The following is a 42,980-nucleotide window of genomic DNA, read 5'->3' as shown; positions in this document are numbered from 1 at the left end:
ACCGGCCGCACCTGATCACAGGCTGCCTGCCGACCACCGGCCTGGACCTTCAGGGCCTGATCGAGACACCGGACATCACGGATTCAACCTGAGTACCTGCATCTCCACGAGTCGGGCTGTCGCGGTCGGGGGTTGCCCGCTGCAACAGCCAGTCGGAACAGGCGTTCGGCTCCATGCAGGTCCCCGGCTGCTTCACGGATGGCGGCGATTCGGATCAAGGCGAATCGGTGGCCGGCCTCGATGGCCTGTTGCGCGAGTCTTTCGACGTCCTCTTGCGCGCCGGCTGCCTCTCGCATCTCTGCGAGACGGACTAGGGCGAAGGACTGTCCAGCGCGCGCTGCCCGCCGGGCGAGTTGCTCGGCTTCTTCATGGTGGCCCGCCACTTCCCGCTCAGCGGCGAGCCGGGCCAGCGCACTGGCGTTTCCTACCAGGCCCGCGCGTTGGCAAAGGCGTTGTGCTTCCCTGCGGGCTGCTGGTCCGCCGGCTTCGCGTATTGCGGCAAGCCGTACGTGTCGGCGGCGGCTGAATCCTGACCCGGTGTGGCGCTTGGGTTCCAACTAGCGTGTCACGGCTCAGTGCAGCGACGTCGCTCAGTTTCCAGCTGTGCCAACTATCTTGCTTATGTGCCAACTAAAATGCTTGGTCCCAGCGACCCGTCTTCCGGTCACAGCCCCACGATCTTGTTCCACCTCTTCGCGAACTCCACCCGCTCCTTCGACGTGATGTCCCGGGCGATCACCAGCCGCTTGCGCATCGCGGCGTCCGGGAAGATCAGCGGGTTCTCGGCGAGGGCGGCCGTGTCCTTGTCCTTCGAGGAGGCGAGGACGTCCTGGGCGGCCGGGACGGGGCAGACGTAGTTCACCCAGGCGGCGAGTTCGGCGGCGACCTCGGGCTCGTAGTAGTAGTCGACGAGCCGCTCGGCGTTGCGCTTGTGCAGGGCGCGGTCCGGGACCATCAGGGAGTCCGACCACAGCTCCGCGCCCTCCTCGGGGACGAGGAAGCGGATGTCCGGGTTGTCGGCCTGCAGCTGGATGACGTCGCCGGAGTACGCCTGACAGGCCAGAACGTCTCCGGTGACCAGGTCCTTGGTGTAGTCGTTGCCGGTGAAGCGGCGGATCTGGCCGTTGTTCACGTACTTCTCGACCTGGTCGCACACCGTGTCGAAGTCGGCGGCCGTCCACTTGGTGATGTCGACGCCGTTGCCCTGCATCAGCAGCGCGAACGCCTCGTCCAGCCCGGACAGGAGGGTCACCCGGCCCTTGAGGTCCTTCGCCCACAGGTCGGAGACATGACGGATCTCCCGCCCCAGCTTCTTCCGGTTGTACGCGATCCCGGTGATGCCCGACTGCCACGGCACCGTGTACCTGCGGCCGGGGTCGAAGGCCGGTGAACGCAGCTGCGGATCAAGGTACTTGGCCACGTTCGACTGCTTGGCCCGGTCCATCTTCTGGGCCCACCCCAGCCGCACGAACCGCGCGCACATCCAGTCGCTCATGACGATCAGGTCGCGCCCGGTCTGCTGGTGGTTCATCAGCGCCGGGCTGATCTTGCCGAAGAACTCGTCGTTGTCGTTGATCTCCTCGGTGTACTTGACGGAGATCCCCGTGCGCTTCTCGAACGCCTCCAGCGTCGGCCGACTGTTCGGATTGTCGTCGCCGGTGTCGATGTACAGGGGCCAGTTCGCCCAGGTCAGCCGCTTGTCACTGGCGGACAGATCGGCGACGGCCCGCTCACCGGGCCGCACATACGCGGCGGGCACCCCGCAGCCGGCCAGTCCGCCGAGTACCGCGGCCCCGCCCAGCGCGCGCAGCAGGGCCCGACGGGACGGCGAGGGGTTCTTCGGTGTGAGGGACATTGACGCAGCATGCCGCCCCTGACTGTGGACGGACAACCGACGCAGCGTCGAGTGGGACCGCGCGGGCCGGACAGGTTGTCGATCAGAGCCGGTCGATCAGAGGCGCGGGGGCGGGGAGAGCGGGGGCTGGGAGATACCGGGCGGGGGCTGGGAGATATCGGGCGCGGGCAGGGAGACGCCAACCGGGGGTAGGGAGACGCCGGTTGCGGGCAGGGAGACCCCAACCGGGGGTAGGGAGACACCGGCCGCGGGCAGGGAGACCTCCACCGCCAGCCCGCCCGTCGGCCGTGTCAGCGCCCGCACCCGCCCTCCGTGCGCGGCGACCACGGCCGCGACGATGGACAGACCGAGGCCCAGCCCGTCCCGCTTGCGGACGCGATCCGGGCCGAGCCGACGGAAGGGCTGGAAGAGCCCCGCGGCCTGATCCGCCGCAATCACCGGCCCACTGTTCTCGATCCGCAGCCCGGGCCGCCCCGCCGCGTCCACGCCCGTCCACACGCTCACCCAACCGCCCTCCCCCGCAGGGAGGTTGCGCCGTACGGCGTTCTCGCTCAGGTTCACCACCAGCCGCTCGACGAGCTGCGGATCGCCGAACACGACCGCGGGCTCCAACCGGGCTTCCACCCGCCACCCGACGGCCTGCTCCCCGATGTCCAGTTCCTCGTGGTCCCGCTCCCCGGTGCCAGAACCCCCGACACCCCGCTCCGCACCCTCCCGCTCCCCGATGCCAGAACCCCCGACACCCCGCTCCCCGGCGTCCCGGCACCCACCGCCCCGCCCCCTTCCCCCCGGCAGCCGCTCCCGCACGATCGCTGCCAGATCCACCAACTCGCGTCGCTCCAGTCCCCGTTGGCTCCGGGCCAGGGTCAACAGCGCGTCGATCAGCCGCTCCTGCTCCTGCCCGGCCGCCCGCACGCGCAACAGGGCTGCTCTCAGGTCCTGTCGGGACGCGGTCGGGTCGGCCAGCGTGACGTCCACGATGGTCTGCTGAAGCGTGAGCGGGGTCCGCAGCTCGTGCGACGCGTTGGCGACGAACTGCTTCTGGGCCTCGAACGCCCCCTCCAGCCGAGCCAGTACGTCGTCGAAGGTGTCGGCCATCGCCTTCAACTCGTCGTGGGGCCCGGACACCGCGAGCCGTTCGTGCAGGTTGTCGGCGGAGATACGGCGGGCGGTACCGGTCATCACCCGCACCGGCGCCAGCACCCGCCCGGCCATCAGCCAGCCGAGCGCGACGGACGCCAGCGCCATCACGGCGAGCGCGACGGCGGCGTAGACGAGCAGTTCGTGCAGCTGGTCCCGGCGGATGACCTCGGCGACGGCGCGGATGGTCGCCGGACTGGTCGGCGTGGCGCCCTCGTCGGGCCGACCGGGCCCCTCGACCGAGGTGAGGGAGTGCCCGCCCGCGACGGAGCTCGCGGCGAGGAAGTAGACGACCCCCAGCAGCACCGCGCCGGCCACCACGAACAGGGCGCTGTACAGGAGGGTGAGCCGCCACCGGATGCTGCGCGGGAACAGCCGTACGGCCCCGTGCCCTGTCATCGGATCCGGTACCCGGCCCGGTCCACCGTCTCGATCAACGGCGGCTCCCCCAGCTTCCGCCGCAGCCGGCTCACCGTGACCTTCACGGTCTGGCTGAACGGATCCGCGGCCTCGTCCCATGCCCGCTCCAACAGCTCCTCGGTCGACACAACGACCCCTTGCGCACCGAGCAGAAGCTCCAGCACCGCGAACTCCTTGGGACTGAGCGGCAGTTGGGACCCGTCCCGCAGGGCCTCCCGCCGCGCCGGGTCCAGCCGCAGCTCGCCCCGGACCAGAACCGGCGGCAACGCGGGCTGCGCACGCCGCGCCAACGCCCGTATACGAGCGACGAGTTCGGCGAAGGCGAAGGGCTTGGCCACATAGTCGTCGGCCCCCAGACCCAGCCCCGCGACCCGATCGGCCACGGTTCCCGAAGCGGTCAGCATCAGCACCCGCGCCCGACTGCCACCGGCGGCCAGCCGCCGACACACCTGGTCCCCGTGCACACCGGGCAGATCCCGGTCCAGCACGACGACGTCGTATCCATTGACCTCGGCGCGCTCCAGGGCGGTCGGCCCGTCAAGGGCGAGATCGACGGCCATCCCCTCCCGGCGCAGCCCTGCGGCCACGGTCTCGGCGAGCTCTTCGTGGTCCTCGACCACCAGCACACGCATGGCTTCCAGTGTGGAGGCCGACCGGTTACACGCACATAAGACCGACCGTTCCGCTGCTGTAACCGCCGTCCGAGTTGCCTGGACGTCGTCAGCGAAAGCGCGTCACCACAGGAGGTACCCATGCGTGCTCTGGCAAGCCGGCCGAAGCGGATCGCCCTCGGCATCGCCGTCCTCACGGCCGCCGCCCTCGGCACGGTCAGCGCGTCGGCGGCCCAGGCATCCGGCCCGTCGACCGCGAAGCCGCATCACACCGCCGCGCCCAGGTCCCTCAAGCCGGGAGGCTTCGCCGTGGCCTACCAGCCGACCTCGAACGCCCCGGACGACCTCAACTCCGCGAACGACGACTTCGCCGGCTGCATGCGCGACCAGGGCCAGACGGTCTTCCCGCGCTTCCACGCCGCGAAGGACAAGGAGGGCCACGTCCGCCTGCGGGTGAGGATCACCGGCGCCGGGTTCGACCCGACATCGGGCGGCTACCAGAAGGCCCTCAAGGAGTGCGGCCCGATCCTCGAGAAGACCGGCATCACCTTCCCCGAGCCCGGCCACCCCTTCCCGACGCCCGACCCGGCCAAGGGCCCGGGCGAGGGCGGCTCCACCCGCATCGACCCGGGCAGGCCCGGCGACCCTGGCCTGACGACCGGCCTCAAGCAGGCCTAGCCACAACGTCCCTACGGGGCGCGGGGCTGTGTCGATGTGCGGCTACCGCCGCGTGCGCTCGACCAGCCCCCACGCCCCCGCAGGCGCCATACAACCGGTCTACGCGTCCAGAGACGTCATCACGTGCTTGATCCGCGTGTAGTCGTCAAACCCGTACGCGGACAGGTCCTTGCCATACCCGGACTTCTTGAAGCCACCGTGCGGCATCTCCGCCACCAACGGAATGTGCGTGTTGATCCACACACACCCGAAGTCCAGCTTCTTCGACATCCGCATCGCACGCCCGTGATCCTTGGTCCACACCGAGGAGGCGAGGGCGTACTCCACACCGTTCGCCCACTCCACCGCCTGCTCCTCGTCGGAGAAGGACTGCACGGTGATGACCGGCCCGAAGACCTCGTTCTGGATGATCTCGTCGTCCTGCTGCAGCCCGGACACCACGGTCGCCGCGTAGAAGTACCCCTTCTCCCCGACCTGGTGCCCACCGGCCTCCACCTTGGCGTGCGCGGGCAGCCGCTCGATGAACCCGGAGACCTGCTTCAGCTGGTTCGGGTTGTTGAGCGGCCCGTACAGCACGTCCTCGTCATCCGGCTGCCCGGTCTTCGTCTCGGCCGCCGCCTTCGCCAGCGCCGCCACGAACTCGTCGTGGATGGACGACTGCACCAGCACCCGGGTGGCCGCCGTACAGTCCTGCCCGGCGTTGAAGAACCCCGCCACGGAGATGTCCTCGACGGCCTTGGCGATGTCGGTGTCCTCGAACACGACGACCGGCGCCTTGCCACCCAGCTCCAGGTGAACCCTCTTCAGGTCCTTGGACGCGGACTCGGCCACCGACATGCCCGCCCGCACGGACCCGGTGATGGAGGCCATCGCCGGCGTCGGGTGCTCGACCATCAGCCGCCCGGTGTCACGATCACCGGTGATGACGTTGAAGACACCCTTGGGCAGGACCGATCCGATGATGTCGGCGATCAGGACGGTCGACGCGGGCGTGGTGTCCGACGGCTTCAGCACCACCGTGTTGCCCGCCGCGATGGCCGGCGCGAACTTCCATACGGCCATCATCATCGGGTAGTTCCACGGCGCCACCTGCGCGCACACACCCACCGGCTCACGGCGGACGATCGACGTCATCCCGTCCATGTACTCGCCGGCGGAGCGTCCCTCCAGCATCCGCGCCGCGCCCGCGAAGAAGCGGATCTGGTCGACCATCGGCGGGATCTCCTCGGACCGTGTCAGCCCGATCGGCTTGCCCGTGTTCTCGACCTCCGCCGCGATCAGTTCCTCGGCCCGCTCCTCGAACGCGTCGGCGATCTTCAGCAGGGCCTTCTGCCGCTCGGCCGGGGTGGTGTCGCGCCAGGCCGGGAAGGCCGCGGCGGCGGCCGCCATCGCGGCGTCGACGTCCGCCTGTCCGGACAGCGGCGCGGTCGCGTACGCCTCGCCCGTCGCGGGGTTGACCACGTCCGTGGTCCGTCCGTCGGCGGCGTCCCGGAACTCACCGTCGATGTAGTTGCGCAGACGACGCAGCTCGGTGCTCACTGCCGGCCCTCCAAGTTCGAGTGGATCCAACGTGTCCATTGGCTGAGACACCCACACTAATCCGAGAGCCCACGTTTTCAACACCCCCGCTCGCCGGATGGCTGCGAAATCCGCAGGTCTCGCTCACGTAAACAACGAATTTCATCGGTCACTGCTTGCGGAACTGTCGAGACGTCGTGCACAGTGAGGTCGTGGCCAGTCGAAGCGCAGAGCAAAGGGACTCGTCCCGCGAGTCCAGGAACGGCACTCCCCATCTGGATGCCGTCTCCCTCGCCATCATCGAACAGCTCCAGGAGGACGGCCGCCGGCCGTACGCCGCCATCGGCAAGGCCGTCGGCCTCTCCGAGGCTGCCGTGCGCCAGCGCGTCCAGAAGCTGCTCGACCAGGGCGTGATGCAGATCGTCGCCGTCACGGACCCGCTCACCGTGGGCTTCCGTCGGCAGGCGATGGTCGGGATCAACGTCGAGGGCGATGTCGAGTCGATCGCCGAGGCGCTGACTGACATGTCGGAAGTCGAGTACGTGGTGATGACCGCGGGCTCGTTCGACATCCTCGCGGAGATCGTCTGCGAGGACGACGACCACCTGCTGGACGTCATCAACAAACGCATCCGGTCACTGCCCGGCGTGCGCTCCACCGAGAGCTTCGTCTACCTCAAGCTCAAGAAGCAGACCTACATGTGGGGAACCCGATAACCGTGAGCCAGAAGGACCTCAGCAAGACCGCGTACGACCACCTGTGGATGCACTTCACCCGCATGTCCTCGTACGAGAACTCCCCCGTCCCGACCATCGTCCGGGGCGAGGGCACCTACATATACGACGACAAGGGCAAGCGCTACCTCGACGGTCTCGCCGGTCTGTTCGTGGTCCAGGCCGGTCACGGCCGCACGGAACTCGCCGAGACCGCCTTCAAGCAGGCCCAGGAGCTGGCGTTCTTCCCGGTCTGGTCCTACGCCCACCCGAAGGCCGTGGAGCTGGCGGAGCGCCTCGCCGACCACGCGCCGGGCGACCTGAACAAGGTCTTCTTCACCACCGGCGGCGGCGAGGCCGTCGAGACCGCCTGGAAGCTCGCCAAGCAGTACTTCAAGCTGGTCGGCAAGCCCACCAAGTACAAGGTCATCTCCCGCGCGGTCGCCTACCACGGCACCCCGCAGGGCGCCTTGTCGATCACCGGCCTGCCGGCCCTGAAGGCCCCCTTCGAGCCGCTGGTCCCCGGCGCCCACAAGGTCCCGAACACCAACATCTACCGCGCCCCGATCCACGGCGACGACCCCGAGGCCTTCGGTCGCTGGGCCGCCGACCAGATCGAGCAGCAGATCCTCTTCGAGGGCCCGGACACGGTCGCCGCGGTCTTCCTGGAGCCGGTCCAGAACGCGGGCGGCTGCTTCCCGCCCCCGCCCGGCTACTTCCAGCGCGTCCGCGAGATCTGCGACCAGTACGACGTGCTCCTGGTCTCCGACGAGGTCATCTGCGCCTTCGGCCGCCTGGGCACGATGTTCGCCTGCGACAAGTTCGGCTACGTCCCGGACATGATCACCTGCGCCAAGGGCATGACGTCCGGCTACTCCCCCATCGGCGCGTGCATCATCAGCGACCGGCTGGCCGAGCCGTTCTACAAGGGCGACAACACCTTCCTGCACGGCTACACCTTCGGCGGCCACCCGGTCTCCGCGGCGGTCGGCCTCGCCAACCTCGACCTGTTCGAGCGCGAGGGCCTCAACCAGCACGTCCTCGACAACGAGGGCGCGTTCCTGTCGACCCTCCAGAAGCTGCACGACCTGCCGATCGTCGGCGACGTCCGCGGGAACGGCTTCTTCTACGGCATCGAGCTCGTGAAGGACAAGGCCACCAAGCAGTCCTTCAACGACGAGGAGACCGAGCGCGTCCTCTACGGCTTCCTCTCCAAGGCCCTCTTCGAGAACGGCCTGTACTGCCGTGCCGACGACCGCGGCGACCCGGTCGTCCAGCTCGCCCCGCCGCTGATCTCCAACCAGGAGACCTTCGACGAGATCGAGCAGATCCTGCGCGCGACCCTCACGGAGGCGTGGGCGAAGCTCTGATGAGCTGACCCTGTGATCAACAACGGCCCCGGTGCCGCCCGTTCGAGTGAGAAACGGGCGACCGGGGCCGTGTGCTGTCCGGCCTCGGGGCGATGCCTGCCTAGCGTGCGAGTGACTGATCGGCCCTGTCTTCGTTCCCCCGCACGGGGGATTGGCACGGCAATGACGGATCTGACTCGAGGTGTACGCCCATGGTGGCCCCGCCGGACAACGACGTGCTCTGGGCACGCACCCTGCACTTCCAGCACCGCGATGGCTCGCCCGCGCTCAGCGGCGTCTCGATCGGCGTCCAGGAGGGCGAGATCCTCGCCGTCAGCGGCCCGCGCGGCAGCGGCAAGACGACGTTGCTGCGCTGTCTCTCCGGCCTGGTTCCGGCCCAGCGGGGCGAGGTCTGGTTCAACAGCGTGCCGGTCCACACGATGGGCCCGCTCACCCGGGAACGCCTGCGCCGCGACCGCTTCGGCTGGATCGACCCGGCACCGGTCCTGGTCCCCGAGCTGAACGCCTGGGAGAACGCCGCCCTCCCCCTGATGCTCCGCGGCACCAGCCGCCGGCGCTCGAAGACGGCGGCCCTGGAGTGGCTGGAGCGCCTGGACATCGGCGACCGCTCCCGCAAACGCCCGCACGAACTGACCCAGGCGGAACGCCAGCGCGTGTCGATCGCGCGAGCCCTGGCCCCGGCCCCGGCGATCCTGTTCGCCGACGAGCCGACGGCCCCCCTCCACCGCGCGGACCGCGCCCATGTGCTGAGGACATTGACGACCGCGGCCCGCTCCCACGGCATCACGGTGGTCCTGGCGACGCACGACGCGGAGACGGCCGCGCTGGCGGACCGCACGGTGTCGTTGCTCGACGGCCGTCGGGTCAACACCGTCCACCTCCCCCCGGTCACGGAGCCGGAAGGCCAGGGGGCCACGTGCTCGCTCTCCGTCTGACCCGCGGCTCCGACCCGGCCGTCCACCTCCGCCGCCTCCTGGTGGCGGTCGCGTCGGCGGGCACGGGCTTCCTCCTCCTGTGCACCCTCGGCTACGCGCTGAACCACCCCGACTCCCCCTCGGCCTCCCTCCTCCGCCTGGCCTGGTGCCTGACCCCCCTGGCAGCCACGGTCCACTTCGCCGTGGCGGTGGCCCGGACAGACCCCGCCACCAAACCCCGCCCCGGCCTCTCGGCAGTCGGCCTGGGCCCGGGCCGCCTCATGACCATCGCGGCCACGACAACGGCCCTCTCCAGCACCCTCGGCTCCCTGCTGGCCCTCCTCGTCTTCCTCCACCTCCGAGGCGATCTGACAGGCATGCCCTTCGACGGCACGGCCTCCGACTTCCTCGCCTCGGACAAGGACCTGCCCTTGCCGGCGGCCCTGACACTGCTGGCCCTCGTCCCGGCGATCGCGTCGGTCACGGTGGCGCTGGTGCTACGGCCACGGGATGCGCGGCCGGTCTCAACGAAGAGCACAGGACGCTCGTACGGCCGCTTCGGCACGTACGGCAGGCCGGGGGCCCCACGGGAGACGTTCGGCGCCTACGGCCGCTTCGGCGCGCGCCTTCGTCAGGCCACCCAGTCCGCGGGCAGTCGTGGCGCCGGGGCGGCTCCCGGCCCCAGGACAGGCGGCACCCCGCCGGCGCGGGCAAGCGACTCCCACCCCCCGGCCGCAACCGACGGCACCCCGCAGACAACGGACACCACAGCCAACCCCCCAGCCCCCCGCAAACCCCCCGCCGGCCTCCCCTGGGGCATCGCCACCCTCACCGCAGGCCTGGCCGTGGAGGCCTACGCCAGCCGCGCCCTCCCCGCCGACCTCTCCACCACCCCCGCCCTCCTCCTGGGCCTCACCCTCACCACCCTCGGCCTGGCCCTCACCGCCCCCGCCCTCACCCACTTCACCGGCCGTCTCCTCCAGTCCGCCCGCCCCGGCGCCCTACGCCTCCTCGCCGGCCGCGTCCTCATGGAAGAAGCCACCCGCATCGGCCGCCCCCTCGGCATCGTCTGCGCGGTCGCCTCCGCCGCCTACGCCATGACCACCCTCTACACCCCCACCGAACCCGCCTTCGGCCCCCTCACCACCCTGGGCACGCTCCTGGTCACCGGCTGCACCATCGCCACCCTTCTCACCGCCGCCGTGGAAGCGAGACAGGCCCGCGCCGACACCACGGCCGCCCTGCTCCGCCTGGGCGCCCCGGCGACCATGCTCCGCAGCGCCGCAGCCCTCCGTGCCGGCGCCCTCCTGGCCCTCTTCACCCCGCTCACCCTGCTGGTGGCCGAGCTGGCCGCTCTCCCGCTGGCCCGCTGAGACCCGCACGAAGAACACGGAGAAAAAAATCCGCGACCGCCGATGAGTTCCGCACCACGCCCCGGTCTACCCACCGAACACCACGGACCCCGAACGGCCCCGATGGGAGAGACCCCGCATGTACCAGCAGATGATCTTCGTGAACCTGGCCACCAACGACGTCGACGCGTCGAAGAAGTTCTTCACGGAGCTCGGCTACACGATCAACCCGCAGTTCAGCACGGACGACTGCGCCTGCGTCGTGATCAGCGACACCATCGTGGCGATGCTGCTGAGCAAGCAGCGCTACGCCGACTTCACCAAGAAGGAGATCGCGGACTCGACGCGGACCAGCGAAGTGCTGCTCTGTCTGAGCGCCGAGAGCCGCGAGAAGGTCGACGATTTGGTCGGCAAGGCCATCGCAGCGGGTGGCACGGGCAACGACGACGTCCAGGACCACGACTACATGTACGGCCGTTCCTTCGACGATCTCGACGGCCACTCCTGGGAGGTCGTGTGGATGGACCCGGCGGCGGTCCAGGGCTGAGCCAGGGCCGTACCCCCGTGATGCCTAGCATGGGCCCGTGCAGACGAGCCCGGCCCATGCGGCCCACCACGACGAACGCGAGATCGAGACGCTCGAGGACTTCGACGCGACCGTCTCGGCTCGCGGCACTCTCGCCGGTTACCGCGTACAGGCCGTCGATCTGACGGACCGTACGAAGGAGTTGCTCACCACCGACACCGCGGGAGCCGTCTTCCTCGGCTGCCCGATGCGGCCGGACGCCGAGGCGAAGATCAGGTCCGCCGGCGCCCTGGTCTTCCCGCCGGTCCCGTATCTCCCCTTCGACCCGTACCGCGGGCACCTCTACACACCCGACGACCTGTTCGCCTCCCTCGACAAGGGGTACGAGGAGACACCGGACGCCCTCGCCTACGCCTGGTTCCAGCAGACCAAGGCCGACGGCGACATATTCGCGTCGACCCTGCGTGCCGTGCACGACGACTCCATCTCGGACGCGCTGGACGAACTCCTGCGCGGGGCGCGGGTGGTGGGCGTCATGGGCGGTCATGCGATGGCGCGCGGGACGGAGGCGTACGCGGGGGCGGCGCGCCTGGGGCGCGAGCTGAGCCGCACCGGGTTCACCGTGGCGACGGGCGGCGGGCCGGGCGCGATGGAGGCGGCCAACCTCGGCGCGTACACGGCGCCGTACGACGACCCGATGCTCGACGAGGCCTGCCGACTCCTCGCCGAGGCACCCTCCTTCAAGCCCTCGATCACCGACTGGGCGCGGGCCGCGTTCGAGGTACGTTCCCGTTGGCCGAAGGGCAACCACTCGATCGGCATCCCGACGTGGTTCTACGGCCACGAGCCGCCGAACCCCTTCGCCTCGCACATCGCCAAGTACTTCGCCAACGCCACCCGCGAGGACGGTCTGTTGGCCCGCTCCAACGCGGGTGTGGTGTTCCTGCCGGGCGCGGCCGGCACCGTACAGGAGATCTTCGACAACGCGACGCCCAACTACTACGAGTCGCGCGGCGAACCGACGCCCATGGTCCTGGTCGACCGGGAACACTGGACGGAGCGGCTGCCGGCCTGGCCCCTCTTGCAGTCACTCGCCCGGGAACGCTCAATGGAGTCCCGTATCGCCCTTGTTGACCGGATCGAGGAGGCTCCGGAGGCGTTGAAACGTATCTGCAGTTAATAAGCGGGTAAAGCCAACGCTCAAGGGGGGCCTACGGATTGACACTACTTATGGAACGCTTATAGATCTGTGAGTCTCCTGGGGAACGTGAAGCTTCACCTCTTCGTCGCCTCACCTTCCTGCCGACCCCCCGCAGTTGTGCCATCCCTTGAAGGGCAAACGTGTCCATAACTCGCCGTACCGCACGACGTTCCGTGCAGATCCTGGGTGTCGCCGGCGCCTCCGTCGCGCTCGCCGTGAGCGCTGCCGGCTCTGCGCTGGCCTGCAACATCAGTGAGTTCTCCGCCGAAGCCAAGTGCGACGGCAGCAAGGGCGTCATCACCGTCACCGACAAGGACGCCTCGGGTACGCCCGCGACCATCACCGTGTTCCTCGAGAGCAACGGCGCCGACGCGAAGCAGATCGGTGAGCAGGATGTCACCGGTTCGCGGGAGGGTGTCACCATCACCTTCGACGAGGACTGGGCGCCCAACGCCGAGTACCGCGTCCACGTCTCGGCCGGCAAGAGCGACCGCAAGATCGTCGACAAGGACATCACGCCGAACCTGACGACCCCGTCCGAGGGCTGCTCCAAGGACGAGTCGACCCCGTCGGCCACCCCGTCGCCGTCGGAGTCCGCCTCGACCCCGGCCGAGGACACCCCGACCCCGTCGGCGTCGGCATCGGAGAGCAGCTCCGCTCCGGCGGACACCTCGTCCAACGCCGCGTCCCCGGCGGCCGGTGAGTCCAACCTCGCCGAGACCGGTGCGAGCTCCAACACCGGCATGATCGCCGGTATCGCCGGCGCGCTGGTCGTCGTGGGCGGCGGCGCCGTCTACTTCGGCATGCGCCGTCGCGGGGCGAACAGCAGCCGCTGACGCCTCACTTCGCACCACGCTGTGGCCCGTCCCCGTATCCCCGGGGGACGGGCCACGGTCGTTCAGAAGGACGCCCGTTCCAGCCAGAACTCCAGCAGCTCCCGGTCGCCGAGGATCTCCAACTCCGGGCTGTCCAGGGGTAGTCGGCGGTAGAAGGCGAGGAGGACGGGGGTGAGCGGGCCACGCAGGGCGACGTCCGCCTTCTCGTGACCTCGGCGCCAGGAGACGCCGTCCCCGGTGAGCTCGATGACCCACTCGGCGTTCAACTCGGGGGTGCCGTCAGTGGCATGGAGGTGGATGCCGCGGCCGGGTCCGCGCAGCTCCTGCAGAGCCTCCTCGTGCGGCTCCGCCCGCTGGGACCACTCCACGATCTGCAGCCACTCGTCGATCGCGTCGGCGGCCACCTCGGGCGCGACCTCGTACGGCAGCCCGGCGGCCAGTGTGGCGTCCGCGCGGTGGACGGTGATCTCGTGCGCCATTCGGCGGGCCCAGAAGCCGGACGTGTGGATCCCGGACCAGGACCACACCTTGGCGTCGGGCCCGGCCTCGCGCAGCGCGCCCACCACCAGCTCCCCGGCCTCCGCCAGCCAGGCGTCGAGCGCGGCGGCGTCCCCCGGGGTCTCTGGGCCGTCGCCCCGCGGTACCTGTTCGTCGGGGACGTTCTCCTGCGCCCGTGTCCGTACCAGCGTCCCCGACCAGCGCAGGGCGCCGCCCGTGTGCAGGACGAGCTGTTCCAGGGTCCAGTCCGGGCAGGTGGGGACGGTCGCGTACAGATCGGCGCCGCTGGTCACCACCGCCCTCAACCGCTCGACCTGGAGGGCGATTTCATCGCAGTACCGATCATGTGCGAGTAGCGTCATGTCCCTCACCCTAGGGAAGCGCCCCTCAGCCGAGCACCACGATTTCGGCCGCGTCGAACTCCACCCCGACCGTCTCCCCGACCTCCGGCGCCTCCCGCAGCGCGCACGCCGCCTCCAGCCGCGGCGCCTCCTCCGGCTGCAGTCGTACGGCGACATGGGTGCCCTTGAACGTGCGCGCGGCGACCGTGCAGCGCAGGCCCTCGTCGGCCGCCACGAGCCGTACGCCGGCGGGCCGCACGAGAAGCGTCCGGGGCCCCTGGGGGGCGTTCTCGGGCACCGGCACCTTGCCCCACGGAGTGTCCGCGGCCTCGCCCGTCACCGTCCCCTCGACCACGTTGTCGAAGCCGAGGAACCGGGCCACGAACGCGTCCGCGGGACGCTGCCAGACCTCAAGGGGCGTACCGGACTGGGCGATCCGCCCGTCCCGCATCACCACGACCCGGTCGGCCAACGCGAAGGCCTCGCCCTGGTCGTGCGTCACGGCGAGCACGGTGGTGCCCAACCGCCCGAAGAGTTCACGGAGTTCGACGACCAGCCGCTCGCGCAGCGAACGGTCGAGCTGCCCGAGCGGCTCGTCCAGCATCAGCAGGCGGGGGTGGGGCGCGAGCGCCCGGGCGAGCGCCACCCGCTGCTGCTCCCCGCCGGAGAGCGACGCGACGGCCCGGCGGGCGGCGCCCGGGAGACCGACCAGCTCCAGCAACTCCCGTACGCGCTCCGCCTGTTGGTCCTTCGAGGCACCGTGCATCCGCAGCCCGAACGCGACATTGCCGCCCACGTCCCGCTGCGGGAACAGCTGATGGTCCTGGAACATCAGCCCGATCCCCCGCTTGTGCGCGGGCGTCCCCTCCTGGTCCCGCCCGTCGAGCAGCACCCGCCCGGAGTCGAGGACCTGCAGCCCCGCCACGGCCCGCAGCAGTGTCGACTTGCCGCTGCCGCTCGGCCCGAGCACGCACACCACCTCGTGCTCGGCGACCTCCAGGCCGACGGCGTCGAGCACGGCCCGCCCGCCGAAGCGGACCGTGGCGTCCTCCAGACTCAGCAGCATCTAGAACTCCCCGGTCCGGTCGGTATGGAGCCGCTCAAGGACCAGCAGCGCCACCGCGCACACCACCATCAGAATCGTCGAAAGGGCCATCGCCTGGCCGTAGTTGAGATCGCCGGGGCGCCCGAGCAGCCGTGCCACCGCGACCGGCAGGGTCGGGTTGTCGGGCCGCGCGATGAACACGGTCGCCCCGAACTCCCCCAGCGACACGGCGAAGGCGAACCCGGCCGCGACCAGCAGCGCCCGCCGCACCATCGGCAGATCGACCTCCCGCCACACCCGCCACGGCGACGCCCCGAGCACGGCGGCCGCCTCGCGCAGACGGGCGTCCACGGCCCGCAGGACGGGCAGCATGGTCCGTACGACGAAGGGGACCCCCACCAGCGCCTGCGCGAGCGGCACCAGGATCCAGGAGGACCTCAGGTCCAGCGGCGGCTCGTCCAGCGCGATCAGGAAGCCGAAGCCGACCGTCACCGCGGAGACGCCCAGCGGCAGCATCAACAGGGCGTCGAAGCCACGGACCAGCCGGCCGGCGTCCCTGCGCGCGAGGGCCGCGGCGGCCAGTCCGCCGATCACCACCGCGATGGCGGTGGCGGCGAGGGCGTACTGGAGCGAGTTGCCGATCGCCTGGATCGGCGGGACGAGGAAGGTGCCGGAGGTGTCCTTCGTGAGCGCCCGGTAGTAGCCGAGGTCGGGGGTGTCCAGGGACCGTTGGACCAGCACGGCCAGCGGCAGCACGAGGAGGACGGCGATCGTGGCGAGGACGCCGGCGAGCAGCGCCCACTGCCCGGCCCCGCGCGGCCGGCGGGCCGTGACACCGGCGTCCACCAGGCGCAGGGCGGTCTCCCGCCGCCGTACCGTCCACGCGTGCACGGCGAGGATCGCGCCCACGGCCACGAACTGGACGATCGTGAGCACGGCGGCCGTGGAGAGGTCGAAGATCTCGGAGGTCTGCCGGTAGATCTCGACCTCGAGGGTGGAGAAGGTCGGTCCGCCGAGGATCTGGACGACACCGAAGGAGGTGAAGGTGAACAGGAAGACCATCAGCGCGGCGGCGGCCACCGCGGGCGCCAGCGCGGGCAGCGTGACCCTGCGCCAGGCACTCAGCGGCGACGCGCCCAGCATCCGCGCCGCCTCCTCCTGGCGGGGGTCCAGTTGGGCCCACAGGCCGCCCACCGTCCGTACGACGACGGCGTAGTTGAAGAAGACGTGCGCCAGCAGGATGGCCCACACGGTCGTGTCCAGCCGTACGCCCCACCACTCGTCGAGCAGCCCGCCGCGCCCGACGAGGGCGAGGAACGCCGTACCGACGACGACGGTCGGCAGCACGAACGGGACGGTGACCACGGCCCGCAGCACCTGTCTGCCCGGAAAGTCGAAGCGCGCGAAGACGTACGCCCCCGGGAGCGCGACCAGCAGCGTCAGCGCGGTGGAGGCGAGCGCCTGCCAGGTGGTGAACCACAGGACGTGCCGGATGTCGGACTGCGCGACGACGTCCAGCAGCCGTCCGAACCGCCAGGCCCCGTCCACCTTCAGTCCGCGCGCCACGATCGCGGCTACGGGCCAGGCGAAGAACACCGCGAAGAACGCGACGGGCACGGCCAGGAGCCCGAGCCGCGCCGCGTTCCCGCGCCGGTCGGCAGTTACCTCAGTACGAGTGACGTCCACGACTTGACCCACTGGTCACGGTCGGCGGCGATCTTCGTCGGCGCCATGGTCTCGGGGGCCTTGGCGGCGGGACCGTACTCGGTGAACTCCTTGGGCACGCTCGCCCCGTCCACCACCGGGTAGACGAACATGTTCAGCGGCATGTCCTCCTGGAACTCCTTGCTCACCAGGAAGTCGATGAAGGCCTTGCCGCCCTTGGCGTTCTTGGCGTTGCTCAGCAGCCCCGCGTACTCGATCTGCCGGAAGCAGGTCCCGTACGACACTCCGGTCGGCGCGGTCTTCGGGCGTGGGTCGGCGAAGACGACCTCGGCGGGCGGGGAGGAGGCGTAGGAGACGACGAGCGGTCGGTCGGCCTTGGCCTTCTTGCCGCCGGCCGAGCCCGAGAACTCCTCGTTGTAGGCCTGCTCCCAGCCGTCGACGACCTTGACGCCGTTGGCCTTGAGCTTCTTCCAGTAGTCCTGCCAGCCGTCGTCGCCGTACTTGGCCGCCGTGCCGAGCAGGAAGCCGAGGCCGGGCGAGGAGGTGGAGGCGTTCTCGGTGACGAGGAGGTTCTTGTAGGCGGGCTTGAGCAGATCGTCGAACGACTGGGGCGGGGTCAGCTTGTGCTTGCTGAAGTAGGCCTTGTCGTAGTTGACGCAGATGTCGCCGTAGTCGATGGGGGTGACCCGGTGCTTGTCCTGGTCGACCCGATACGGCGACTGGACGCGGTCCGCGCCCTTGGCCTCGTAGGACTGGAAGAGTCCGTTGTCGAGGGCCCGCGAGAGGAGGGTGTTGTCGACGCCGAAGAAGACGTCGCCCTGGGGGTTGTCCTTGGTGAGGATGGCCTTGTTGACGGCCTGTCCGGCGTCGCCGCCCTTGAGGACCCTGACCTTGTAGCCGGACTGCTTCTCGAAGTCCGCGAGGACGGTCTTCGAGACGGCCCACGAGTCATGGCTGACGAGGGTGACGGTCTTGGAGCCGGCGGACGAACCGCTGCCGCCGGACCCCGACCCGCACGCGGACAGCGTGACGAGACCGAGGCCGACGAGGACAGCCGCATACTTCCTGGTGTTCACGGTGATGACCGAACTTCCTACCCAGAATGACCTGGGCGAGGTTCAGAGGGTCTGCGGCCCGATCGCCGCACTCTCAGCGCTGTTGCGCTCCCCTGTCGGATATGAAGATGTACGTACCGGGACAGGCTACCGCTCGGTGGCGGCCAGCTGTCCACACGCCCCGTCGATCTCCTGGCCACGGGTGTCCCGGACGGTCACCGGCACGCCGTGCGCCGCGATGGCCTCGACGAACGCCTTCTCGTCCTCGGGCCGGGAGGCGGTCCACTTCGAGCCGGGGGTCGGGTTCAGCGGGATGAGATTGACGTGCACGGGCTTGCCGCGCAGCAGCCGCCCGAGCCGGTCCCCGCGCCACGCCTGATCGTTGATGTCGCGAATGAGCGCGTACTCGATCGACAGCCGCCGCCCGCTCTTCTCCACGTACTCGAACCCGGCGTCGAGGACCTCGCGCACCTTCCACCGCGTGTTCACGGGGACGAGGGTGTCGCGCAGCTCGTCGTCGGGGGCGTGGAGCGAGATGGCGAGCCGGCACTTGAAGCCCTCGTCGGCGAACCGGTGGATGGCCGGGACGAGTCCGACGGTGGAGACGGTGATGCCGCGCTGCGACAGCCCGAGCCCGTCCGGCGCGGGATCGGTGAGGGCCCGCACCGCGCCGACGACCCGCTTGTAGTTGGCGAGCGGCTCGCCCATCCCCATGAAGACGATGTTGGAAAGCCGGGCGGGCCCGCCCGGCACTTCCCCGTCCCGCAGAGCCCGCATCCCGTCCACGATCTGATGCACGATCTCCGCGGTGGACAGGTTCCTGTCCAGCCCCGCCTGCCCGGTGGCGCAGAACGGGCAGTTCATCCCGCATCCCGCCTGCGAGCTGATGCACATGGTCACCCGGTCCGGGTACCGCATCAGCACGGACTCGACGAGGGTCCCGTCGAACAGCCGCCACAGCGTCTTCCGCGTCGTCCCCTGGTCGGTCGACAGATGCCGTACGACGGTCATCAGCTCGGGAAGCAGCGCCTCCTGCAGTCTGGGGCGCGCCGCGGCCGGAATGTCGGTCCACTCCGCCGGGTCGTGCGCGTACCGCGCGAAGTAGTGCTGCGAGAGCTGCTTGGCGCGAAACGGCTTCTCGCCGATCTCGGCCACCGCGTCCTTGCGCTCGGCAGGCGTGAGGTCGGCAAGGTGCCGCGGCGGCTTCTTGGCTCCGCGGGGGGCGACGAAAGTGAGTTCTCCGGGCTTAGGCATGGCGGTACCAGTGTCGCAGATCGCCGCTAATGCCATTCCCAGTAGTGGGTGCGCACCGCCGCCTCACCGGTACCGGGGGCCTCTTCGGTGGTGAACGCCGTCGAAGGGAGGCCCGGGACCGTCGCGGCGACCGTGTGCAGGGTGTAGCGCGTCGGCAGGCCGGGGTAGGACGGTGAGTCCAGCTGCTCGACGGTCATGGAGAGCGGTTCGGCGGCGACGGTGACGTCCAGCGCGTCCACACGAAGCTCCTCGACCAGGCAGCGCAGCGCCGCCGCGACCGGGGTCTCCCCGGAGAGCAGCTTCTCCGAGGGCCGCACGTTCCGCTCCCGCACGGTTCCGTCGGCCATCAGCTGACGCACCTCGGTCAGCCGTCGGCCGCCCGTCTCGATCAGCACACTGACGACTGCCACCTCCCGCATCGGCGGGTCCGGGGACAGCCGGGTCTCGCCGGCCGCGATCTCGTTCCACAGGCTCCGGACCGACTTGGTGCCGTCGCGGCCCCACGTCTCACAGCGAATCCCGTGCGCCGTCAGCCATGTCCGCAGATCCTCCACGCAGGCCAGGTCCTCGCCCAAGCGACCGCACCACCCCTCCTCACGGGTCGTGGTGTAGCCCTCTACACCACCGATCGGGGTGAAGGTTCCCTCGTGGCGGCCGGCGTACGCCGGGATCGTGGACGGCACACAGCGCCACCAACGCCTTCCAGGAGGGGACCATCCCATGGCCGCCAACCGCCGCCGTCGTCGCCGTATCGCCACCGTCGCCACCACCGCGGCAGCCGTCGCGCTGACCGCCGGGCTCGTCACCGGGTGCGACCCCGGCGACGTCGACAACTCGCTGGACTGCGTACGGAACTACGACACGATCACGGACAGCCTGAAGGCGATCCACGAGGCCGGGCTGGACGCGGCGCGCGACCCCTCGCGGACCGACGAGGCCATCGACACCATCGAGAAGAACCTCGACACGATCGGCAACCAGCAGAAGGGGTCGGACAACAGCAAGGTCGACAAGGCCGTGAAGGACCTCGACCGGGCCGTGACCGACTACAACAAGGCCGTCCTGAACGGGGAGAACCCGGACTCCACGAAGATCGACAAGGCGGCCGACGAGCTGAAGGACGTCTGCACCTCGTGAGCCGCTAGGCCGCCCCGTGCTCCAGCTTGTCCTTGAGCAGCTGCTCGTTGCGCGGCAGCTCCTTGCGGACCTGGGAGCGCACGACGAGGGGCAGCAGGACCTTGCCGAGGCCGTGTCCCTCGAAGTCGAGCTCCATGGTCACGCGGGCGCGGCGACCTTCGTCGATCGGCTCGACCTCGCCGTGGAAGTTGCCCCTGATAGGGCCGTCGATGCCCCGCACACTCCAGCTGTGCGGCGGGTCGTACTCGGTGTACTCCATGGTCATCGGGATCTCGCGGCGCCCGACGCGCCGGGTGACCCGGACCTTGGAGCCGGTGTGGAGCGGGCCCTCGTCGAGCCGCTCCGCGGAGACCGCGCTCAGCTGCCATTCCGGCAGGTGGGAGGGGTCGATCACATAGGCGTAGACGTCGTCCGCGGGGCAGTCGACGTCGATCGATTCTCGGATGGCTGACATGGTGTGACCCCCTTGGAGGGTTTACACCGGAATCGTCCCACTCCACCGACGGAGGCGCCATCGGCGGAGTGGGACGGTCCGCAGAGTCAGCCGGAGCCCACGAACAGCACCAGCAGCAGCCACACCACCGGTGCCGTGGGCAGGAGCGAGTCCAGGCGGTCCATGATGCCGCCGTGTCCCGGCAGCAGCGTGCCCATGTCCTTGATGCCCAGGTCCCGTTTGATCATCGACTCGCCGAGGTCGCCCAGCGTGGCGCTGGCCGCGACCGCGAGGCCGAGGACCAGGCCCTGCCACCAGGAGCCGTCGTCGATCAGGAACTGCATGCACAGCGCGCCCGCCACCATCGCGAAGGACACCGCGCCCAGCAGGCCCTCGCGGGTCTTGCCGGGGCTGATGCGCGGAGCCAGCTTGTGCCTGCCGAAGCGCCAGCCGACGGCGTACGCGCCCGTGTCGCTGACCACCGTCAGCAACAGGAAGGTCAGTACGCGCCAGGGGCCGTCGTCGGCGGCCAGCATCAGCGCCACGAACGTCGCCAGGAACGGGACGTAGAACGCCGCGAAGACGCCCGCCGTGACGTCCTTGAGGTAGCCCTCCGGCGGCTCCGTCATGCGCCATACGAGGACCGCGAGTGCCGTGAGTGCCATCGCCACCCACCCGCCCTCCGCGCCCCGCACATACCCGGCGACGACCATCGCGGCGCCACCCAGCGCCAGCGGGACCAGGGGCGCCTTGATGCCCTTGCGCTCCTGGAGCCGGCTGGTCAGCTCCCACAGGCCTACGACCACGGCGACCGCGACCACGCCGACGAAGGCGGCCTTGACGACGAACAGCGAGGCGATGATCACCACGCCGAGTCCGACGCCGACGCCTATGGCCGCGCCCAGGTCGCGCCCCGCGCTCTTCTTCTGCGGCGGGGGCGCCGGCTGTGGGGCGTCGGGCATGGGCTCCGGATTCTGCTGCGCCGCCGGATAGGGCGGCGTCTGCGGCATGTCGTAGGTCTGCGCCTGCGGCGATTCGTCGCGGAACAAGGGGCCGCTCATGCGAGCAGCCCCCCGGTCGTCATCCTGGTCGTCGCCGTATCGAGGTACAGCGGGTCCGTCGGGCACGATGGGCATGGGGCGAGTCTGCTGCGCCTCAGGCGCATCGTACGCGGGACCCGCCGGGGCAGCCCCTTGGACAGGCCCCTGGTCGGACGGCCCCCAGTACCCGGTGTGTGGCGGCGCTCCCCAGGAAGAGTCGTTCATCAGACCTCGAGCAGCTCCGCTTCCTTGTGCTTCAGGAGCTCGTCCACCTGGGCCACGTACTTGTGGGTGGAGTCGTCGAGCTCCTTCTCCGCACGGCGGCCCTCGTCCTCGCCGACCTCGCCGTCCTTGATCAGCTTGTCGATGGCGTCCTTGGCCTTGCGGCGCACGGAGCGGATGGACACGCGCGCGTCCTCGGCCTTGCCCTTGGCCACCTTGATGTAGTCGCGGCGGCGCTCCTCGGTGAGCTCCGGGAACACCACACGGATGATGTTGCCGTCGTTGCTCGGGTTGACGCCCAGGTCGGAGTCGCGGATGGCCTGCTCGATGTTGCGCAGGGCCGTCTTGTCGAACGGGGTCACCACCGCCATGCGCGGCTCCGGCACGGAGAACGAAGCCAGCTGGTTGATCGGCGTCGGCGCGCCGTAGTAGTCGGCCACGATCTTGTTGAACATCGCCGGGTGCGCACGACCGGTGCGGATCGCGGCGAAGTCCTCCTTGGCGACCACGACGGCCTTCTCCATCTTCTCCTCGGCCTCGAGGAGGGTCTCTTCGATCACCACTTGCTCCTGCGTGTCTTGAGTAGGCCCGGCTGCTGTTCCATATGCGTGGGGGCGGCGGCCGGCTGCGTCGCGTCTTCTTCCTGCACGGTTCCCGACCGGCAGGACATTGTCCATCCCCCGGTCAGGGTCCAGGGGTGTTGCTGGTCAGTCCCGGCTGTCCTGGTCACCCACCAGCGTGCCGATCTTCTCACCCTTGACGGCGCGGGCGATATTGCCCTCCGCCAGAAGCTCGAAGACGAGGATCGGGAGCTTGTTGTCGCGGCACAGCGTGACGGCGGTGGCGTCGGCGACCTTGAGGTCGCGGGTGATGACCTCGCCGTAGCCGAGGGAGTCGAACTTGACGGCGTCCGGGTTGCGCTTGGGGTCGGAGTCGTAGACCCCGTCGACGCCGTTCTTGCCCATCAGCAGCGCCTCGGCGTCGATCTCCAGGGCGCGCTGGGCGGCGGTGGTGTCGGTGGAGAAGTACGGCATGCCCATACCGGCACCGAAGATGACCACGCGGCCCTTCTCCAGGTGCCGGATGGCACGCAGCGGGATGTACGGCTCGGCGACCTGGCCCATGGTGATGGCGGTCTGCACCCGGGACTGGATGCCCTCCTTCTCCAGGAAGTCCTGGAGCGCGAGGCAGTTCATCACGGTGCCGAGCATGCCCATGTAGTCCGAGCGGGCCCGGTCCATGCCGCGCTGCTGCAGCTCCGCGCCACGGAAGAAGTTGCCGCCGCCGATGACGACCGCGATCTGCGCCCCGTCCCGCACGACGGCGGCGATCTCGCGGGCGATCTTGTGCACCACGTCCGGGTCCACACCCAGGCCACCGCCACCGGCGAAGGCCTCTCCGGACAGCTTCAGCAGAAACCGGCCGCTTACTTTGCCGTCGTCGCTCTTCTGGGCCTTGGTGGTCATGGGGATCCCGCCTCTTTCACCTGTTGCACATACGAAGAAGGCCACTGCCGGCGGGGTGTCGTTCGCATCCCATGCTCGGCAATGGCCTCCTCGTCAGATCTGCTGTCGTCCGTCAGCCGTAGACAACTGCATACGACCCTATAGGGGTCGCGCGCCCGTCGCGGTACGGACTCAGATGCCGACCTTGATGCGCGTGAAGCGCTTCAGGGTGACACCGGCCTCGTCCAGGACCTTCTGGACGGACTTCTTGTTGTCGAGCGCGTACGGCTGACCGAGCAGCGTGGCGTCCTTGAAGAAGCCGTTGAGGCGACCCTCGACGATCTTCGGCAGGGCGGCCTCGGGCTTGCCCTCGGCGCGGGTGGTCTCCTCGGCGACGCGGCGCTCGGACTCGACGACCTCGGCCGGCACGTCCTCCTTGGAGAGGTACTTCGGCGCGAAGGCGGCGATGTGCTGGGCCACGCCCTTGGCCAGGTCGGCGTCGGCCTTGTCCAGCTCGACCAGGACACCGATCTGCGGGGGCAGGTCGGGCATGGTGCGGTGCATGTACGCGAAGACGAAACCGTCGGCGAACTGCGCGAAACGGTCGAGGACGATCTTCTCGCCGAGGTTGGCGTTGGCCTCGTCCACGAACGCCTGGACGGTCTTGCCGGCCTCGATCTCGGAGGCGAGCAGGGCCTCGATGTCGGCCGGGGAGGTCTGGGCGACGTGTTCGGCGATCGCGGTGGCGACGGCCTGGAACTTCTCGCCCTTGGCGACGAAGTCCGTCTCGCACTTCAGCTCGACCAGGACACCGGAGGTGTTGTCGTCGGCGATGAGGGAGACCACGGCGCCGTTCTCGGCGGAGCGGCCCTCGCGCTTGGCGACGCCCTTCTGGCCCTTGATGCGGAGCGCCTCGACGGCCTTGTCGACGTTGCCCTCGGCCTCGTCCAGCGCCTTCTTGCAGTCCATCATGCCGGCGCCGGTGAGCTCACGAAGCTTCTTGACGTCGGCGGCGGTGTAGTTCGCCATGAGTCTGTGAATCTTTCTCGAAGTCTGGAAGATCGAAGATCTACGGGGTCTACGGCCCCCATGTAGCCGGGGGCCGCTGACTCGCCGCTGACCTACGGGTGAACGGCGGGGGCGGACTTCACGCCGCCCCCGCCGTCAACCCTGACGCTGACGGGTCAGGCCTGCTCGGCGTCCGCGGCCGGAGCCTCGGCAGCCGGAGCCTCAGCCGCGGGGGCCTCGGCAACCGGAGCCTCGGCAGCCGGAGCCTCGGCCGGGGCCTCAGCAGCCGGAGCCTCAGCAGCGGCCTCGGCCGGCTTCTCCGCCTCGTCGGCCTTCTTCTCGCCCTCGAGCAGGTCGCGCTCCCACTCGGCCAGCGGCTCGCCCGCGGCCTTCTCGCCCTTGCCCTCGGTGGCCACACCGCTGCGGGCGATGAGGCCCTCGGCGACGGCGTCGGCGATCACGCGGGTGAGCAGGGTGACGGAGCGGATCGCGTCGTCGTTGCCCGGGATCTTGTAGTCGACCTCGTCGGGGTCGCAGTTGGTGTCGAGGATGGCGACGACCGGGATGTTGAGCTTCCGGGCCTCACCGACCGCGATGTGCTCCTTCTTGGTGTCCACGATCCAGACGGCGCTGGGCACCTTCTGCATCTCGCGGATACCACCGAGGGTCTTCTCCAGCTTGGCCTTCTCGCGCGAGAGCACGAGAAGCTCCTTCTTGGTCAGACCCGAGGCCGCGACGTCCTCGAAGTCGATCTGCTCGAGCTCCTTGAGGCGCTGCAGACGCTTGTAGACGGTGGAGAAGTTGGTGAGCATGCCGCCCAGCCAGCGCTGGTTGACGTAGGGCATGCCGACGCGGGTGGCCTGCTCGGCGATGGCCTCCTGCGCCTGCTTCTTCGTGCCGACGAACATGACCGTGCCGCCGTGGGCGACGGTCTCCTTGACGAACTCGTAGGCGCGGTCGATGTACGACAGCGACTGGAGCAGGTCGATGATGTAGATGCCGTTGCGCTCGGTGAAGATGAAGCGCTTCATCTTCGGGTTCCAACGACGGGTCTGGTGACCGAAGTGGACGCCGCTCTCCAGCAGCTCCCGCATCGTGACGACGGCCATGGCCGTATCTCCTTGAATTTCTCGGTTGTGCCGCGGGGACCGGACGGCTCCCGCGCCTGACGCCCGCGATGCGCCTTGCCGCAAGGGACCGAGAGGCGCTGACACCGACCGCTTGGCGGCCTGATGTCGGGGCGTGCGAAGTCGACCCGGTGACCCGGATCGCCAGAAGAAGTGTACGGGACCCGCGAGGTACCGGGTGACGCCGCTGTCCACAACCGGCGAGTAGTCCACAGGCGCCAGCCGTGATCGGCGGGATCGCGGGACGGTTCTCGCATGCGAGCGATGCGACACGGACGACCGGTGTGGGCGGTACTGCTGGGCCTGACCTTGGTGTTCCTGGCCCCCTGGGCCTGGGCGGACACCCCTCCCCCACCGACGGAACCCGGACCACCGGTTCCCACGATCGGCCGCGCCTGGCCGGTGGGAACACGCCCCCTGGTCCTACGAGGCTGGGAGCCCCCGGCGACGGTGTACGGCCGGGGCCATCGGGGCGTCGACCTGGCGGCGCCGGCCGGAACCCCCGTGCGGGCGGTGGCGGCCGGCCGGGTGTCCTACGCGGGCCGGGTGGCAGGACGGGGCGTGATCTCCGTGGAGCTGACCGGCACGGATCTCCGGACGACGTACGAGCCGGTGCGGGCCTCGGTGATCAAGGGCGACGAGGTGGAGCCCGGAGAGGTCCTGGGAACAGTGGAAGCGACGGGCTCGCACTGCACGACCACGTGCGTGCACTGGGGCCTGCTGCGGGACGAGACCTACCTGAACCCCCTGTCCCTGCTGCCACCGTGGCTGCTGAACGGAGGACCGTCGAGACTCCTGCCGGTCCTGGGCGTACCGCTGCCCTAGGGGCACAAGCCCAAGTACGTCCGGTACGAGGGCTTGCACCCGGCACGTCGAGAGCACGCACCGGACGCCGCGGGGCCCGCCCTACGGGCGGACGACGGGACTTTCGCAAGGTGCGTCGAGAGCGCGTGCCGGGCGTCGCGGGGCAGGCGGGACTTTCGTAACAGGCCCTGGCTAGCCCCGAACGCCCCGCAGTGCCATGGCCACGGCGGCCTCGGTGATCGCCGCCGGATCCTCCGCCGCCCCCAGCTCGATCCGCCGCACGGCGGCGTCCACCACGCCCTGCAGCAACATCGCGGCCAGCCGGGGCTCCGCATGCCCCATCTCCCCGAGCGCCTCGACGATCATCGCCACGAGCCCGCCGTGCGCGGCCCGGATCTTCTCCCGGGCCCCCGCGTCCAGCTCACTGGCGGAGATCGCCACCACAGCCCGGTGCCGCCGGTCCCCCACCAGCACCAGTTGCTGCCGTACGTACGCCTCGACCTTGCCCTCGGCCGAGCCGGCCCGTTCCATGGCCGCCGCGACCTCCGCGGCCCACACGGGGAAGTCGGCCTCGCACAGTTCCTCGACGACGGCCGCGCGCGACCGGAAGTACTCGTACACGGACGACCGCGCCAGCCCCGTCCGCTCGGCGAGAGCCGGAAACGTCAGCGCTTCCGTCCCGCCCTCGGACAACAACGACCGAGCCGCGTCCAGTAGGGCGGCTCGCTGCATCGACCTGTGCTCGGCCACGGAGGCCGCTCGAATCCTTGGCACGTCCACCACTTTACGGACGAGCCGCCCCCGACGGGAATGACTCTCCCCGTCGCCGAGCGTCACTCAGCGTCCGAAACTCGCCAGCTTCGCCCGCAGCTGCAGCACCGACTTGGTGTGGATCTGGCTGACCCGGCTCTCGGTCACACCCAGCACGTTCCCGATCTCGGCGAGCGTGAGCCCCTCGTAGTAGTACAGCGTGACCACGGTCTTCTCCCGCTCGGGCAGCGTGTTGATCGCCCGTGCCAGGAAGCGTCTGAGCTCCCGGTCCTCGGCCACCTCCACGGGGTTGTCCGCGGCGGTGTCCTCCAGCGTGTCCATGAGGCTGAGCCGGTCCCCGCCCTCGCCCCCGACATGCAGCAGCTCCTCCAGTGCCACCACGTTGGCCAGCGACAACTGGCTGAAGACGGCATGCAGGTCGTCGACCGCGATGCCCATCTCGGTGGCGACCTCCCCCTCCGACGGCGTCCGCCTGAGACGCGCCTCCAGCGTCGCGTACGCCCGCTCCACGTTCCGTGCCTTCTGCCGCACCGACCGCGGAATCCAGTCCAGCGCCCGCAGCTCGTCGATCATCGCGCCCCGGATCCGGGTGATCGCGTATGTCTCGAACTTGATCTCCCGGTCGATGTCGAACTTCTCGATGGCGTCGATGAGCCCGAAGACACCCGACGACACGAAGTCCGCCTGCTCGACGTTGGGCGGCAGACCGACGCTCACCCGCCCCGCCACGTACTTCACCAGCGGCGAGTAGTGCAGGATCAGCTGCTCCCGCAGCCGCTCGTCGCCCGTGTCCTTGTACGACCGCCACAGTTCGTCGAGTGTCGAGGGAGCGGGCGGCCGCACGCTGCCACCGTCACGGGCGGCTGGGGGGATCGCCGCCCGGTCGGACCCGGAGGTGTGCTGGGGCATTCGTCGCCTTGTGCCGTTCTGCCGTGAAGTACATGAAGTGCGCGGGAATCCACGTGAGCGTAGCGTGACTGGAGAGTTGCGGTGAGCGAAGGGGGGCGGGGAACGCGTGCGCGGACACGTCCCGGCGGCCACCCCGCCGTGTCGTGACGGTTGCCGTGCGTAACCGCTCGCGGGCGCCAACTGCGGGTATTTGCACAGGTGTCAGGCTTCCCCCGGACGGCCGAACACGCTCGGTCAGCATCGACCGCGACCTCCGCGGACAGAGATCATCGCCTGGCGCGTCAACCTCCAGCTGTCGCCGTGTCGTTCGACGTAACCAAGTGCCCGGAGTTCGTACAGTCTCGCGATCGCGTCGTCCTGCGTGGTCTGCGCGCCCCTCGCGATCACGCCGGGCGAGGCCGCACCGCGGCCGGGCAGTGCGGCGAGCACCCGTCGGGCGTCGGGCTCCAGCAGATCCCGGGGCAGCACGGGCCCGCTCCGGTCGGGCGCCAGCTGCCCCATGCTCCCGACGAGTTCGACGACCTCCGCGGCATCGGTGACGAGCATCGCATCGCTCCGCAGCAGTTCGTGCACACCGGCGGACAGCCCGCTGGTGGCGGGTCCGGGTACCCCTATCGTGTGACGCGCCAGCCGCTGCGCGGCCCTGGCGGTGACCAGCGACCCGCTCCGACGGGCAGCCTCGACCACGACAGTCCCCCTCGTCAGCGCCGCGATCACCCTGTTCCGCACGATGAACCTGCTCTGCGTCGGATGCTCGCCGGGCGGCAGCTCCCCCACGACGAGCCCCTGTTCCGCGATCCTGTTGATCAGCTCGGTGTGCCCGCGCGGGTAGGCCCGGTCCACGCCACAGGCCAGCACGGCCACGGTGGCCCCTCCGGCCCCGAGCGCCCCGCGATGCGCGGCGCCGTCGACCCCATAGGCACCCCCGGACACCACGACCCACCCGTGCTCGGCGAGCCCGGCCCCGAGGGTGGCCGCCATGTACGCCCCGTACTCGGTACAGGCCCGCGCCCCGACCACGGCAACGGACCGCAGCGCCCACATCCGTAGACTGGGCCGCCCGCGCACCCAGAGCCCGAGAGGGCGCGCGTCGCCCAGGTCGTCGAGCTGTCCGGGCCATTCGGAGTCTCCGGGACAGAGAAACCGCACGCCGGCGGCGTGCGCCACCCCGAGATCCCGCTCGGGATCGGCCTCCTCGGCCCGGGCCAGCAGTCCGGCCCACTTCTTGTCGGTGGCGCCGGCCAGCTGCGGCCCGCCGTCCCGCAGACACCGCGCCACTTCCTCCGGCCCCAGCTCCCGAACCCAGCGACCTCCGACCTCGTCACCGGGTTCGAGCACGCGGCTGAGGAAGACACGGGCCGACAGTTCGTGCTCCGGGTCGCCGTCGACGCTCATGTCAGCGCCCCGATCGCCATGGGCACACCCCGCGGCACTCCCGTGCGCAGCTGCAGCGCCAGAGCGACGTCCGTCGCATCGGGCCGGTCATGTCCGACCAGGTCGGCGACGGTCCAGGCGACACGCAGAACACGGTCGAGTCCGCGCGCGGTCAGCACGCCCCGCTCCAGATTGCGTTCGGCCTCGTCCATCGCACCGCTCACCGCATGCCAGCGGCTGCGCAGCTCCCGGCCGGGGACCTCACTGTTGGTCCGCCACGGTGTGCCGGCGAGCCGTGCCGCCGCACGGTCCCTCGCCGCGTGCACCCGGTCGGCGACCGTCGCCGTCGACTCGCCCCGCGCTCCGCGCCGGGTCAGCTCGCCGCGAGTGACCCGATCCACCTCGACCCGCAGGTCGACCCGGTCGAGCAGGGGTCCGGACAGCCGTGCCTGATAGCGGCGGACCGCCGAGGGCGGGCACTCGCAGAAGTCGTCGGTCTGCGAGAAACGGCCGCAGGGACAGGGGTTGGCCGCCAGCACCATCAGGAACCTCGCCGGGAAGCGCACCACCCCCGCGCTGCGGGCGATCACGACATGCCCGGCTTCCAGTGGCTGCCGCAGCGCATCGAGCGCCCGACTGTTGAATTCGGGGGTTTCGTCCAGAAACAGAACCCCGCGATGTGACAGGGACACGGCCCCGGGGCGCGCGACGCCCGGCCCACCGCCCACCAGCGCCTGCATGGTCGCCGAATGGTGCGGCGCGCAGTACGGAGCGACGTCGATCAGGGGCTTTCCCGGGGGCAGGAGGCCTGCCACCGAGTGAACCGCCGTGACCTCCAGCGACTCCTCCCTGGTGAGCCGGGGCAGGATGCTGGGCAGCCGCTCCGCGAGCATCGTCTTGCCGGCGCCGGGCGGGCCTTCGAGGAACAGATGATGGCCTCCCGCCGCGGAGACCTCGACGGCTGTCCTCGCGGAGAGTTGCCCCACCACGTCCGCGAGGTCGTGGCCCTGGTCGTGCTGTGCGGCGCCCATGCTGTGCATGCCCGTGGCAGCGCCCGTGCCGGGCACCCGCAGGCCCGCGAGGAGCGGATCCGGGCGCCCCGGCTCCTCCGGTTCCTCGTCGGGCACCGGCTCGTCCGTCAGGACGGCGATCAGCTGCCGCAGGCTCCGCACCCCGAGGACCGACACGCCGGGCACCAGCGAGGCTTCGGCGGCGGCGCACTCGGGCACGACCACCTGCTCGTAGCCGGCGTCCGCGGCGGCCAGCACGGCCGGCAGGATGCCCCGGACCGGCCGCACCCGGCCGTCCAGGCCCAGCTCGCCGATCATGACGATGTCGGCGAGGACCCGCGGATCGATCCGCTCGGAGGCACCGAGCACCGCGCAGGCGACGGCGAGATCGAACCCGCTGCCGGCCTTCGGCACCGATGCGGGGCTGAGCCCGACCGTGAGCTTCTTCTGCGGCCACTCACCACCGGAGTTGACGACCGCGGCCCGCACCCGGTCCCGGCTCTCGCTCAGGCTCTTGTCCGGCAACCCCACCAAGGTGAACGCCGCCACCCCGGGCTCCAGGTCCGCCTGGACCTCGACCACCACACCCTCGACGCCCACCAGCGCCACCGAGCACGTACGCGCGAACCCCATCTCAGGCCACCCCCTGCGCGTGCTCGACCACGGGCCCGCCGCGGTCGGGGAGCAGGACGCCGATCAGGTCGATGCGGGCGCCGCCGGGTGGGGCTCCTCCATGCGTCTGGATCCAGCGCTCGGCGAGATCCCGAAGCCGGGCCGCTTTCTCCGGGGTCACGGCGGCCATCGGATGTTCGTAGCCGCGGCCCCTGCGGGTCTTGACCTCGCAGATCACCAGGACGTTCCCGTCCCGCGCCACAATGTCGATCTCCCCGGCCCTGCCGCAGCGCCAGTTGCGCTCCAGCACCGTCATCCCGGCCGCGGTCAGCCGGCGGACGGCGAGATCCTCTCCGTACTTGCCGAGTGCGTTTCGTGCGTTCATGTCGGCACCACCTCCGGCGCCAACCGTCACGCATCCACCATGATCAAGTGGATCTTGGTGGACTACTCATCGGTTGTGGAGAACTCCTTCACCCGCACGTGTGAGCAGCAGCCGCAGCGGCCGTCCTCAGCTCCCCGGCAACTCCAGATCGCTCTTGTTCAGCTCCTCGATGTTCACGTCCTTGAACGTCAACACGCGCACCTGCTTCACGAAGCGCGCCGGCCGATACATGTCCCACACCCAGGCGTCCGCCATGGACACCTCGAAGAACACCTCGCCCTGGACCGAGTGCACCTGCATCTCGTAGTCGTTGGTCAGGTAGAAGCGCCGCTCGGTCTCGATCACGTATTTGAACAGACCGACGACATCGCGGTACTCCCGGTAGAGCTTGAGCTCCATCTCGGTCTCGTACTTCTCGAGGTCCTCGGCGCTCATGGCATGTTCCCCTTCAGCCGTGCGATCCCACCATTGTGCGCCAGTCCCGTGTGCCCCCAGTCGATTTCCGGGTCGCCTGACGATTGTCGCTAGACGATTTCCGGGTCGAGGGTCACGGGTCCGGCAGGGGGACCTTCGTCGAGCAGCCTGCGGAGCAGCTCGGCGAGTCTCGTCGGATACACCGTCTCATGGGCCCGGGCAAGTTCCGCACACGTCCACCAGCGCGCTCCGGCGACACTGCGACGCTCCAGCTCCGTCAGACCCTTCGCCTCGGTGATCGTCTGCGTCGTACGGGCCAGGTAGTACCACTCGTCCTGGTCCCAGCGACGCCCCGCGAACGGGAACGAGCACATCCGCCGCCACAGCACCGGCCCCAGCTCGACGTCGGTGATTCCGGTCTCCTCGGCGAGTTCCCTCAGCGCGGCCTCCTCACGACTCTCCTCGCCCTCCACACCGCCGCCGGGCGTGAACCACCAGTCGTCGGCCGGGTCGTCCGGCTCATGGCCGTGGAGCAGGAGGATGCGGTCGTCGGGGTCCATCAGGATCACCCGGGCCACCTTGCGCAGGCCGCCCGAGTGCGAGTCCCCGTACGCGTCCGTCGCCTCAGCGGGCACCCACGGGCTCCGTCCGGGTGCGGGAGCGGCGGCCGCCCAGCCGCTTGGCGATGGGGCCGTACGCGCCGCCGCCGAGGACCAGGACGGCTCCTACGACGATGAGCGCGACGATCACGCGGAGGGGGCCGGGGGTGGAGAGCGTGCCCAGGGTCTCGAAGCCCGTCGGGCGTTCCAGCATGCCCTTCATCGGCCAGACGACCGCGTCCACCCGCGCCGTCACGGCCGAGCGGGCGACCGTGCCCTGAGCCGCGTCGCTGAGGTGCGCGGAGGAGTCGAGGGAGCCCTCGCGCTCGTCGCCGAGCAGGAACAGACGGCCCTGGGGGACCTTCACGGTCGGGATGTTCTTGTCCTCGACGACGCTGCCCTTGAGGTAGCCCTCGTCGATCTGCTTGCCGTTGACGGTCAGTTTGCCGTTGGTGCAACAGGAGACCGTGTCACCGCCGACCGCCACCACGCGCTTGACCACGGACGCGTTGGTCACCCAGCTCTTGTCGTTGAAGACGACGACGTCGCCCCGGCGTATCTCCCCGCCGTCCACGCGCTGCGCGAGCACCCGGTCGCCGGCGTCGATCGTAGGCGTCATGGAGGTGGTCGGGACGGTGTACGGCCGGTAGAGCACCGCTCCCCAGCCGAATCCGCCGAGGAACAGCACAATACCCAGTGCGACCGCGATCCCGGACAGTCGCTGTCCGGTCCTGGTCCCCACCGGGCCCGTGCTCTTGCCGCCGCTGCGCGGGGCCGTACGCGTCATGCTCTCGCCACCCATGGATCCGCACCCTACCCGGCGGTACCTGACCCGGTCAGCCCCTCCGGACCCACCATGGTCACAACTGCACCAGGGCTTCACCAAGGAGCGCCCGGGCAGGGTGCGTGAGGCGGTCGCCTCAGCGGGTCTCGGCCGCCCTGGTCTTCTTGCGGCGCCACAGCGCCACCGGCACCACGGCGGTGAGGGCGAGCGCGTTCGGCGCGGCCGTCAGGGCGGCGGACGCCGAGGACTTGTCGTTGATGCCGGTCTGGTCGAAGGTGTCCGGGATCGGGAGGGTGTCCCAGCGGTTGATCGGCCAGGCGATGACGATGGCGCGGCCCACGACATCCTTCACCGGGACCATGCCGTGGTGCTTGTCGCTCTGGTTGTAGCGGGAGTCGCGCGAGTTCTGGCGGTGGTCGCCCATGACCCAGATGTAGCCCTTGGGGACCTTCACCGTGAACTGGCCGCCCTGGTCGTCCACGCTGCAGGGCGTGTTGCCGGCGTAGACGAACGACGTGTCGTTCAGCGCCTTGCCGTTGACCTTCAGGGGGCCGGTGCCCTTGCAGGAGACCGTGTCGCCGCCGACTCCGATGACGCGCTTGATGAGGTCCTTCTCCTCGGCGGACGGCATCAGGCCGATCCAGCTGAGGACCTTCTGCACCGGGTTCGGGTTGGCGGTCGGCTCGCCGGCCAGCCAGTTGTCCGGGTCATGGAAGACGACGACCTCGCCGCGCTCCGGCTTGGAGCCGAACCAGGGGGTGAGCTTGTCGACCAGGACGCGGTCGCCCTGCTGGAGGGTGTTCTGCATCGAGTCCGACGGGATCGAGAACGCCTGCACCAAGAACGTCTTGATCAGCAGCGCGAGGACGAGCGCGATGCCGATGAGGATGGGCAGCTCCTTCCAGAAGGAGCGCTGTTTCCTCGCCCTGGAAGCCGTGTCGCCCGGCCCCTGTCCGTCCGCTCTGGTCTGCTCGTCGGGCGCGGTGCTGTCCTCCGCACCGGAGTCACTCCCGGAGGTCACGGCGCTGTCCGCGGCCGGGACAGCTGCTTCCACGGGGCGTCCGCGGTGCTCCTCGCCGTCGTGTCCGGACCGTGCGCCAACCGCCACATCCCCCACGCCAACTCCTTACTCTGTGCCGCCGCCTGCCCCATACGCGGTGCAGGCCCACCACTCCCATAACGAGCGGGAGTTCCGCAGGGCTCGGGAGCTGGATCGCTGTGTTCAGATCGTCGGGAGCAACCCTATGCGACAGCTGCGGGGACGCGGTCGTCCCCGACACGGAGTTGGAAACGGAGGAGAAAGTTTTAGGTTCCTTCAAGGAGGTCCAGTGGCCGAACGGCCAGGCGATGACCATCGCGCGGCCCACCACGGAGCTCTCGGCGACCGTGCCGCCGTAGCTGGTGTTCATGTGGGCGCGGGAGTCCGCGGAGTTGCCCCGGTGGTCGCCCATCACCCACAACCGCCCCTCGGGCACGGTGATGTCGAACGCCTGGGTGGAGGGGGCGTTGCCGGGATACAGGTAGTCCCCCTCGGTCAGGGGAACCCCGTTGACGGTCACCCGCCCCTGGGTGTCACAGCACTTGACGTGGTCGCCGCCGACTCCGATGACCCGCTTGATGAGGTCCTTGTCGTTGGCGGAGGGCAACAGACCGATGAAGGTGAGCCCTTCCTTGACCTGCTTGACGACGACGGGGTCGCTCTTCGTCGTCGTGGTCTGCTCGCCCGCCAGCCAGCCGCCCGGGTCCTTGAAGACGACGACGTCGCCGCGCTTGGGCTTGGAGCCGAACCATGGCGTGAACTTGTCGACCAGGACGCGGTCGCCGATCCGGATGGTCTGCTCCATGGAGCCGGACGGGATCACGAACGCCTGGACGAGGAAGGTCTTCAGGACCAGCGCTATGAGGACGGCGACACCGACCAGAAGGGGTATCTCCTTGACCGCGCCACGCCTGCGCCGTCGCTTGACCTTGCGCTGCAGCTTGCGCCGCTCGGCGCGGGTACGGCCGCCCGACGGGGCGCTCCCGCTGGTGCGGCGTGAGCCGGTGGGCAGGAGGTGCTCGGTGCCGAAGGTGCTGCTGGGGGTCGCCCCACGCGGTTTGCCGCGGTTACCCATGCGCACCGCCGGCGGCGGGCACGCGCGCGTAGGAGCTCGGGCGGTGCAGACCGGTCCAGTGGCCGGCGGGCCAGACGATCCAGTCGGCACGGCCGATGACGTCGGACACCGGGATCATGCCACCGCCGGGCGAGCCCAGATGGTCGCGGGAGTCGCTGGAGTCACTGCGGTGGTCGCCGAGGACGAAGAGGGTGCCGTCGGGCACGACGACATGGAAGGGCACCGTCGACGGGGTGTCCCCGGGGTACAGGAACGACGACTCGTCGACCGACCGGCCGTTCACCTCGATCCTCCCCTCCTTGTCGCAGCAGACCACTCGGTCCCCACCTACTCCCACGACGCGCTTGATGTAGTCCGCGTTCCCGAAATACCCAGTTCCGTCGAACACCACTACATCGCCGCGGCGCGGCTCGGCACCGAAACGGTACGCCAACTTATTTACGAGAACCCGGTCTCCGATCCTCAATCCGTTTTCCATGGATCCGCTGGGAATCTGGAAGGGTTGCGCCACGAAAGCGTTGAGGATCAGCAAAAACACCAGGCAGACCAGCAGGATCACGGAGAGCCGGCCGCCGGGCAGCCAGTCCGTGATCCGCGACACCAACGCGAAACGCGACCGTCCCTCCGCAGCCTCTGGTTCAGGGCGGGAGGAGCGGTCGCGCTCCGTCTGCTGTGCTTCGGTGTCCATCGGGGCCAGATGCTATCCGGCCCGGCTAGGAACACCCGCGCGAGCTCAGCTGTCGCGCTTCTCCTTGATCTTCGCGGCCTTACCGCGCAGCTCGCGCAGGTAGTAGAGCTTGGCGCGACGCACGTCACCGCGGGTGACGAGCTCGATCTTCTCGACGATCGGGGTGTGCACCGGGAAGGTGCGCTCGACGCCGACGGAGAAGGAGACCTTGCGGACCGTGAAGGTCTCGCGGACACCGGCGCCCTGGCGGCGGATCACCACGCCCTTGAACTGCTGCACACGGGAGCGGTTGCCCTCGATGACGCGGACGTGGACGTTGACGGTGTCACCCGGGCGGAAGGCCGGGACGTCGCTGCGCAGCGACGCGCTGTCGACGGAGTCGAGCAGGTGAGACATTTCGTCTGCTTTCTTCGCTGATGCCACAGGTCATCAACGGGAACTAGGTGTTCTTCGAGGATGCTGTCCGGGTCGGGGCGGGCGTCGTGTCCCCCTGTGGCAGGGGCGCACGCCGGACGACGCACAACAGCGGCCTATTCTTCCACGCCCTCTGGCCTGCGCCAAAATCGGCCGTACGGCTCCCCCTCCGGATCCGGGGCCCAGCCCAGGATGGAGAGCATCTCGCGGTCCTTCTTGTCGAAGGCCTTGGGGTCGCAGCGCTCGATCAGGTCGGGCCGGTTGGCCGTCGTACGCCTGAGGGCCTCGTCCCGCCTCCAGCGGGCGATCTTGCCGTGGTGCCCGCTGAGCAGCACGTCCGGGATGCCCCGGCCGCGCCACTCCGGAGGCTTGGTGTAGACGGGGCCTTCCAGGAGATTGGCCATGGCGCCGGGCGCGAAGGAGTCGTCCCGGTGCGACTCGGCGTTGCCGAGGACGCCGGGCAGCAGGCGGGCGACGGCTTCCGTGATCACCAGTACGGCCGCCTCGCCGCCGGCGAGGACGTAGTCGCCGATGGACACCTCGTGGACGGGCATACGGGTGCCGTACTCGTCGATCACCCGGCGGTCGATGCCCTCGTAGCGCGCGGGCGTGAAGATCAGCCAGGGGCGCTCGGAGAGCTCCACGGCGAGTTCCTGGGTGAAGGGACGTCCGCTGGGGGTGGGGACGATCAGTGCGGGGGCGTGCGAGCCGGTCTCGTAGCCGTCGGCGAGCGCGGCGTCCAGGGCGTCGCCCCAGGGGTCGGTCTTCATGACCATGCCGGGGCCGCCGCCGTACGGGGTGTCGTCGACCGTGTTGTGGCGGTCGTACGTCCACGCGCGCAGGTCGTGCACATGGACGTTCAGCTGACCACGCGCGCGTGCCTTGCCGACGAGGGAGACGTTCAGCGCGTCGAGGTACTCGGGGAAGATCGTGACGACGTCGAGCCTCATGCGCTGTCGTCCCTGGTGGACACGGTCTCCGCCTGGTCGTCGATCAGCCCGGGCGGCGGGTCGATGATCGCCCGCTGCTCCTCCAGGTCGATCTCCGTGACGATCTCCTCGACGAAGGGGACGAGGACCTCGCTGCCGTCGGGGCGCTCGACGATGAACAGGTCCTGGGACGGCAGATGCGAGATCTCGGTGATCCTGCCCACCTCCACGCCTTCCTTGGTCACCACGTCGAGGTCGATCAGCTGATGGTCGTAGTACTCGTCCTCTTCCTCCGGCAGCACCTCCGGGTCGACCTCGGCGATCAGGAGGGTGTTGCGGAGGGCCTCGGCGGCGGTGCGGTCCCTGACGCCCTCGAAGCGGAGGAGGAGACGGCCGCTGTGGACGCGGCCGGTCTCGATGGTGAGCGGGCCCGTGGCGGCGGGGTCCGTCAGCAGGACCGCGCCGGGGGCGAGCCTCAGCTCCGGCTCGTCGGTGCGGACCTCGACGGTGACCTCGCCCTTGATGCCGTGGGCACGGCCGATACGAGCGACTACCAGCTGCACTGTGCTTGATCTCCTGTAGTACGACTACGGGCCGGGGACGGCCCAGTGGCCCTCCCCGGCCCGAGCCGGTGCTGCGTTTGGCGTCAGCGGACGTGGTCGACGTCGACTAGGTCGACGCGGACACCACGGCCGCCGATGGCGCCCACGACGGTGCGCAGAGCGCGTGCGGTGCGGCCGTTGCGGCCGATCACCTTGCCGAGGTCGTCGGGGTGGACCCGGACCTCGAGGACACGCCCGCGGCGCAGGTTGCGCGAAGCGACCTGCACATCGTCGGGGTTGTCGACGATGCCCTTCACGAGGTGCTCGAGAGCCTCCTCGAGCATGCTCAGGCCTCGGTCGACTCAGACGAAGAGGACTCGGCCGGGGCCTCGTCCTTCTTCTCAGCCTTCTTCTTCTGGGTGATCGCCTCACCCTTGCCCTCGTCGTCGCCACCCAGGGCCTCGAACGAGGGGCGCGCCTTCTTCGGCTCGGCCACGAGCAGCGGAGCCGGGGCGGGCTCGCCCTTGAACTTCTGCCAGTCGCCGGTCTTCTTCAGGATGGCGAGGACGGGCTCGGTCGGCTGCGCGCCGACACCCAGCCAGTACGCGACACGGTCGGCGTCCACCTCGATGACCGACGGGTGGTAGGTCGGGTGGTACTTGCCGATCTCCTCGATCGCACGGCCGTCACGGCGGGTGCGGGAGTCGGCGACGACGATGCGGTAGTGAGGCGAACGGATCTTGCCCAGACGCTTCAGCTTGATCTTGACTGCCACGGGAGTGGGTTCTCCTGGATTTGACGTGGTTGGGCACGGCGAGATTGCCGCGTGGGGTTGCGGTACCCGAGTGCCCGATGGACGCGTCAGCCGGAGGCGAGAGGGTTCCTGTGCGGCTGTCGAGTACAGCTGGCCATTCTGCCACATCTTGCGGGTCGCCATGGACCGGGGCCGGACGGAGGCATGCCTGAGGGGCACCCGGTGCTCGGGCGAACGCCCGGGTGCACACCTCGGCCCGCGCGCGTGTCGGACCGGCAGCCACGAGATGCCGGTAAGCGACGCCGCGTCTACGCCGCCCCGACCACCTCGGGGATCCGGAACGGTTTGCCGCAGCCGCCGCACACGATCGGTGCCTGGGCCAGGACCGACGGAACGACCCGGACGTTACGACCGCAGTCGCACACGGCCTTCACCCGGACCCCGCCGCCGGAGGAGCCGTGGCGGGCCGCCGGGCCCCGGAAGCTCTTCGGGGTGTCGGCGGCCGTCGCCACCGTGTGGGCCTTCAGGGCGCGCTGGAGGCGCTCGATGGTCGGACGGTAGCGGCGCTTGGCCTCGGGGTTGAGCGTGACCAGCGAGAAGCCGCTGCTCGGGTGCGGTTCCTCGGGGTGGTCCAGGCCCAGCTCCTCGGCGATCGCGAGGAATCTGCGGTTGTGGTAGCGGCCGGCTCGGGATGTGTCGCGCACGCCGCGGGCGGCGGCGATGCCATGGACTGCCTCATGGAGCAGTCGCTCGAAGGAGAGCTCGTGACCGCAGGCGGACGAGGACTCTCCGATCAGGGACTCTGGCGCGGCAAGGTCCGGCAGCTCGGGGTGGTACCGCTGAATGTCGGCCCACGCCTCTGCCAGCTCTGCGGCGAGAACAGGTGGTGTCTGTGTCGTGCTCACGTAATGACAACGAGCGGGAGTGCCGCTGTGTTCCTATTCCGGGGCATCCCAAATAATTTGCACGTACCCGTCAGTTGCCGCTGATGCGTGGAGACGAGGGCCAGTGCGCTGATCTGCGGATAAGCCTCACAGCTCGTACCAAGCCGGTACGTAGCCTGACGTACGACCCGGCGCGTAGACGATGTCCACTCGCCGGTGCGGCTGTGATCCGCGGATGCGCAAGGGGCGTTTCGGTCGCTCTGATGGCGGAACGGCCCTGTCTCAGTAAGCGCGCGCGCCGGCCGCGACGTTACCGGGCTCGCCCAAGCCCTCGGGAACCGTCCCGTCGGCGGCAACCAGACACCGTACGGTCACCGCACGCTCGCCGTGATGTTACGGGCCCAGGTTGCCGGGATGTGAAATCTCGCCACTCGCACGGCCAACCCACAAGCCGGGCCCTGTTACCCCTGGACGAGCGGTCGAGTGCGGAGTTACCTGGCATACGGGGGAGAGTGCGAGCGCACGTCACGGGGGCCACGGAATCGGGCACAGCTGTATCTCTCGGCGGATTGGGGCGCTTTACATGACACCTACGCTCGTGCGGCAGCACCGACCTCACGCGGGCGCGGTGCCCCGTGCGGACCTGTGTGCACGCGCGCGTGACTGGTCCGAGATCCAGGAGCGGATGCTGGTGCCGCTCTACGAGGCCGTCTACGAGCGACTGGAAGTGGGCCCCGGCACGCGGTTGCTGGGCCTCGGCTGCGGCAGCGGGCTGGCCCTTCTGATGGCGGCGTCGAGAGGCGTGGCCGTCACCGGTGTCGACCACTCCTCCCCCGAGCGGCTCGCCCTCGCGCGGGAGCGGCTGCTCCCGGACGCGTGGAGCACGCGCGCGCGTGCGGACACCCGGATCGTCGACGGTTCACCCGAGAGCCTGGGGGCCGCGGGCGACGCGGAGACGCCCTCGTACACCCTGGTGACCGCGTTCGACCCCATCGGGAGTCTGGCGGGCGACTCGGAGGGGCTCGGCGGGCTGCTGCGGGCAGCGACACCGCTCGCCGAGCGCGGGGCGCCCGTGGTGCTCGCCGGCTGGGGTCCGCCGGAACGTTGCACCACGTCGTCCGTGCTGCGGGTGGCCACCAGGCTGGCGGATCCGCTGCGCAGCACGGCGAGTTGGCGCCCCGCCCTTCGCGACGACCTGGAGGAGGTCGCCCAGCGGGCCGGACTGAAGCCGGACGGCTCGGGGCGGGTCGCCTGCCCCTTCGGGTACGCCGACACGGACAGCGCGGTCAAGGGGCTGCTGTCGACCGGCCTGTTCGACGCGGCGATCGCGGCGACCGACCCGACGCAGGTCAACAAGGAGTTGACGGAAGCGCTGCACCCCTATGTGCGCGCGGACGGCACGGTGTGGATGCCGAACGTGTTCCGGTATCTCATCGCGCGCGTGCCCTAGCCGGACACCCCCTGGGCCTCCACGTCCTTCCTCAGGCGGCTGATCCCGGCGATCCGGTACGCGTCCGCCTCCTCCAGCGTCTCCTTCTCCAGCAACGCCTCGGCGAGGGCGTCCAGTTGGCCGCGGTGGTCGCGGAGTTTGCGGCACGCCTCGTCGTAGCACTCGTCGACGATCCGGCGCATCTCGTGCTCGATCACGTCCAGGGTCTGCGGGGCCGCCGAGAGGCCGTAGGCCTGTTGGGCGTCGCCGGGCAGCGCCGACAGACGGCCGACGCGCTCGCTCATGCCCCAGCGCGCGACCATCCCGCGCGCGATGGTGGTGACCTGTTCCAGGTCGTTCTCCGCGCCGGTCGTGACGACCCCGTAGACGACCTGTTCCGCCGCCATGCCGCCGAGCGCGCCGATGATCCGGCCGCGCAGGTACTCCTCGGTGTACGCGTACTTGTCGGACTCCGGCGTCGAGAGCGTGACGCCGAGGGCACGGCCGCGCGGCACGATGGTGATCTTGCGGACGGGGTCGGCACCGGGCTGGAGCATGCCGAGGAGGGCGTGGCCGCTCTCGTGGTGGGCGGTGCGGCGGCGCTCCTCGTCGGGCATCACCAGGGGCCGTTCGGCGCCCAGCTGGACCTTCTCCAGCGCCTCCGAGAGGTCGGACTGCGTCACCCTCTCCTGCTTGCGCTTGACGGCGAGAAGGGCGGCCTCGTTGGCGAGGTTGGCCAGCTCGGCGCCGGTCATGCCCGGGGTGGTACGGGCGACCTGGGCCAGGTCGACCTCCTTGGCGAGGGGGATCTCGCGGGTGTGGATCTCCAGGATGGCCTCGCGGCCCCCGCGGTCCGGGGGCGAGACCATGACCACCCGGTCGAAGCGGCCGGGGCGGGTCAGGGCCGGGTCGAGGACGTCGGCGCGGTTGGTGGCCGCGATGACGATGACGCCCTCGGAGCCGGAGAAGCCGTCCATCTCGGTGAGGATCTGGTTGAGCGTCTGCTCGCGCTCGTCGTGACCGCCCATGCCGGAACCGCCGCCCCGGGCCCGGCCGATGGTGTCGATCTCATCGATGAAGATGATCGACGGCGCCACCTTGCGGGCCTCCGCGAACAGCTCACGCACGCGTGAGGCACCGACACCGACGATCATCTCGATGAACTCGGAGGCGGAGGCCGAGAAGAACGGGACCCCGGCCTCCCCCGCCACCGCCCGCGCGAGCAGCGTCTTTCCGGTGCCGGGCGGGCCCGCGAGCAGCACGCCCCTGGGCATCTTGGCGCCCATGCGGCGATAGGCGTCGGGGTTCTTCAGGAAGTCGACCACGTCGTTGAGCTCGCCCTCGACCTCGTCGATGCCGGCCACGTCCTGGAAGGTCGTGCGCTTCCTGCCCGGCTCCAGCTCCACCGGCTTGGGCGGCGCCTTCCGGCCGAGCATGCCGCCCGCGCCGCCCATCCCCGCGCTCATCCGTCGCGCGATGAAGATCCACACGCCGATCAGCAGCAGCATCGGGGCCAGCGAGATCAGCAGATTGGCCAGAAAACTACGGTGCTGGACGACCGGCTCCGCCGTGACCGTGACGTCGTGCTTGGTCAGGTCGTCCCAGATCGTGTCGCTCGCGAAGGTCGGCCGCTCGGTGTTGAACTTGGTGTACTTGCCACCGCCGTCCGGGTTGCCCTGCTCCTTCTTGAGCTGGCCCTGGATCGCGTTGCCCTTGGCGTAGATCTTGCTGACGTTGCCCGCGTCGACCTGCTTGCTGAACTCGGTGTACGAGATCGTCGGCTCGTTGCCCTCGTTGAAGAAGGACAGGATCAGGTTCGCGATCAGAAACACGACCAGCGCGGTCAGGATCAGGCTCCACCAGCCGCCGCGCATCCGCCGCCCACCTGACGGCGGCTTCTGCGGCTCCTCGGGCGTGCCCTCGGTACGCCAGGGCTGGTCGGGCGACTTGCGCGGCGGGGCGGGGTTGGTCATATCGGGACGTTACGACAGGAAAGCCGCGCGGGCATGCGGATGTACGAGGCCGGGGGCGGCCTCGGCAAGACGCCGGGGGCGCTCCCGATCGGGAGCCGATGCCGGTTGGCGTGCGCGTGTCCGGTGCCAGGAGAGCGGATGTGCGCTGATTGAACGGCTCGCCCCGCACATGCGAGACGGGGCCGGG

Annotated in this window: 45 protein-coding genes; 11 read left to right on the top strand and 34 right to left on the bottom strand. The window is 69.9% G+C overall.

Annotation, left to right across the window (positions count from 1 at the left end):
* Positions 1-664: 664 nt before the first annotated feature.
* The 3 genes from ACWC09_RS43105 to ACWC09_RS43095 all read right to left on the bottom strand — a co-directional run bounded on the left by ACWC09_RS43105 (position 665) and on the right by ACWC09_RS43095 (position 4,047).
* Positions 665-1,855 (bottom strand): ABC transporter substrate-binding protein, encoded by a 1,191-nt coding sequence (locus ACWC09_RS43105; RefSeq protein ID WP_450856593.1) that lies wholly within the window; start codon positions 1,853-1,855, stop codon positions 665-667.
* A 96-nt stretch (positions 1,856-1,951) separates the two neighbouring features.
* Positions 1,952-3,394 (bottom strand): sensor histidine kinase, encoded by a 1,443-nt coding sequence (locus ACWC09_RS43100; RefSeq protein WP_450856592.1) that lies wholly within the window; start codon positions 3,392-3,394, stop codon positions 1,952-1,954.
* Positions 3,391-4,047 (bottom strand): response regulator transcription factor, encoded by a 657-nt coding sequence (locus ACWC09_RS43095; RefSeq protein ID WP_450856591.1) that lies wholly within the window; start codon positions 4,045-4,047, stop codon positions 3,391-3,393. The genes ACWC09_RS43100 and ACWC09_RS43095 overlap by 4 nt, the downstream gene beginning before the upstream one ends.
* Before the next feature lie 120 nt (positions 4,048-4,167).
* Here ACWC09_RS43095 and ACWC09_RS43090 point away from each other — a divergent pair, with 120 nt between their 5' ends.
* The gene (locus ACWC09_RS43090; RefSeq protein WP_450856590.1) at positions 4,168-4,704 is read left to right on the top strand and encodes a hypothetical protein; all 537 of its coding nucleotides are present in this window, start codon (positions 4,168-4,170) and stop codon (positions 4,702-4,704) included.
* 99 nt (positions 4,705-4,803) lie between these two features.
* On the opposite strand, the gene ACWC09_RS43085 is transcribed toward ACWC09_RS43090, so the two are convergent.
* Complete coding sequence (locus ACWC09_RS43085; protein WP_450856589.1) at positions 4,804-6,243, bottom strand: gamma-aminobutyraldehyde dehydrogenase; 1,440 nt, start codon at positions 6,241-6,243, stop codon at positions 4,804-4,806.
* A gap of 176 nt (positions 6,244-6,419) precedes the next feature.
* Between ACWC09_RS43085 and ACWC09_RS43080 the strand changes: the two genes are divergently transcribed.
* The 7 genes from ACWC09_RS43080 to ACWC09_RS43050 all read left to right on the top strand — a co-directional run bounded on the left by ACWC09_RS43080 (position 6,420) and on the right by ACWC09_RS43050 (position 13,134).
* The gene (locus ACWC09_RS43080; protein WP_450856588.1) at positions 6,420-6,938 is read left to right on the top strand and encodes an Lrp/AsnC family transcriptional regulator; all 519 of its coding nucleotides are present in this window, start codon (positions 6,420-6,422) and stop codon (positions 6,936-6,938) included.
* A gap of 2 nt (positions 6,939-6,940) precedes the next feature.
* Complete coding sequence (locus ACWC09_RS43075; protein ID WP_450856586.1) at positions 6,941-8,305, top strand: aspartate aminotransferase family protein; 1,365 nt, start codon at positions 6,941-6,943, stop codon at positions 8,303-8,305.
* A gap of 191 nt (positions 8,306-8,496) precedes the next feature.
* Positions 8,497-9,240 (top strand): ABC transporter ATP-binding protein, encoded by a 744-nt coding sequence (locus ACWC09_RS43070; RefSeq protein ID WP_450856584.1) that lies wholly within the window; start codon positions 8,497-8,499, stop codon positions 9,238-9,240.
* On the top strand, positions 9,222-10,592 hold the full coding sequence (locus ACWC09_RS43065; protein ID WP_450856582.1) for a hypothetical protein: 1,371 nt from the start codon (positions 9,222-9,224) through the stop codon (positions 10,590-10,592). The genes ACWC09_RS43070 and ACWC09_RS43065 overlap by 19 nt, the downstream gene beginning before the upstream one ends.
* Positions 10,593-10,710: 118 nt before the next feature.
* Entirely contained in the window at positions 10,711-11,118 is a 408-nt protein-coding gene (locus ACWC09_RS43060) for a VOC family protein (protein ID WP_450856580.1), read from the top strand.
* Positions 11,119-11,155: 37 nt separating this feature from the next.
* Entirely contained in the window at positions 11,156-12,277 is a 1,122-nt protein-coding gene (locus ACWC09_RS43055) for an LOG family protein (RefSeq protein WP_450856578.1), read from the top strand.
* Between the two features lie 161 nt (positions 12,278-12,438).
* The gene (locus ACWC09_RS43050; RefSeq protein ID WP_450856577.1) at positions 12,439-13,134 is read left to right on the top strand and encodes an LAETG motif-containing sortase-dependent surface protein; all 696 of its coding nucleotides are present in this window, start codon (positions 12,439-12,441) and stop codon (positions 13,132-13,134) included.
* Between the two features lie 62 nt (positions 13,135-13,196).
* On the opposite strand, the gene ACWC09_RS43045 is transcribed toward ACWC09_RS43050, so the two are convergent.
* The 6 genes from ACWC09_RS43045 to ACWC09_RS43020 form a co-directional block, all read right to left on the bottom strand.
* Entirely contained in the window at positions 13,197-13,994 is a 798-nt protein-coding gene (locus tag ACWC09_RS43045; RefSeq protein WP_450856576.1) for a maleylpyruvate isomerase family mycothiol-dependent enzyme, read from the bottom strand.
* A gap of 25 nt (positions 13,995-14,019) precedes the next feature.
* The gene (locus ACWC09_RS43040) at positions 14,020-15,039 is read right to left on the bottom strand and encodes an ABC transporter ATP-binding protein (RefSeq protein ID WP_450856575.1); all 1,020 of its coding nucleotides are present in this window, start codon (positions 15,037-15,039) and stop codon (positions 14,020-14,022) included.
* Positions 15,040-16,641, bottom strand: a complete 1,602-nt coding sequence (locus ACWC09_RS43035) for an ABC transporter permease (protein ID WP_450856597.1) — start codon at positions 16,639-16,641, stop codon at positions 15,040-15,042.
* Positions 16,642-16,679: 38 nt separating this feature from the next.
* The gene (locus ACWC09_RS43030) at positions 16,680-17,759 is read right to left on the bottom strand and encodes a thiamine ABC transporter substrate-binding protein (RefSeq protein ID WP_450856574.1); all 1,080 of its coding nucleotides are present in this window, start codon (positions 17,757-17,759) and stop codon (positions 16,680-16,682) included.
* A 126-nt stretch (positions 17,760-17,885) separates the two neighbouring features.
* The gene (gene rlmN, locus ACWC09_RS43025; protein ID WP_450856573.1) at positions 17,886-18,992 is read right to left on the bottom strand and encodes a 23S rRNA (adenine(2503)-C(2))-methyltransferase RlmN; all 1,107 of its coding nucleotides are present in this window, start codon (positions 18,990-18,992) and stop codon (positions 17,886-17,888) included.
* Positions 18,993-19,018: 26 nt separating this feature from the next.
* The gene (locus ACWC09_RS43020) at positions 19,019-19,675 is read right to left on the bottom strand and encodes a hypothetical protein (RefSeq protein ID WP_450856572.1); all 657 of its coding nucleotides are present in this window, start codon (positions 19,673-19,675) and stop codon (positions 19,019-19,021) included.
* A 37-nt stretch (positions 19,676-19,712) separates the two neighbouring features.
* Here ACWC09_RS43020 and ACWC09_RS43015 point away from each other — a divergent pair, with 37 nt between their 5' ends.
* Positions 19,713-20,129, top strand: a complete 417-nt coding sequence (locus ACWC09_RS43015; RefSeq protein ID WP_450856571.1) for a hypothetical protein — start codon at positions 19,713-19,715, stop codon at positions 20,127-20,129.
* A 4-nt stretch (positions 20,130-20,133) separates the two neighbouring features.
* On the opposite strand, the gene ACWC09_RS43010 is transcribed toward ACWC09_RS43015, so the two are convergent.
* The 6 genes from ACWC09_RS43010 to rpsB all read right to left on the bottom strand — a co-directional run bounded on the left by ACWC09_RS43010 (position 20,134) and on the right by rpsB (position 25,386).
* On the bottom strand, positions 20,134-20,583 hold the full coding sequence (locus tag ACWC09_RS43010) for an SRPBCC family protein (RefSeq protein WP_450856570.1): 450 nt from the start codon (positions 20,581-20,583) through the stop codon (positions 20,134-20,136).
* A gap of 86 nt (positions 20,584-20,669) precedes the next feature.
* On the bottom strand, positions 20,670-21,827 hold the full coding sequence (locus ACWC09_RS43005) for a phosphatidate cytidylyltransferase (RefSeq protein ID WP_450856569.1): 1,158 nt from the start codon (positions 21,825-21,827) through the stop codon (positions 20,670-20,672).
* Positions 21,827-22,384 carry a ribosome recycling factor gene (gene frr / locus ACWC09_RS43000; RefSeq protein WP_030943211.1) on the bottom strand — a complete coding sequence of 186 codons (558 nt, stop codon included), beginning with the start codon at positions 22,382-22,384 and terminating at the stop codon, positions 21,827-21,829. The genes ACWC09_RS43005 and frr overlap by 1 nt, the downstream gene beginning before the upstream one ends.
* Before the next feature lie 147 nt (positions 22,385-22,531).
* Entirely contained in the window at positions 22,532-23,290 is a 759-nt protein-coding gene (gene pyrH, locus ACWC09_RS42995; RefSeq protein WP_450856568.1) for a UMP kinase, read from the bottom strand.
* 171 nt (positions 23,291-23,461) lie between these two features.
* Entirely contained in the window at positions 23,462-24,298 is an 837-nt protein-coding gene (gene tsf / locus ACWC09_RS42990) for a translation elongation factor Ts (protein ID WP_450856566.1), read from the bottom strand.
* A gap of 155 nt (positions 24,299-24,453) precedes the next feature.
* The gene (gene rpsB / locus ACWC09_RS42985) at positions 24,454-25,386 is read right to left on the bottom strand and encodes a 30S ribosomal protein S2 (protein ID WP_450856565.1); all 933 of its coding nucleotides are present in this window, start codon (positions 25,384-25,386) and stop codon (positions 24,454-24,456) included.
* A gap of 282 nt (positions 25,387-25,668) precedes the next feature.
* Here rpsB and ACWC09_RS42980 point away from each other — a divergent pair, with 282 nt between their 5' ends.
* A complete protein-coding gene (locus ACWC09_RS42980; RefSeq protein ID WP_450856563.1) occupies positions 25,669-26,229 on the top strand; it encodes a M23 family metallopeptidase in 561 nt (186 codons plus the stop codon).
* 171 nt (positions 26,230-26,400) lie between these two features.
* Here the strand turns inward: ACWC09_RS42980 and ACWC09_RS42975 are convergent, their stop codons facing one another.
* The 17 genes from ACWC09_RS42975 to ACWC09_RS42895 form a co-directional block, all read right to left on the bottom strand.
* Positions 26,401-26,958, bottom strand: a complete 558-nt coding sequence (locus ACWC09_RS42975) for a TetR/AcrR family transcriptional regulator (protein ID WP_450856595.1) — start codon at positions 26,956-26,958, stop codon at positions 26,401-26,403.
* Positions 26,959-27,045: 87 nt separating this feature from the next.
* On the bottom strand, positions 27,046-27,888 hold the full coding sequence (gene whiG / locus ACWC09_RS42970; RefSeq protein ID WP_450856562.1) for an RNA polymerase sigma factor WhiG: 843 nt from the start codon (positions 27,886-27,888) through the stop codon (positions 27,046-27,048).
* Between the two features lie 234 nt (positions 27,889-28,122).
* Positions 28,123-29,283 carry a DNA-processing protein DprA gene (dprA, locus tag ACWC09_RS42965; RefSeq protein ID WP_450856560.1) on the bottom strand — a complete coding sequence of 387 codons (1,161 nt, stop codon included), beginning with the start codon at positions 29,281-29,283 and terminating at the stop codon, positions 28,123-28,125.
* Positions 29,280-30,905 (bottom strand): YifB family Mg chelatase-like AAA ATPase, encoded by a 1,626-nt coding sequence (locus ACWC09_RS42960; RefSeq protein WP_450856558.1) that lies wholly within the window; start codon positions 30,903-30,905, stop codon positions 29,280-29,282. Before ACWC09_RS42960 ends, dprA begins: the two co-directional genes overlap by 4 nt.
* Before the next feature lies 1 nt (position 30,906).
* The gene (locus tag ACWC09_RS42955; RefSeq protein ID WP_450856556.1) at positions 30,907-31,269 is read right to left on the bottom strand and encodes a YraN family protein; all 363 of its coding nucleotides are present in this window, start codon (positions 31,267-31,269) and stop codon (positions 30,907-30,909) included.
* Between the two features lie 126 nt (positions 31,270-31,395).
* A complete protein-coding gene (locus tag ACWC09_RS42950) occupies positions 31,396-31,704 on the bottom strand; it encodes a DUF2469 domain-containing protein (protein WP_005311352.1) in 309 nt (102 codons plus the stop codon).
* 89 nt (positions 31,705-31,793) lie between these two features.
* Positions 31,794-32,318 carry an NUDIX hydrolase gene (locus ACWC09_RS42945; RefSeq protein ID WP_450856553.1) on the bottom strand — a complete coding sequence of 175 codons (525 nt, stop codon included), beginning with the start codon at positions 32,316-32,318 and terminating at the stop codon, positions 31,794-31,796.
* Positions 32,308-33,084, bottom strand: a complete 777-nt coding sequence (gene lepB / locus ACWC09_RS42940; RefSeq protein ID WP_450856552.1) for a signal peptidase I — start codon at positions 33,082-33,084, stop codon at positions 32,308-32,310. Before lepB (ACWC09_RS42940) ends, ACWC09_RS42945 begins: the two co-directional genes overlap by 11 nt.
* Before the next feature lie 118 nt (positions 33,085-33,202).
* On the bottom strand, positions 33,203-34,183 hold the full coding sequence (gene lepB, locus ACWC09_RS42935) for a signal peptidase I (RefSeq protein WP_450856551.1): 981 nt from the start codon (positions 34,181-34,183) through the stop codon (positions 33,203-33,205).
* Complete coding sequence (lepB, locus tag ACWC09_RS42930) at positions 34,071-35,180, bottom strand: signal peptidase I (RefSeq protein ID WP_450856550.1); 1,110 nt, start codon at positions 35,178-35,180, stop codon at positions 34,071-34,073. The genes lepB (ACWC09_RS42935) and lepB (ACWC09_RS42930) overlap by 113 nt, the downstream gene beginning before the upstream one ends.
* The gene (gene lepB, locus ACWC09_RS42925; protein WP_450856549.1) at positions 35,173-35,868 is read right to left on the bottom strand and encodes a signal peptidase I; all 696 of its coding nucleotides are present in this window, start codon (positions 35,866-35,868) and stop codon (positions 35,173-35,175) included. Before lepB (ACWC09_RS42925) ends, lepB (ACWC09_RS42930) begins: the two co-directional genes overlap by 8 nt.
* Positions 35,869-35,913: 45 nt before the next feature.
* Entirely contained in the window at positions 35,914-36,264 is a 351-nt protein-coding gene (rplS, locus tag ACWC09_RS42920) for a 50S ribosomal protein L19 (RefSeq protein WP_030866123.1), read from the bottom strand.
* 134 nt (positions 36,265-36,398) lie between these two features.
* Positions 36,399-37,232 (bottom strand): tRNA (guanosine(37)-N1)-methyltransferase TrmD, encoded by an 834-nt coding sequence (trmD, locus tag ACWC09_RS42915; protein WP_450856548.1) that lies wholly within the window; start codon positions 37,230-37,232, stop codon positions 36,399-36,401.
* A complete protein-coding gene (gene rimM, locus ACWC09_RS42910) occupies positions 37,229-37,774 on the bottom strand; it encodes a ribosome maturation factor RimM (RefSeq protein WP_450856546.1) in 546 nt (181 codons plus the stop codon). The genes trmD and rimM overlap by 4 nt, the downstream gene beginning before the upstream one ends.
* A gap of 83 nt (positions 37,775-37,857) precedes the next feature.
* Complete coding sequence (locus tag ACWC09_RS42905; RefSeq protein WP_003973401.1) at positions 37,858-38,097, bottom strand: RNA-binding protein; 240 nt, start codon at positions 38,095-38,097, stop codon at positions 37,858-37,860.
* Between the two features lie 2 nt (positions 38,098-38,099).
* A complete protein-coding gene (gene rpsP, locus ACWC09_RS42900; RefSeq protein WP_450856545.1) occupies positions 38,100-38,528 on the bottom strand; it encodes a 30S ribosomal protein S16 in 429 nt (142 codons plus the stop codon).
* 287 nt (positions 38,529-38,815) lie between these two features.
* Entirely contained in the window at positions 38,816-39,412 is a 597-nt protein-coding gene (locus ACWC09_RS42895; RefSeq protein ID WP_356351815.1) for a hypothetical protein, read from the bottom strand.
* 562 nt (positions 39,413-39,974) lie between these two features.
* Between ACWC09_RS42895 and ACWC09_RS42890 the strand changes: the two genes are divergently transcribed.
* A complete protein-coding gene (locus ACWC09_RS42890; RefSeq protein ID WP_450856544.1) occupies positions 39,975-40,841 on the top strand; it encodes an SAM-dependent methyltransferase in 867 nt (288 codons plus the stop codon).
* Here ACWC09_RS42890 and ftsH read toward each other — a convergent pair.
* Entirely contained in the window at positions 40,838-42,793 is a 1,956-nt protein-coding gene (gene ftsH, locus ACWC09_RS42885) for an ATP-dependent zinc metalloprotease FtsH (RefSeq protein WP_450856542.1), read from the bottom strand. The two genes, ACWC09_RS42890 and ftsH, sit on opposite strands and share 4 nt — an antisense overlap.
* Between the last annotated feature and the right edge of the window lie 187 nt (positions 42,794-42,980).

It is taken from the genome of Streptomyces sp. NPDC001617 (genome assembly GCF_053596855.1).
The sequence above is the reverse complement of the archived record's forward strand: the minus strand, read 5'-3'. Positions and strand labels throughout refer to the sequence as shown.

Coding starts and splice junctions, on each gene's coding strand:
- ACWC09_RS43090 (WP_450856590.1), top strand. CDS start 4,168: ATGCGTGCTCTGGCAAGCCGGCCGAAGCGGATCGCCCTCGGCATCGCC.
- ACWC09_RS42890 (WP_450856544.1), top strand. CDS start 39,975: ATGACACCTACGCTCGTGCGGCAGCACCGACCTCACGCGGGCGCGGTG.
- ACWC09_RS42950 (WP_005311352.1), bottom strand. CDS start 31,704: ATGAGCGCCGAGGACCTCGAGAAGTACGAGACCGAGATGGAGCTCAAG.
- ACWC09_RS42980 (WP_450856563.1), top strand. CDS start 25,669: ATGCGACACGGACGACCGGTGTGGGCGGTACTGCTGGGCCTGACCTTG.
- pyrH (WP_450856568.1), bottom strand. CDS start 23,290: ATGACCACCAAGGCCCAGAAGAGCGACGACGGCAAAGTAAGCGGCCGG.
- ACWC09_RS43010 (WP_450856570.1), bottom strand. CDS start 20,583: ATGTCAGCCATCCGAGAATCGATCGACGTCGACTGCCCCGCGGACGAC.
- ACWC09_RS43040 (WP_450856575.1), bottom strand. CDS start 15,039: ATGCTGCTGAGTCTGGAGGACGCCACGGTCCGCTTCGGCGGGCGGGCC.
- dprA (WP_450856560.1), bottom strand. CDS start 29,283: ATGAGCGTCGACGGCGACCCGGAGCACGAACTGTCGGCCCGTGTCTTC.
- rpsB (WP_450856565.1), bottom strand. CDS start 25,386: ATGGCCGTCGTCACGATGCGGGAGCTGCTGGAGAGCGGCGTCCACTTC.
- ACWC09_RS42905 (WP_003973401.1), bottom strand. CDS start 38,097: ATGCTCGAGGAGGCTCTCGAGCACCTCGTGAAGGGCATCGTCGACAAC.
- lepB (WP_450856552.1), bottom strand. CDS start 33,084: ATGGGTGGCGAGAGCATGACGCGTACGGCCCCGCGCAGCGGCGGCAAG.
- ACWC09_RS43070 (WP_450856584.1), top strand. CDS start 8,497: ATGGTGGCCCCGCCGGACAACGACGTGCTCTGGGCACGCACCCTGCAC.
- ACWC09_RS43045 (WP_450856576.1), bottom strand. CDS start 13,994: ATGACGCTACTCGCACATGATCGGTACTGCGATGAAATCGCCCTCCAG.
- ACWC09_RS43095 (WP_450856591.1), bottom strand. CDS start 4,047: ATGCGTGTGCTGGTGGTCGAGGACCACGAAGAGCTCGCCGAGACCGTG.
- tsf (WP_450856566.1), bottom strand. CDS start 24,298: ATGGCGAACTACACCGCCGCCGACGTCAAGAAGCTTCGTGAGCTCACC.
- ACWC09_RS43105 (WP_450856593.1), bottom strand. CDS start 1,855: ATGTCCCTCACACCGAAGAACCCCTCGCCGTCCCGTCGGGCCCTGCTG.
- whiG (WP_450856562.1), bottom strand. CDS start 27,888: ATGCCCCAGCACACCTCCGGGTCCGACCGGGCGGCGATCCCCCCAGCC.
- ACWC09_RS43060 (WP_450856580.1), top strand. CDS start 10,711: ATGTACCAGCAGATGATCTTCGTGAACCTGGCCACCAACGACGTCGAC.
- ACWC09_RS43015 (WP_450856571.1), top strand. CDS start 19,713: ATGGCCGCCAACCGCCGCCGTCGTCGCCGTATCGCCACCGTCGCCACC.
- lepB (WP_450856550.1), bottom strand. CDS start 35,180: ATGGGTAACCGCGGCAAACCGCGTGGGGCGACCCCCAGCAGCACCTTC.
- rplS (WP_030866123.1), bottom strand. CDS start 36,264: ATGTCTCACCTGCTCGACTCCGTCGACAGCGCGTCGCTGCGCAGCGAC.
- ACWC09_RS42955 (WP_450856556.1), bottom strand. CDS start 31,269: ATGAACGCACGAAACGCACTCGGCAAGTACGGAGAGGATCTCGCCGTC.
- ACWC09_RS42960 (WP_450856558.1), bottom strand. CDS start 30,905: ATGGGGTTCGCGCGTACGTGCTCGGTGGCGCTGGTGGGCGTCGAGGGT.
- ACWC09_RS43100 (WP_450856592.1), bottom strand. CDS start 3,394: ATGACAGGGCACGGGGCCGTACGGCTGTTCCCGCGCAGCATCCGGTGG.
- trmD (WP_450856548.1), bottom strand. CDS start 37,232: ATGAGGCTCGACGTCGTCACGATCTTCCCCGAGTACCTCGACGCGCTG.
- ACWC09_RS43005 (WP_450856569.1), bottom strand. CDS start 21,827: ATGAACGACTCTTCCTGGGGAGCGCCGCCACACACCGGGTACTGGGGG.
- rlmN (WP_450856573.1), bottom strand. CDS start 18,992: ATGCCTAAGCCCGGAGAACTCACTTTCGTCGCCCCCCGCGGAGCCAAG.
- lepB (WP_450856549.1), bottom strand. CDS start 35,868: ATGGACACCGAAGCACAGCAGACGGAGCGCGACCGCTCCTCCCGCCCT.
- ftsH (WP_450856542.1), bottom strand. CDS start 42,793: ATGACCAACCCCGCCCCGCCGCGCAAGTCGCCCGACCAGCCCTGGCGT.